We start from the raw sequence: 57671 nt of genomic DNA, 5'->3' as shown, positions 1-57671 counted from the left end.
ACCGGTTTGCCGCGCCGTGCGCCCACCCGGGTCGCGGTCTCGCGGTCCGGCGAGAGATGTACGGCATGCCGGGACATCGGCCGCAGCCCCTCCTCCCGGATGGCGGCGACACTACGGGCCACCGTGCCGTGGAAGAGGAAACCGGGCGGCACGGCCGGCGGCAGGCCGAGTTCGACGTGTACGGAGTGGCCCTGATTGGCGCGGATGCGGTCGTTCTCCACGGTGTAGCGCTGCTTGTCGTTGTCGGCGACCACGGACTCCAACTCGGCCCTGGAGAAAGCAAATCCGTGCCGCGCGGCGGCGTCGATCAGCTCGGTCACCGGCACCCATCCCTGAGCGTCCAGGGCGATGCCGATCCGTTCCGGTGCGTGGCGCAGATGCCTCGCCAGGTACTTCGAAATGCGCACGGAGCGCTGGTGGTTCATGCCTTCAGGATGCCGCGGCGCGGCGGCCGCGGCACCTGAACAATCGGGCGGACGCCCGGCGAGGCGGGGCCGGTGAGCCGCAGCGGAGGAGGCGGGTCCGCCACCGGGTGGTGCGAGGCACGGCGGGCGTCACGTGCCGTCGGGCTGCTCCGCGGCCGGTTGTTCGTCCTGCTCGGGCTCTTTCGCGCCGTGTCGCGCGCGCGCTAGTTCACTGGCTCTGCGGGCCTTGGCGCTGGTGACCTCGTCCGCGGCCCAGCGGGCCCAGTCCTCCATCGTCGCGGACAGCCGCAGACCGTACTCCAGCGCGATCCGCCCGTAGACGGAGACCATCTCCTCGTCCCACTCCGTGTGCTGGTCGATCTGTTCGTACTGGCCGTGGGCGCGCGCGGCGCCCTCGGCCAGCGTGAGGAGATACGACTGCGCTTCCAGGGGCGTGAGGATGCCGAGGAAGAACACCCGCAGCAGGCCGTCGTGGCGCGGCGGGCCGGAGGGCGCGACCTCGGTGAGCCAGTGGCGCAGCTCGGCCAGGCCGTCGTCGGTGATCGCGTATTCCTTGCGGCCGCGCGGGCCGTGGGCGGATACCTCGACCAGGCCGGCCTTGGTGAGCTTGTTGAGCTCGCCGTATACCTGGCTCTGGGTCGCCGGCCAGACGCTCGTGAGCGAGGCGTTGAACAGCTTCATCAGGTCGTAGCCGCTCGCCGGGGATTCGGAGAGCAGGCCCAGTACGGCATGTCGCAGGCTCATGACCCGCACATTACCTTCCACAACTGACATGTCAACGCTGGACTTTCCAACTTCGACATGTCACTGTTGGAATGTCGCTGGGGGCGGGAGCGCCTGAGACCGGGCGCAATGCCGCGGTCGCGGTCATCGGCCCGGCATGTCGTCAAGTCGCCGTCCGCCGTGATCGGACGCGAGTGAAGAGGGGGGATCATGAGCTATCTGCGGGGCTTCACTCCGTGGTTGGTCTTCGCGGCGGTGTCCGCGATCGGCTATCAGTGGGGAGCGCTTGCCGGTTTGGTCGTGGCCGTGGTGCTGCTGATAGCCGACCGCGCCGCGGGGCTCTCGCTGGAGTCCCGGCTGCTGGAGTACGGCACGATCGCGTTCAAAATCGCGGTTCTCGCCGTGTGGGCCTTCGCCCACCCTGGCAGTGGTTTCACGACGTACAGCAACTCGCTGTCGATGGGCTGGCTGGGGCTCATCGCCTGGGTGTCGATCGCCGTCCGGCGTCCTTTCACCATGGCGATCGCCCGTCGGATGGCCCCGCCCGAGGTCTGGCACACACCGCTGTTCCGGCGCGTCAATGTCGTCATCACCGCCGCTTGGGCGCTGTCCTTCACTCTGGTCGCGATCGCCCAGGCCGCCATGGCCGCCTACGGCATGGCCATCGTCTACTCGATCCTCATCCAGATCGTCGGATTCGTTCTTGCCATCCGTTTCACCGCCACATATCCGGAACGAGCCCGCGCCCGTTTCCTGCAGCAGGCCGGCGCCCGGCTCGACGTCCAGGGAGGTATGGCCGCATGACCACCACCCCGACCACCGCGGCAGCCGCGTCCTCGGCTCCGCCGCCGCACTTGGCCGGCAACTTCGCCCCGGTCACCGACGAACTGACCACTCACGACCTGCCGGTCACCGGCACCATCCCGCCGGAGCTCTCCGGTTGGTATCTGCGCAACGGCCCCAACCCCCAGGCCGCCGCCAGCGCGCACTGGTTCTTCGGCGACGGCATGGTCCACGGTGTGCGCCTTGCGGGCGGCCGGGCCGTCTCCTACCGCAATCGCTGGGTCCGCACCTCGACCTTCACCGACGGTGTCCGGATCGGGGGCGGGACGGGCCGCCGCGATCTGACCGCCGGCGTCGCCAACACCCATGTCGTCCGGCACGCCGGCCGCACACTGGCGCTGGTCGAGTCGTCCTTCCCCTATGAGATCGACTGCCGGCCCGGACATGAGCTGGAGACCGTCGGCCCCCATGACTTCCGCGGCCGGCTCACCACCGCCATGACGGCCCATCCCAAAATCTGTCCCACCACCGGAGAGCTGCACTTCTTCGGCTACGGCCGCTCCGAGCCGCCCTATCTGACCTATCACCGGGCCGATGCGGCAGGGGAGTTGGAGGTCAGCCGCCCCATCGACGTCCCCGCCGCGACGATGATGCACGACTTCCATCTGACGGCCCGCCATGTCATCTTCATGGACCTTCCGATGGTCCTGGACGGCACCCGCCCCGGCATGCCGTACCGCTGGGACCCGGAGTACGGGGCGCGGCTCGGGGTGCTGCGGCGCGACGATCCCCATGGCGAGGTCCGCTGGCTGGCCATCGACCCCTGCTATGTCTTCCACTCGCTGAACGCCCATGACGACGGCGACCAGCGGATTGTCCTCCATGTGTCGCGCTACGCCGCCCTCACTGGGCATGCGCCGCCCTGCCTGTGGCGCTGGACCATCGATCTCGCCTCCGGCACCGTACGGGAGGAGCAGATCGACGACCAGATAGGCGAGTTCCCGCGCATAGACGACCGGCTCGCGGGGCTCCCCGCCCGATTCGGCCATGTCACGGCTGCCGAGGCACCGGGCACCGGCCCGATACCCGGCGCCCTGCTCCGCTACGACCTGCGGACCGGCGCGGTGGCCCGCTATGACTTCGGCCCCGGGCGTACCCCGGGCGAGGCGGCGTTCGCCCCTGCCGACGACCGTCCGGGCGGGCCGGGCTGGCTGATCACCTACGTCCACGACGCGGCCACCGGCACCAGCGATCTCGTGATCCTCGACGCGGAGGACATCACCGCCGGCCCGGTCGCCACAGTGTCCCTGCCGCGGCGGGTGCCGTACGGGTTCCATGGCAACTGGCTGCCGGATCCGGTGATGTGACGCAACCCGAAGGGGTGGCCGGTCGGGGGCGTCCGGCTCGATCCTTGACAACTGGAGAGGGAAGCAAGCGGGACGAGCCCGGGGAAGGCCGGGCCACGGGGAGCCGCCCGGAGACGGTCGGGGGCGGGGTCAGCGCCCGGGGCCGTCCTCCTCACCGGTCCGGGGGCCGTGGTGCGCCGTCGCCAGGGCGTCCATGGCGCGGGCATGCACCTCGCGCTGTGCGGCGGCAGCGATGAAAGCGGCCGTGCCCTCCGGGCCCACCAGGTCGCGGACGGCCCGCACGGTCTCGACGGGCAGCAGCACGGCCTCCGAGCCGGTCGCGGGACGGGGGTCCGCGACGGGCCCGGGGACCGCTGCCCGCTCGGGGCGGCGCCCCGGTTCCGGGGCGACCAGGCGTCCCGCGGCGGCCCCCGGCGCCGGGGCTGACGCCGACACGGGGCCGGTCCGCGGCCCGGTTTCCGCATCGCTGTCAGGCTCCGGGTGTCCGGGCGCCAGTGCCTCGGTGAGGTGGTGACGGATGTACCGGGAGGCCAGCGTCCGCATGGCGCGGGCGAGTTCGGCGTCGATGGTCTGCTGGGCCAGCGGGCGGAGACGCCGGACCAGGGCCGTGGCCTCGGCCGTCTCGGCCTCGGTGGGCGGATGGTCCAGGAACGACCGGAAGACGTGCTCGGTGGTGAAGTCCAGAAAACGGGAGGCGATGTGCTCGACCTGGCCGCGCACCTCTCGCAGATGTCCGGAGATCGCCAGCAGGGGGACACCCGCCGCGTGCAGTTCGGCGGCGACCGCGAGTTCCTGCGGACTGGGTACCAGGAACGCGTCGTCCCGGCCGGGAACGCGTTCCAGGACGCCGAGTTCGACGGCCTCGGCCACCGCCTGCTCGTCGGAGTTGCCGCCGAAGGCGGCGTCCAGGTCGGCGCGGGTGATGCGGGTCGGCTTCTCGTCGGTCCACGGCCCGTCGATCTCGGCGACCAGGCCCAGGACGCCGCCCAGGTCACGCCCGGCGTCCCAGGCTTCGAGGAGTTCCTTGATGCTGGCGAGGGTGTACCCGCGGTCGAGCAGGTCGGCGATCTGGCGCAGCCTGGCAAGGTGGGCCTCGCCGTACACATTGGCGCGGCCGCGACGCTCGGGGCGGGGCAGCAGTCCCCGGTCCTGGTAGGCGCGGATGGTGCGGACCGTGGCGCCACTGAGGTGGGCCAGGTCCTCGATGCGGTACTCGGCCGTCGGTGGCTGCTCGGTCGTCACTGCGGTGCTCCTTACGGGACGGCCGCCTCGTCGCGGAGGCCGTGGTGCCGGTCAGCCATCGTGGGATAGCTGCCTACAAGGCGGTTGCCCACGGGGCCGTGGCGAGGGCCGGGCACGCCACGGACCGTGGCCGGACGCCGTTCGCCCTTCGGCATGGGCCGGGTGCGGCGGTGCCACGATACGGCTGCCTCGCGCGGCACCGGGGCGGGCGGCCGCCTCTCCGGGGGCGGGGGCGGGGGCGGGCCTCGATCGGCCCGGGCTCGGGCAGCAACCGGCTCACGGCTTCGAGCCAGCGACCTGGCTCAGGGCTTCGAGCCAGCGCCCGGCTCAGGGCTTTGGGCCGGCGACCTGGCTCGGGGCTTCGGGCGGGCTCTCGGCTCACGGCTTCGGGTAGCCACCGGGGCGGGCTTCGGGGAGCTACCGGCCCGTTACATGGCATCGGGCGGGCTGGCTCCCGGCATCGGACAGGTGCCCTCTCATGGCGTCCGGCAAGGGCCGGCCCGTGGCGTTGGACCGAGGTCGGCCACCGGGGACGGATATCGGACAGAGCCCGGCCCGCGGAGTCGGGCCGGCCACGGAGCGGCTCGTGGCTCGTTCTGCCGTCGCCCGCCGTCACTGGAGTGCGGCGCGCCCCACCGCGCCGGCCGCGGCTCGGGCGGCCGGGGAGGACGCGAGGTAGGTGAGGGCTGCGCGGAGCGAGCCTTCCTGGGAGGGGTGGTAGGAGCGCCGGACGTAGCGGGGGATGGCCGAGCCCAGTTCCCGCCAGGTGGGCAGCAGGCCCCTGCGGGCCGCGCGGTTGTGCTCGCGGAGCGAATAGCGGGAGGGGGTGGCCAGTTGGGGGTCGTGGCGTAGGAGATAGCCGGCGCCCCAGGACCAGAGGTAGAGCAGAACGGGGGCGGTCACGGCCATGGCCAGGACCCGGCGAGCGTAGCGGGCGGGTTCCTCGCCACCGGTGTGCTGGTACATGTCGAAGGCGACCGAGCGGTGTTCGACCTCCTCTGCGCCGTGCCAGCGGAGCAGGTCGAGCATCACCGGGTCCGGGTCGGCGCGGTCCAGGCCCTCGGCGCTCAGGACCCAGTTGCCGAGGACGGCGGTGAACTGCTCGATGGCGGCGATCAGGGCGAGCCGGAAACGCAGCCACTCCCGCTCGGGGACCGGGAAGCGGAAAGGCGGCCGCTCCCCCAGGAGGTATTCGAAGAGGAAGTCCACGTGCCGGGTGTAGGGGGTGGTGTCGAGGCCCTGGTGGGCCAGGTGGTCCAGGACATAGGCGTGCTGGACGCTGTGGGTGGCCTCCTGGCCCATGAAACCCTTGACTTCCTTGAGGAGTTGCTCGTCCCGGACCAGCGGGAGGGCCTCCTTGAAGACCTTGACGAACCACCGCTCGCCGGCGGGGAGCAGCAGGTGCAGCACATTGATCACATGGGTGGCGGTGGGTTCGTCCGGTATCCAGTGCAGCGGGGTCTCGCGCCAGTCGAAGGCGACCCGGCGGGGCGCGATGGGGTGGTGCTCCTGGGGGCGTGCGGTGCTCATCGGCGGCTCCTGACGTGCGTGGTTCTCCTGATCCGGGTGGGGCGGACGGCCGGGCCGGGCGTCGGGCCCGGCCGCTCACCGCGTGCGGGATGCGGGTGAGGGCGCGGCCCGGTCACACGGGCGGCTTGAGGCGGGCGAGGGCCCGCAGCGTCCGTGGGGCGAGGCGGGAGAGCAGATGGGCGCCGCGCGCCTCGGGGGTGACGGGGACGACCGCCTGGTTGCGGACCACCGCGCGCAGGATGGCGTCGGCGACCTTCTCCGGCGGGTAGTTGCGCATCCCGTACATCCGCGCGGCCTTGGCCTGCCGGCGCTTCTCCTCCTCCGCGGAGACGCCGGTGAAGCGGGCGGTGCCGGTGATGCCGGTGTTGACGAGGCCGGGGCAGATGGCGGTGACACCGATGCCCTGCCCGGCCAGCTCCGCGCGCAGACACTCGCTGAGCATGAGGACGGCCGCCTTGGAGGTGCTGTAGGCGGGCAGGATCCGGGACGGCTGGTAGGCGGCGGCCGAGGCGGTGTTGACGATGTGGCCGCCCTGGCCGCGGTCGGCCATCCGGCTGCCGAAGATCCGGCAGCCGTGGATGACACCCCACAGGTTGACGTCCAGGACCCTCTTCCAGTCCTCGGAAGTGGTGTCCATGAAGGCGCCGGACAGGCCGATGCCGGCGTTGTTGACCAGCACGTCCACGGTGCCGTACTCGGCATCGACCTTGTCGGCGAGCTTCTCCATGGCCGCCTCGTCCGAGACGTCGACGGCCTCGCCCCAGGCCGCCGGTGCACCGATCAGCCGGGCCATCTCGGCGGTGCGGGCCGCGCCCTCCGCGTCCCGGTCGACGGCGATGATCCGCGCGCCGGCCTCCGCGAACGCGAACGCGGTCGCCCGGCCGATCCCGCTGGCCGCACCGGTCACCAGCACCAGCTGGCCGCCGAAGCGGTCGGCATACGGGCCGGAGGCCACCATCTCCTTCGCCGGGTCGCCCTCCTCCTTGGCGGTGACGAACTCGCCGATCCAGGAGACGAGTTGGTCGGGGCGGGTGCGCGGCACCCAGTGCTTGGCCGGGAGTGTGCGGCGTACGAGTTGGGGCGCCCAGCGGTCGAGGTCGTCGTAGAGCCGCTGGGAGAGGAACGCGTCACCGGTGGGGGTGATGAGCTGGACCGGGCAGTGGGCGTAGGCGTCGGCGCGGGGGCGGCGCAGTCGGGCGCGGACGTTGTCGCGGTAGAGCCAGGCGCCGTGGGCCGCGTCGGTGGGCAGCGAGGCGGTGGGGTAGTCGCCGCCGGGCACCTTCTCCACGCGCCGGAGGATTCCCGGCCACCGCTTGCCGAGCGGACCCTTCCAGGCCAGTTCCGGCAGGGCGGGGGTGTGCAGCAGGTAGACGTACCAGGACTTGGCGCCCTGGTTGAGCAACTGGGCGGCCCGGCCGGGGGTGGGGCGCGCCAGCCGGTTCTTGATCCAGTGGCCGAAGTGGTCGAGGGACGGGCCGGAGAGGGAGGTGAAGGAGGCGATCCGGCCCTCCGTGCGCCGCACGGTGGCGAACTCCCATGCCTGGACCGAACCCCAGTCGTGGCCCACGAGGTGGACCGGCCGGTCGGGGCTGGCCGCGTCCGCGACGGCCAGGAAGTCGTCGGTCAGCTTCTCCAGGGTGAAGCCGCCGCGCAGCGGCCGGGGCGCGGTGGAGCGGCCGCAGCCCCGGACGTCGTAGAGCACCACGTGGAAGCGTTCGGCCAGGCCCCGGGCGACCTCGGACCAGACCTCCTTGCTGTCCGGGTAGCCGTGCACGAGCACCACCGTCGGGCGCTCCGGATCACCGAGTTCGGCGACGCACAGTTCGATCCCGCCGGTGCGCACCCAGCGCTCCCGGGCCTCCGGGAGCGAGGTCGCCGCCGGCCGCCCGGCGTCCGGTCCCTGTTGCCCGTTCCGTCCACGTCCGGTCCTCACGCGGCCTTCTCCTCCTGCCAGCGCCGCACATGCGGCAGATCGTCGTCGAGCCAAAAAGCGCTTTCCTGCGGGTCCTTGGAGTCCGTGACGACCAGGATCTCCTCGAACTTCGCCCCCGTGCCCCGGAAGCCGAGGTGGGGTTCGACCGCCCACAACCCGGGCTGCGGCGGGTGATCGGAGAAGCGGTACGGACTCCACAGCGGGGACCAGCCCTCCCGGTGGCCGTGCAGCGCGTCCGAGGCGAGGCCCTTGAGGGACTGGGTGCCGAAACCGAAGAGGGTGGGGGACCAGCGGCGCTGCCGCACCCGGTCGACCTTGTGCGCGATGACGCCGAAGGGATAGGCGCGGTGGCGGTTGGCGTACCCCTGCCGCACCATCAGCCGCTCGACGTCCTCGTAGATCTCGCGCAGCGGGCGGCGCTCGCGCACCTCGCGCAGGATCAGCTCGCGGTGGGCTTCGAGGTCGGCGAGGAGCCGGTCGTGCACGGGGTTGAGGCCCAGGCAGCCGGAGTAGCCGATGTCGGCGGTGTAGCCGTTGTGGACCGGGGCCATGTCGAGGATGAACGGCATGCCTGGTTCCAGCGCGCGGTTGGTGGGAAAGAACTGCAGCGGCACGCGGAAGCCGGCGAACGCGGTGCGGTCCCCGAACCACGCGAACGGCAGGTGGAACCAGTCCCGTACGCCGCGTTCGCGCAGCCATTCGCGCTGCATCCGCGCCGCCGCCCGCTCGGTGACCCCGGGCCTGAGCTGGGCGGCCACCGCCTCCGCGCAGGCGTACGCGAGCCGTTGGACCTCCCGGAATCCCTTGAGGTCCGCGGTGAGTTCTCCCGGTGCTGCCAGGGTCGCTGAGGTGACTGAGGCCATCGCCAACCGTCCGTCCGTGAGCGGTCCATCGCGGTACGTGCCCGTAACTTGCCACTGATGAATGTGACAATGGTCGGCGGCTGCGTCAAGGGGTGTGCGGGGGACGGGGCCCACGGCATGAGGCGGCCGGGCCTCCCGTGCCGCTGAAGCAGGAGAACCCCTAAGGGCATCTCGTACCGGAGGTCTACGCAAAGACCACCGCTGGGGTTGACGCCGGATGTGGCGGTCGCCACTACCGTCGAATACGTGACTGTGATCGTGACCGAAAGCCTGACCAAGCGGTACCCGAGGGTGACCGCCCTGGACCGGCTCTCCGTTGACATCACCCCCGGCGTGACGGGCCTGGTGGGTGCCAACGGCGCCGGAAAGTCGACCCTTATCAAGATCCTTCTCGGCCTGGCCCCGGCCACCGAGGGGACCGCCCACGTCCTCGGACTGGACGTGACCAAGGACGGCAGCGCCATCCGCGAGCGGGTGGGCTACATGCCCGAGCACGACTGCCTGCCGCCGGACGTCTCCGCCACCGAGTTCGTGGTGCACATGGCCCGGATGTCCGGGCTGCCGCCGACCGCCGCCCGGGAGCGCACCGCCGACACCCTGCGCCACGTCGGGCTCTACGAGGAGCGGTACCGCCCCATCGGCGGCTACTCCACGGGCATGAAGCAGCGGGTGAAGCTGGCCCAGGCGCTGGTGCACGACCCGCAGCTGGTGTTCCTGGACGAGCCCACCAACGGCCTCGACCCGGTCGGCCGGGACGAGATGCTCGGCCTGATCCGGCGCGTGCACACCGACTTCGGGATCTCGGTCCTGGTCACCTCGCACCTCCTGGGGGAGCTGGAGCGCACCTGCGACCACGTCGTCGTGATCGACGGCGGCAAGCTGCTGCGCTCCTCCTCCACCACGGAGTTCACCAAGGTCACCACCTCGCTGGCGGTGGAGGTCACGGACACCGACGTCCACCCGGACGGCACCGGGGCGCTGCGCGCCGCCCTGGTCGCGGCCGGCGCCGCGGTGACCGCCGGCGCGCCCGGCACCGAGGGGCTCGCCTCCTCCGGCCACGTCCTCATCGTCGAGGCGTCCGGGGACGAGACATACGACCTGGTCCGCGACACCGTCGCCGGGCTGGGGCTGGGCCTGGTGCGGATGGAGCAGCGGCGCCACCAGATAGCCGAGGTCTTCCGCGACGCGGACGCGCAGGCGGCGGCCGGGACACCGGCACCGCCCGGCAGCGCACCGGCGGAGCGGGACGCGACGGCGGGACAGGACACCGGTCGCCCCACCACCGTGGGCGGAGGGAACGCGGAATGAGCACGGAAACGACGCCGGGTGGCGCCTACATCCACAACATCGGCTACCGCCACTACGACGGCGCCCGGCTGGGCCGTGCCTACGCCCGGCGGTCGCTGTTCTCGCAGAGCCTGCGCGGCGCGTACGGCCTGGGGCGGTCGGCGAAGAGCAAGGTGCTGCCGATGCTGCTCTTCGGGGTGATGTGCCTGCCCGCGGGGATCATGGTCGCGGTGACGATGTTCACCAAGGCCGGCGCCCTCCCGGTCGGCTACAGCCGGTACCCCATCTACCTCCAGGCCGTCATCGGCCTGTATCTGGCGGCCCAGGCACCGCAGTCGGTCTCCCGCGACCTGCGGTTCAAGACCACCCCGCTGTATTTCTCCCGGCCGATCGAGCGGGCCGACTACGTCATGGCGAAGTTCGCCGCGATGGCGAGTGCGCTGTTCGTCCTGACCGCCGCTCCCCTGGTGGTCCTCTATGCCGGGGCGCTGCTGGGGAAGCTGGACTTCCTCGACCAGACCAAGGGGTTCGGGCAGGGGCTGGTCTGCGCCGCGCTGCTCTCGCTGCTGTTCGCCGGGATAGGGCTGCTCGTCTCGGCGCTCACCCCGCGCCGCGGCTTCGGGGTCGCCGCCGTGATCGCCGTGCTGACCATTCCGTACGGCGCGGTCAGCGCCATCCAGGGCATCGCCACCCTTCAGGGCAACGCATCCGCCGTCGGCTGGCTGGGCCTGTTCTCGCCCATCACCCTCGTCGACGGGGTGCAGTCCACGTTCCTGGGCGGCACCAGTTCCTTCCCCGACGGGCTGACGCCGTCCACCGGCGCCGGAATCGTCTACCTCCTCGTCTCCCTGCTCGTCATCGCCGGCTCCTACGGCCTGCTGATGCGCCGCTACCGGAAGGCCGGACTGTGACAACGATCCACATCGACCATGTCTCGCGCTGGTTCGGGAATGTCGTCGCCGTCAACGACATCACCATGACCATCGCCCCCGGCGTCACCGGCCTGCTCGGACCCAACGGCGCCGGAAAGTCCACCCTCATCAACATGATGGGCGGCTTCCTCGCTCCCTCCAACGGCACCGTCACCCTCGACGGCACGACGGTCTGGCGCAACGCGGCCAGCTACCGCCACATCGGCCTCGTCCCCGAGCGCGAGGCGATGTACGACTTCCTCACCGGCCGTGAATTCGTCCTCGCCAACGCCGAGTTGCACGGCCTCGGCCGGGCCGCGGCGGCCCGGGCGCTGGCCACGGTCGAGATGGAGCACGCCCAGGACCGCAAGATCTCCACCTACAGCAAGGGCATGCGGCAGCGGGTGAAGATGGCCTCCGCGCTGGTCCACGACCCGTCGGTGCTGCTGCTCGACGAGCCGTTCAACGGCATGGACCCACGGCAGCGGATGCAGCTGATGGAGCTGCTGCGGCGGATGGGAGACGAGGGCCGCACGGTCTTGTTCTCCTCGCACATCCTCGAAGAGGTCGAGCAACTGGCCTCGCACATCGAGGTGGTGGTGGCCGGCCGGCATGCCGCCTCCGGCGACTTCCGCAAGATCCGCCGGCTGATGACCGACCGCCCGCACCGCTACCTCGTCCGGTCCGACAACGACCGGGCACTGGCCGGGGCACTGATAGCCGACCCCTCGACGGCCGGTATCGAGGTGGACGTCGTCGAGGGCGCCCTGCGCATCCAGGCCGTCGACTTCGGCCGGTTCACCGAACTCCTGCCGCGGGTCGCCCGCGACCACGGCATCCGCCTGCTGACGGTCTCGCCCTCCGACGAGTCGCTGGAATCCGTCTTCTCGTACCTCGTAGCGGCCTGAGGCCAGAAAGGAGCCCTGAGGCAGTATGTCCACGACCTCTCCCGCGGCCCCGCCGGCGCCCGCCGCCGCGCCCAAGGCCGCACTCTTCCACCCGACCGTCGCCCGGCTCACCTACCGGTCGCTGCTCGGCCGGCGCCGTGCCCTGATCCTCTTCGCGCTGCCCGCCCTCCTGGTGGCGATCGCGGTGATCGTCCGGGCGCTGACCGGCGCCGACGACGCCACCGCCGGCGGCATCCTCGGCGGTTTCGCGCTGGGCACGATGGTTCCGCTGATCGGCGTGATCGCGGGGACGGGCGCGATCGGCCCGGAGATCGACGACGGCTCGGTGGTCTACCTCCTGGCCAAGCCGGTCCGCCGCTCGACGATCGTGTTCACCAAACTGCTGGTCGCGATCGGTGTGACTGCCGCGTTCTCGGCGATACCGGTCCTGGTGGCCGGATTCATCCTCAACGGCAACAGCCAGCAGATAGCCGTCGCCTACGCGGTGGCCGCGGCCGTCGCCTCGGTCGCGTACAGCGCCCTGTTCCTGCTGTTCGGCACCCTCAGCCGGCATGCCGTGGTCTTCGGCCTCGTCTACGCCCTGGTCTGGGAGGCGTTCGTGGGGAGCGTCGTCCCCGGGGCGCGGACCCTGAGCGTTCAGCAGTGGGCACTCGCGGTGGGGCAGAAGGTCGGTGCCGAGGGGGCGCTGAGCTCGGCGGTCCAACTGCCGCTCGCGGTCTGTCTGCTGGTGGCCGTCACCGGCGCGGCGACCTGGTACGCCGGGCGCCGGCTGAAGGCGCTGACGCTGGCCGGGGAGGAGTAGAGGGCACGACCGGGACGGCGCGACCGGCCGGACGGGCACCTCGACCGGCCGGAGGGTCGCGTCGACCGGCCGGGGCGGCGGGGCTATCCGCCGGTGTCGGCGGTGTCGGCGGAGCCGCCGGCGGCGGAGTTCTTCTGCGCGTCGTTGAACTCCTTCACGTTCCGCAGGTGCTGCCGGTAGTCGGCGGTGAAGCGGGTGTCGCCCGGTTTGACGGTGACGAAGTAGAGCCAGTCCCCCGCGGGGGGCGCGGCGGCCGCCTTCAGCGCATCGGGTCCCGGATTGTCGATCGGGGTCGGCGGCAGGCCCGCGAACGTGTAGGTGTTGTAGGGACTCTTGGTGCGGGTGTCGGCGTGGCTGGTGCGCAGCGTGCTGCGGCCGAGCGCGTAGTTGATCGTCGAGTCCATCTGGAGCGGCATGTTCCTGGCCAGCCGGTTGTCGATGACCCGGGCGACCTTGCCCATGTCGGCCGTCCGGTCCGCCTCGGCCTGCACGATGCTGGCGATCACCACGGTGCGGTAGGAGGTGATGCGGTCGGCGGTGAGCCGCTGGTTCGCGGTTTTGACCATGTACGTGAGCAGTGACGTCGGGGTGGTGTCCTTGCGCAGCGGGTACGTCGCCGGGAAGAGGAAGCCCTCCGGGTTGCCCTTCGCCTCGGCGGGCAGGTCGAGGCGCGCGGTTCTCGCGGCCTGCGCGGTGGTGCCCGCGGGCACGTTCAGGGCCTGGTCGGCGGCCGCGTAGATCTGGGAGGCCCGCTGCCCCTCCGGGACCGTGAGCCGGCCGTACTGCCGCTCCTGCAGCAGCCGCGGCACGAGCAGCACGGCGAGCGCGACGACGACACACACAACGGCGACGAGAATCAGCCAGCCGGCCCGGGAGAACCGCGGTCCGGGCCGGCGACGGGTGCGCTGAACATCGCTCATGGGGGCACGGTAGGCCAGCCGGCTGTGATGCGGGAGCGCGCCGCCGCACCGGATCGCGTACGCCGGCGGCGCCGGGCGCACCTCCGGCCGTCCGCCGCGCAGGCTTTCGGCCCGGCGCGGGCCGGCACACCACCCGGCGTGTTCCGCTGGACCGTTGGAGGGGCGATGGCGGGGCGGGACGGGCGGGTGGGACGAGCGCGGACGGGAAGCTGACGCCGGTCCCCCGCCCGCCGGCCTCGCGTCAGCCTCGCAGGCCATCGTCAGCCCCGCCCACCGCGTCGCGTCAGCCCTCGCCGGCCGTTATCCGCCCCGGCCGTCGTCAGCGCCCGGCCGTTGTCAGCCCCTGGCCGCCGTCAGCGTCCGGCGGTCGTCGCGCCCGGCCGCTGTCGCGATCATCAGCGTCCGGCTGTCGTCCCGATGCGGCGGTCGCGGCCGGCGCCCAGGGCCAGCACGGCGAGGCCGGCGCAGACGACGAGCAGCAGGACGAGCGGCACGGTCCAGCCGGCGGTGGCCTGGTGGACGGCGCCCAGGGCCAGCGGGCCGACGGCGGCGAGGAGGTAGCCGCCGGTCTGGGACATGCCGGAGAGCCGGGCCGCGGTGTGCGCGTCGCCGGACCGCAGCACCATCATCGTCAGGGCCAGCCCGAGAGCGCCGCCCTGGCCGACGCCGAGGACCGCCGCCCACAGCCAGGCACCCGCCACCGGCGCGACCAGCAGCCCGGTGACACCGCAGGCCATCAGGGCGGAGACCGCCACACCCAGCAGCCGCTGGCGGCGCATCCGGCCCGCCAGCGTCGGCACCACGAACGAACCGACCATCTGCACCAGCGTGCTGAAGGCGAAGACCAGCCCCGCCTCGCTCTTGCCCATGCCGTGGTCGGTGAAGATCGTCGGCATCCAGGCGATGATCACGTACGCGATCAGCGACTGCGAGCCCATGAAGAGCGTGACCTGCCAGGCGAGCGGGGAGCGGGTGAGCTTCGGGCCGTGCCCGGTGCCCTGGGCGGGCGTCGCCGCGGCCGCGCTGTGGTGGGTGCCCCGGCGGGCGATCACGGCCTGCGGGAACCAGACGAGGGCGGCGACGGCGGCGAGCAGCGACCAGGAGACGAGAGAGCCCTGCCAGCTGCCGAGTGCGTTTTCCAGGGGGACGGCGGAGGCGGCCGAGAGGGTCGTGCCCAGGATCATCGCGGTCGAGTAGAGCGCCGTCATGCCCGCCGCCCGCTCGGGGAAGTCCCGCTTGATCAGGCCCGGCATCAACACGTTGAGCAGGGCTATCGACGCGCCCACCACCGCGCAGCCGGCGAACAGTGCGGCGACCGGCGGCGCGATCCGCAGCACGATGCCGCCGCACAGTGCGACCAGCGCACCGCACAGCGCCGCCTCGGTGCCCCAACGGCGGGCCACCCGCGGGGCGATCAGCGAGCCCAGGCCCATGAAGACGAGCGGGATGGTGGTCACCAGGCTGCTGGCGGTGGCGGCCAGGTGGAAGTGGTGCGCCATCTCGTTGAGCAGCGGGGAGACCCCGGCGAGCGCCGCGCGCATGTTCACCGCGGCGAGGACGATGCCGGCGAGGAGGAGCGCGGGGTGGGCCCGCAACCGCCGCCGGGCGGCCGCCACCGGGGGCGCCGGGATCAGGTCTTCCTCGGCGTCGATGAGGTCGACCTGGGTGGTCGCGTCGGTCCCTGACATGCGTGCGTACCTGGCCAATCGTGGACTTCCTACGGAAGAAGACGGAAGAAGACGGAAGAAAGGAAAGAAAGGAGGGGAGGAGGAGAGGCCGGAGGCCGGGTGGGCGTCAGTCGCCGGCGAGGAGGGCCTCTACGGCTCGTTTGGGCCTCTCCAGGAGGGCGCGGGTGGCGCGTTCGGCGGCGTCCGGGTCGCCATGGGCGATCGCGTCCAGGACGGCGCGGTGGTCGCCGTGCACGATCTTCGGCATCGCCTGGTCGTCGAGGGCGGTGACCAGCGCTTCTCGTACGGAGCTGCTGAACCAGCCGTAGGTCGCCGTCAGCGCCGTGTTGTGTGCGGCCTCGACGACGGCCCGGTGGAAGGCGATGTCGTGGTCGGCGTAGAGCTCCAGGCTTCCGGAGTGCGGTCGGCCCTCGGAGTCCTCCAGTTCGGCCTGGGCGTCCAGGGCGGCCCGCATACGTTCCAGGTCGGCGGGGTCGTGGCGGAGTGCGGCCAGCCGGGCGGCCTCGGCTTCCAGAGCGATGCGCAGCTCCAGGACGTCCCGGATACCGGCGCGCTGGATGCCGCGCATGACCTCGGCCGGGTCCGCGGTGGAGACGACGAACGTGCCTTCGCCCTGGCGCGAGCGCAGCATCCCGGCGTGTACGAGGACGCGCACGGCTTCGCGGACGGTGTTGCGGCCGACCTGGAGCTGTTCGGCGAGGGCGTGTTCGGTGGGGATGCGGGTGCCGACCTGCCATTCGCCGTTGGCCAGTTGGGCGCGGAGGGTCTCGACGACGGTGTCGACGAGGGATTGCCGTCCTGCTGCCTTGAGTGCCATCGCCGCGCTTCCGTGCCCGTTTCTGTCGTTTCCGGGCGCTTGTTTGCCCGGTTGCCCAGTCATCCTACAATTGATTGTTGCACATGGCAGGTAAATGGATTCTTGGGGTTCGTGCGGTTCAACGCGGGCCCAGCGCCCAGGCCCCAGGGGCCCGGAGGCCCTCCCCGCCCCGAGCCCCCGAGCCCCCGAGGCTCGCGGCCCGATGCGCTCCGCCGGAAATCGTCAGCCTGTGGACAAAATCCGGGCGAAGGCGCGGCGGGTGCAAGATGCAGGTCGGAGATTGGCAGGAGTCGGGTTCGCCCGACCGGGCTGGGGAGGGCTGCGATGGCCGGCTTTTATCACGTGTGTTTCGTCGTGCCGGATATGGCGGCGGCGATACGGGACTTGGGCGCCGCGGCCGGGGTCGAGTTCAGTGCACCGCGGCGGGACCGGATCGGGGAGTGGGACTTCCGGATCGCCTTCACGCGGGGCGAGCCGCCCTACATAGAGCTGATCGAACCCGCGGGGACGGGAGGGCCGTGGGACGTGTCCGAGGGAGCGCGGTTCGACCACCTCGGGTTCTGGACGCGGTCCCTGGAGGACGGGGCCCGGCGGCTGGCGGCGGAGGGGTTCCCGGAGGAGTTCAGCGGGTGTCCGTACGGGCGGTCGTTCGCGTACCACCGGGTGGGCAGCATCGGCGCCCGGGTCGAGCTGGTGGACCTGGCCCGTCAGCCGGCCTTCCTGGCGGCATGGAATCCGGGCGGGGAGCCGATGCCCCCGGTGGAGGCGCCGTGAGCGAACGGGAACGCTTCCACCGGGGGCGGTATCGGGGCGGGGCGGCGGTAACGGGGCCAGAGGCGATAACAGGGCCGTCGACGTGCCGAGCTGGGCCGGCGGAGCCGAAACAGTCGACGGGCCGTCGACGGGCCGGGACCGGGGCCACCCCGCAGCCCACCCCGCAGCCAACCCGGCCAGGCCGACCCGGGGCCCGACCCAGCCCCTCATGAACGTCCCTTCAGAGCCCGATATCCCGCTCCTGGATGTCGGCCAGGGACTCCCGGCGGACCAGGAGGCGGGCGTGGCCCGAGGTGACCGCGACGACCGGGGGGCGGCCGACGAGGTTGTAGCCGGAGGCCATGGACAGGTGGTACGCGCCGGCCACCGGGACGGCGAGCAGGTCGCCGGGGCGGATGTCGCCGGGCAGGTGGACGTCGGAGGCGAGTATGTCGCCCGCCTCGCAGTGCCGGCCGACGACGGTGACCGGCTCGGTGGCCGCGGCCGAGCGGCGCCCGACCAGCCGGGGAGCGTAACGGACCCCGTAGAGAGCGGGCCGCGGGTTGTCGCTCATCCCGCCGTCGACCGCCACGAAGGTGTGCGTGCCGGTGCGCTTGACGGCGAGCACCCGGTAGAGGACGACGCCCGACGGGCCGGCGATGGCGCGGCCCGGCTCGACGGCCAGCCGCGGCACCGGGAGGCCGGCCGCCGCGCAGCCGCCGGCCAGTTCGGCGCGGATCTTGGTGGCGAGACCGGCGATGTCGAGGGCGGGCTCGCCCGGCCGGTAGGCGACGCCGTGGCCGCCGCCCAGGTCCAGTTCGGGGAGGGTGATGCCGTGCTGCTCGTGGACGCGGGCCAGCAGGCCGACCAGCCGCCGCACGGCCGACAGATAGGGCTTGACGGCGGTGATCTGGGAGCCCAAGTGGCAGTGCAGGCCGACGAGTTCGAGGCGCGGCTGACCCAGGACGCGGGTGATGGCGTGCTGGGCGGAGCCGTCGGCGAGGGACAGCCCGAACTTCTGGTCGTCGGTGCCGGTGCGGATCTTGGCGTGGCCGCCGGCGGCGATCCCCGGGACGACCCGGATCAGCACCTTCTGCCGGCTGCCGGGCGGGACCGCGGCGGCCAGCCGGGCGATCTCGGAGGTGCTGTCGATGACGATCCGGCCGACGCCGAGCCGGAGCGCGGCCCGCAGGTCGGCCGGGCTCTTGGCGTTGCCGTGCAGCACGATCCGCTCGGGCGGGAAGCCGGTGGTGACCGCGAGTTCCAGCTCGCCGGCGGAGCAGACGTCCAGGCCCAGCCCCTCGTCCGCGACCCAGTGGGCCATGGCGCGGCACAGGAACGCCTTGGCCGCGTAGTAGACGTCGGCGTCCGGGAAGGCACGGAGGTAGGCGCGGCAGCGGTTGCGCACCTCGTCCTCGTCCAGGATGTAGGCGGGGGTGCCGAAGCGGTCGGCCAGCTCGGTCAGCGGGACGCCGCCGAGGGCGAGGTCGTCCTCGGGGAGCGGCACGGTGGACGCGGGCCAGATGGTGAGCTGGCCGGGATCGGAGGCCGGCGCCAGGGCCGGGTCCGGGTCCGGCGCCAGGACAGGGGCCGGGGCCGGCGCCGCGGCCGGGCGGGAGTCCGTCGTCCTGGGCGCGGGCGCTGCCGCAGGCCGAGTGGCCCGGTCGGCCCGGTTGGCCTGGTCGGTCCGGTCTGCTCGGTCGGCTCGGCCGGTCCGGGGCAGGGTCGTGTGGCTCATGGTGGGGGCGCCCCTTCCTCTTCAGACGGCCCGGCGGAGGTGACTGCCGCTGCCGCGGGACATGCGGGGCATTCCCGGGGCGAGGCGTGGTTCCCGGAGGGCATCGCGGGCGATCCGCGGTTCACGGGGAACGTCGGGGGTGAGGCGTGGCTCTCGGGCCACCTCGCGCGTCGTGTTCCGGGTCACCTCACGCGCCACCTCCAGGGCGCTCCGCGGGTCGCGGGCGGCGCGGGCGGCGTCGGGGGTGAAGCGCGGGTCGACGGTCACGGTGGCCGCACCGAGGGGTTCGGCCAGGGAACGCAGCGCGGGCTCGGAGAGCCGCACCCAGGGCTGGCCGCCGCCGAGCACCTCGGCCAGTCGCTGCGGCGAGGTGAAACCGACGGCGGTGCGGCCGCCGAGCGGGGTGCGGAACAGGCGGGCGGTACAGCCCGCGGGCCCCGGCCGGACGGGAACGAAGAGCGGCCCGGCCGGGAAACGATCAGCAGGCTCGGGGTCTTCCGCGCGGAGATGGTGGGACACGGCGTTGCTCCTCGACGGGATGGCTGCCCCGGACCGGTTGGACTGCGCGTGCGCCGGGGCTCGGCACAGACGCTATGCCCGGTGCGGGGGGTGCCCCTCTGCTCCATTACGCGTCGTTGACGGTTCCCGGCCGGGACTTGACGCGATGCTGCCGCAGGTGGCCGGGATACGCCGCTGAGCGGCCGATTCCGGTCGCTCAGCGGTCCCGGGCGGTCAACCGACCGTGACCTCCGAGGGCCACGCCCCCGTGGGAGTTGCGGTCGCGCCCGACCTTGACACTGTGGAAACGGAGGCGTCTGGACGACGTCCGGACGACGTCTGAAGGCGTCTGGAAGGCGTCATGATCACCATCGGAGACTTCGCCCGGTACGGCCATGCCGCGGCCCGCATGCCGCGTCACCATGACGCCGTCGGACCGCTGCGGCCCGCGCGTACCGACCCCGTCACCGGCTACCGCTTCTGCGCGGCGGCCCAGCTCGGCCGGCGCATGTCAGGCGGCTCCCGCGGCCGAACAGCCCGCCGCCGAGGCCCGGTTGGCGCAGGCCGAGGCGAGGCCCCGGACGAGCGAGAGTGAGGGACGGATGTCCGCCGACGATGAGGTGCTCGACGACGATGTGGTGCTCGACGATGTGGTGCTCAAGAGCACGGAGCCGGTCCTGCTCGCCGAACTGCGCGGGATCGCCGCCGGTTACGGCCCCGAGGACATCGGCCCGGTCATGACACCGCTCTACGGGGAGCTGGTGCGCCGACTGGGGTTGGCGGGGGTGACGCCCACGGGGCCGGGGCAATGGGGTCTCCCCTGCTCCTTAAGAGCTTGGGGAACTATTACGAGGCGGCCCCGGAGGGCGCGGGCCTCGAAGGCGAGGGCACGGGGGACGCGGTGGTGGTGCACGCCGGGATGGTGGTCACCCGGGAGGAGCTGGCGAAGGCGGGGCGGAACACGGGCGACGGGGGAGGTTCCGCGCCCTCGGGGGCGTCGGCCGGGCAGAGCTTCGACGTCGTCACCCTGCCGGGCCTCGACCTCGCTGCGACCGTCGTCCACCGCGGCCCGATGAGCCGGATCCTGCCGACCGCGCAGCACCTCGCGCACTGGATGGACGCCAACGGCTACCGCTCGGCCGGGTACGCCCGCGAGCTGTATCTGGAGTGCCCGGACGACCAGGAGAAGTGGGTCACCGAGATTCAGGAACCGGTCGTCCGGGCCTGAGACCGCGGCCGGGGGACGGCGCCGGCAGCCGCGCCCGCCCCCGTCACCGCGTCCCTCCCCGCCACCGCGCCCGGCATCCGCTGCCCGGCCACGGCAGGCGAACTCCCGCCCGTGGCAGGCGAACTCCCGCCCACCAGGCACCGGTTCACCGTTTCGGCGAACTCCACCGCCGCCGGGCCGAGTGCCGCCCACTGCCGCACCGCCCAGCCGGTCGTCAGCGGCGGCAGCGCCGGGATCGGCACCAGCCGAAGGCCGGGGTGGCCGGTGGTGGCCCGGTGGCCGGGGAGGCGGGGGACGACGGCGGGGCCGACGCCGAGTTCGGCGAGGAGCAGCGCGGTGTCCCAGTCGGCGACGCTGGTGGTGCTGGGCCCGGGCACCGCGGGATCGGGTGCCGGGGCGCCGTCCCGGTGGCCGAGGTGTCCGTCGAGCCGCATACGGGACGTGGAGTTCTCCGGCAGCCGGACGAGGCGGAGGCCGGCCAGCTCGTCCGGCTCGACGCGGTCGCGGGCGGCTAGCGGGTCGTCGGCAGGGACCGCGAGCACCCACGGCAGGCCGATCACCGGGTGCTGTTCGATGCCCCGTACGGGCGGGCCGATGGTGATCCAGGCCAGTTCGGAGTCGCCGTCCGCGACCGCCTCGAAGCAGCGGCGGCTGGAACTCTCCGTGTGGAACTCCAGGTTGACGTGTGGATGGCGGTCCCGGAAGGAGACCACCGCGTCGGACATGAAGTGCCGGACGGTGGTGGCGCCGGTGGTGACCCGGACCGTCCCGCCGTCGCCGCGCCGCATGTCGGCCAGCCGGCGCAGCGCCAGATCCAGTCCGCCCAGGCCGTCGGCGGCGGCGCGGTGCAGGATGCGGCCGGCGGCGGTCGGTGCCACACCGCGCGGCCGGCGCTCCAACAGGCCGATTCCCGCCTCCCGTTCGAGGCGCCGGACGCGCTGGCTGACGGCGGACTGGGTGCAGCCGAGGTCGCGAGCGACGGCACTGAGGCTGCCCGCCTCGCAGACGGCCACGAAGGCGCGCAGATCGTCGAGTGTCACCGGGCCACGGTAGTCCGGGCCCGGCCGGTAACCCAAGGCAGAGCTAAGGAATTTGGAAGGAAACCCGAGGATTGACTTGGGGGTGCCGTCCCGGGACGATCGTCGCAGGGCCCAGGGCGGCAACCCGGAACCGTGGACGGCCGTACGGTTCCGGGTGCCGACCCGCCCGTACGGCCGTCCGATCGGCCAGAGTCGTACGGCCGGCCGCCCCCCCCGGAGCCGTACGGCCTCCGATCGGCCCGGCATCGGCGTCACGCCCCCGCCGGCGCCCCCGTCCGCACACGGCGGACCTCGGGCGCGCCGCTCGGCCGTTCGCCGTCCGTGCGCGGTGCGCGGCGGACCACCGCGAGGACCAGCAGGCCGGTGGCGACCGCCACCAAGCCGGAGATCAGCGTGATGTCCCGCAGCCCGGAGAGGTAGCCGGCGGCGAGCGCGGTCCGGCCGCCGGTGGCCCCGGCGTCCCGCAGTGCGGTGCCGAAGACCGTTCCGAGCACCGCGATGCCGAAGGCGAAGCCGAGCTGCCGGAAGGTGTTCACCGCGCCGCTGGCCATCCCGGCGCGCTGCGGCGGGGCCGCACCGAGCGCTGCCGACACCAGTACCGGCATCGCCGCGCCGACGCCGAGGCCGCCCACCGCCAGGCCGGGCACCAGCGCGGGCCAGCCCGCCCCGTCGCCGAGCAGTACGACATGCAGCAGATCACCCGCGCCGATCAGCAACACCCCGACGCCGAGCGGAAGTCGGGGTGCCAGCCGCTGGAGCGCCCGGCCGCCCAGTAGCCCGACCAGCAGCGACATCAGGGCCATCGGGGTCACCGCCAGGCCCGCCCCGATCGGGCTGAGGCCGAGCACGTCCTGCGCCCACAGGCCCACGAACGTCAGATACGGGAAGGCCGCCGCCTGCATCAGCAGGGCCGCGAGCATCAGCACCGCGAACGACGGGCGGCGCAGCAGCCGGAGGTCCAGCAGCGGGTGCGCGGTCCGCCGCTCGGCGACCACGAACACCAGCAGGGCCAGTGCGGCGAGCGCCAGCGCGGTCAGCGTCCCGTTCTCCGTCCAGCCGTGCTCGCCGCCGCGCATCAGTCCGTACGTCAGCGCGCCCGCGCAGACCGTGAAGGACGCGCCGCCCGGCCAGTCGATCCGTGCGCCGACGTGGCCGCGGGACTCGCCGAGGTGCCGCAGGGTCAGCCAGACGGCGACGGCGGTCAGCGGCAGGTTCACCAGGAAGATCGCGCGCCAGTCGGTCCACTCGGTGAGCACTCCGCCCAGCACCGGGCCGACGGCGGCCGCCGCGCCGCTGGTGCCGCCCCAGACACCGAACGCCACCCCGCGGTCCCGGCCCTGGTAGGCGGCCATCAGCAGCGGGGTGTTGGTGGCGAACATCGCCGCCGCGCCGACGCCCTGGACGATCCGGGCGGCCACCAGCAGCTGCGCGTCGGGGGCCAGCCCGCAGGCCAGCGAGGCGAGCGCGAAGAGCGCCAGCCCGCCGACGTAGAGGCGGCGCCGGCCATAGAGGTCGGCCGCGGAGCCGGCGACCATCAGGAGCGCGGCCAGCGCCAGCGCATAGCCGTCCATCACCCACTGCAGCGAGGTGAAGGAGGCGCCCAGGCCGTCGGCTATCCGGGGCAGCGCGGTGTTCACGATGGTCACGTCGACGAGCAGCATGAAGTTGCCGAGGGTGATGGCGACCAGGGGCCACCACTTCCCGCGGCCGGGTCTACGGCCGCCGCCGCTCCCGCCGGGAGCGTCCCCGGGTCCGTACCGCATGATCATTTCCTCCGTCGGATGGTGCGCTTGATCGGTGAGCTGTGGGGCGGGGTGCTCGGGTGGTGCACTCGGCCGCGGTGCCGGGCAGGGCGCCCGGCCGGGACCCACTCTCGGCGGGACGCCGCCCGATCCCCCAGCCATGGCGTTCCCGGCGGCGCAATCCGACACCGGTTAGCCTCCAACGGTGAAAACCGACGGAACCGCGGGCCGGCCCGCGCCCTTCGACGCACTCGACCGGCGGCTGATCCACGCCCTCCAGACCGACGGCCGGGCCCCCTTCAGCCGGATTGCCGCCGTCCTGGGCGTCTCCGACCAGACCGTCGCCCGGCGCTACACCCGGCACCGCGGCTCCGGCGGGCTGCGGGTGCTGGGCCTGGCCGAGCCGCGGGCGCTGGGCGAGGTGGAGTGGCTGGTGCGGGTGCAGTGCGCGCCGGACGCCGCGCTGACCGTCGCCGAGGCGATGGCCCGCCGCCCGGACACCTCCTGGGTGAACCTGATGTCCGGCGGCACCGAGATCACCGCGATCTGCCGGTCGGCGAGCAGCGAGCACAGCGACGCGCTGCTGCTCCAGAAGCTGCCGCGCACCCCGAGCGTGGTCGGGGTGGCCGCGCACTGCCTGCTGCACGAGTTCTACGGCGGCCCGCAGAGCATGATCAGCAAGTCCGGGGCGCTGACCGCCGAGGAGTCCGCCCGGCTGAGCCCGCCGGCGCCCCGGCAGCCCTCCGGGCCGGTGGAGCTCTCCGACGGTGACCGGCGGCTGTTCGAGGCGCTCGGCCGGGACGGCCGGGCCCCGCTCGCCGAACTCGCCGCGGCCACCGGCTGGTCGCCCACCACCGTCCGCCGCCGGCTGGAGACGCTGCGGGCGGACGGCGTCCTGTACTACGACGTCGACTACGACCTGCGGCTGTTCGGCTTCGGGGTGATGGTCGGGCTGTGGCTGTCGGTGGCTCCCGCCGAACTCGCCGCCACCGGCGAGGCGTTGGCGGCGCACCCGGAAGTCGCCTTCGCCGGTGCCACCACCGGACCGCACAACCTCTTCGCGTCGGTACTGTGCCGGGACACCGCCGCGCTCTACACCTACCTGACGACCCGGATCGCGGCGCTCCCTGGGGTACGGACCATGGAGAGCTCGCCCCGGATCCGGCAACTCAAGGGGCCTGGCCCGTATCTCGCGCTCGGCCCGACCGTCACGAGGAGCCGCCGATGAAGCCACCGCCACCCCGGGTCCTGGCGGACCGGGCGAGGAACTGGGTCTGGGACTGGGTGCGTTCCACACCCGGGACACACATCTGGCTGCTGATCATCGGCATCACCAGCCTCGTGATCGCCTCGGCCTCCGAGGGGCTGGAGCAGTTCCTGCTGCACCGCACCAGCAGCAACATCCACGAGCTGAACGAGCATCCGGTGCCCTCGCTGCTGATCAGCGGATTCTGGATCGAGCAGCCGGGGTCGTTCCTGCTCTACGTGGTGATGTTCGAGCTGGTGCACGCCAACGTCGAGCGGTGGATGGGCAGTTGGCGTTGGCTGCTGACGGTCGGCGCGGCGCATGTCGCGGCCACCCTGGCCAGTCAGGAGCTGGTGCTGCTGGCCATCGAGGGCCACCGGCTGCCGCGCTCGATGACCCATGTCGTGGACATCGGCGTCTCCTACGGCCTGGCCGCCGCGGCCGGCGTGCTGACCTACCGGCTGCGCCCGCCCTGGCGCTACGGCTATCTCGTCGGTCTACTGACGTTCTTCGGTGTGCCGCTGGCGACCGGGGCGACCTTCACGGACTTCGGCCACGCCATAGCGCTGGCGCTGGGTTTCGCGGCCTGGCCGCTGACCCCGGCGGGGCGCCTGGGGGCGGACGACGAGGACGAGCGGGACGACGGGACACGGGAGGACGGGAGGCCGGACGAGGACGGGACACCGGACGGCGACGCGACGGACGACAACGAGGCGGACGGTGACGCGTCAGGCGCGGGCGGCGGTGCGGACCGGCCGGGGCCGCCGCCCGGGAGGCATCAGGAGTAGAGCCGCTCCAGTACCACCGCGACGCCGTCGTCCTCGTTGGAGGTCGTGATCTCGTCGGCGACGGCCTTGAGGTCCTCGTGCGCGTTGGCCATCGCCACACCGTGCGCGGCCCAGCCGAACATCGGTAGGTCGTTGGGCATGTCGCCGAACGCCAGGGTCTCCTTGGCGGTGATGCCCAGCCGGCGGGCGGCCAGCGACAGCCCGGTGGCCTTGGTCAGGCCGAGCGGCAGCAGCTCGACGATCCGCGGCCCGGCGACCACCACGCCGACGAGGTCGCCGGCGACCTGGTGGGCGGCCCGGGCCAGCTCGTCGTCGTCCAGCGTCGGGTGCTGGAGGTAGACCTTGTTGAGCGGGGCGGACCACAGCTCGTCGGGGTCGTCGATCGGCAGGCTGGGCAGCGGGCCCTCCTGGACCTGGTAGCCCGGGCCGACCAGCACCTCGCCGGCCAGGCCGTCCCGGCTCGCCGCCAGGTGGAGCGGGCCGACCTCGGCCTCGATCTTGGACAGCGCGAGGCCGGCCAGCTGCCGGTCGAGCGTCACCGACGTCAGCAGCCGCCGCTCGCCGGCGTGGTAGACCTGCGCGCCCTGTCCGCACACCGCCAGGCCCTGGTAGTCCAGGGCGTCGAGGATGTGCCGGGTCCAGGGCACCGCGCGGCCGGTGACGACGATGTGCGCCGCGCCCGCCGCGGTGGCCGCGGCGAGCGCCCGGCGGGTGCGCGCGGAGACGGACTCGTCGTGGCGCAGCAGCGTGCCGTCGAGGTCCGTCGCGATGAGCTTGTACGGCAGCGGCGAACCCGCCGGGGCTGGGGAACTCACTTGGCGACGGGCTCCAGCACCTCACGGCCGCCCAGGTACGGGCGGAGCACCTCGGGGACGCGGACCGAGCCGTCCGGCAGCTGGTGGTTCTCCAGGATCGCCACGATGGTCCGCGGGACGGCGCAGAGCGTGCCGTTGAGCGTCGCCAGCGGGCGGACCTTCGGCTTGCCGTCGGTGGTCTCCCGCATCCGGACCGAGAGCCGGCGGGCCTGGAACTCGTTGCAGTTGGACGCCGAGGTCAGCTCGCGGTACTTGCCCTGGGTCGGGATCCACGCCTCGCAGTCGAACTTGCGGGAGGCGGAGGCGCCCAGATCGCCGGTGGCGACGTCGATCACCTGGAACGGCAGCTCCAGGCCCGTCAGCCACTGCTTCTCCCACTCCAGCAGTCGCCGGTGCTCGGCCTCGGCGTCCTCCGGCGCGACGTAGGAGAACATCTCCACCTTGTCGAACTGGTGGACCCGGAAGATGCCCCGGGTGTCCTTGCCGTAGGTGCCGGCCTCGCGGCGGTAGCACGGCGAGAAGCCGGCGTAGCGCAGCGGCAGCTGCTCGGCGTCGACGATCTCGTCCATGTGGTACGCGGCGAGCGGGACCTCGGAGGTGCCGACGAGGTAGTAGTCGTCGCGCTCGAGGTAGTAGACGTTCTCGGCGGCCTGGCCGAGGAAGCCGGTGCCCTCCATGGCGCGCGGGCGGACCAGGGTCGGGGTCAGCATCGGCGTGAAGCCGGCCTCGGTGGCCTGCGCGATGGCGGCGTTGACCAGCGCCAGCTCCAGCAGGGCGCCGACGCCGGTGAGGTAGTAGAAGCGCGAGCCGGAGACCTTGGCGCCGCGCTCGACGTCGATGGCGCCGAGCAGTTCGCCGATCTCCAGGTGGTCCTTGGGCGTGAAGCCCTCGGCGGCGAAGTCGCGGACGGTGCCGTGCGTCTCCAGGACGGTGAAGTCCTCCTCGCCGCCCACCGGGACGTCGGGGTGGACGATGTTGCCGAGCTTGCTCAGCAGCGCCTGGGTCTCTTCCTTGGCCTCGTCCTGCGCGGCGTCGGCGGCCTTGACCGCGGCGGCCAGCTCGCCGGCCTTCTTCAGCAGTTCGGCCTTCTCCTCGGCGCCGGCCTTGGGGATCAGCTTGCCGAGCGCCTTCTGCTCGGCGCGCAGCTCGTCGAAGCGGACGCCGGACGACCTGCGCCGCTCGTCGGCGGAGAGCAGTGCGTCGACGAGCGCGACGTCCTCTCCACGGGCGCGCTGGGAGGCGCGCACACGGTCGGGGTCCTCACGGAGCAGTCGAAGGTCAATCACCCCACCAGGCTACCGGGGGCGGCGGCCGGCACTCGACGTGATATTCGCAGCTACGGCCACATGCCCGATTTGCGGTTATTTATTCCGTTGCCGGGAATCAGGTTCGGTGATGCCGCGAGGCGGTCGCGGTGACGCATCGTAAGGCCCTGTCGAATTCTGGGACGGGGTGCGAAAGGGGGCATTCGCGGCGGGGGTTTCCGGGGGTTCGGTGGCGCGCCCTGGGGGTTGTCCACAGGGGGCAGGGGGTGGCGGATTCTTATCCACAGGCTGTGCGTGAGATCTGTGGAAGCCGGAATTGATCATTCTGCGTCCGAAATGCTCACCTATGGATTCTCGGCCCAAACCACGTTCACGCACTCTTTCGTGTGGGATTACCTCGCCCTAAAGGATTGATCGCGGGAATTGTGCTGACGCGGTCCGAGGTGATCCACTGTGGGGGGCTGCGGACGGGTGTGGGGTCGCTAGAGGGATATGTCGACTCTGTCCGGCTCGCATGTCGACTTACCCACAGGTCGAGAAGCGGGCCTGTGGATAACTTTGTGGACAGTCGGAGGGGTGGCCGGACGGCGCTCCGGACCGGCACCGCGGGCCCGGCCGAAGGCGCAGGTCACCGCCCGTGATCCGAACGGCAGGCGGCTGTCGGCGGGGCTCAGCCCCGGCCGTCCAGGCAGCGCGCCAGCCAGTCCGACGCCTCGGTGAACGCCGCGTCGGTCACCTGCGGCCGCACGCTCGCGGTCACCTCGTCCGCCCGCGGGTACGAGCCGAGGAACCGCACCTCGCGGCAGACCCGCTTGAGGCCCATCAGGACCTCGCCGACCCGGCGGTCGGTGACATGGCCCTCGCAGTCCACCGAGAAGCAGTAGCGGCCGATGCCCTCGCCCGTCGGCCGGGACTCGATCCGCATCATGTTGACCCCGCGGACCGCGTACTCCTGGAGCAGCTCCAGCAGCGCGCCCGGGTGGTCGGCGGCCAGCCACAGCACCACCGAGGTCTTGTCCGCACCGGTGGGCGCCGCGGGCCGGGCCGGGCGGCCGACCAGGACGAAGCGGGTGGTGGCGTTCTGTGCGTCGTGGATGTCGGTGACCAGCGGCTCCAGGCCGTAGGTGGCGGCCGCGAACTCGCCGGCGAACGCGCCGTCGTAGCGGCCCTCCTGGACCAGCCGCGCCCCGTCGGCGTTGGAGGCCGCCGACTCCCAGACGGCGTCCGGGAGTTGGGCCGAGAGCCACTTGCGGACCTGGGGCTGGGCGACCGGGTGGCCGGTCACCGTCTTCACGTCGGCCAGCGCCGTCCCCGGGCGCACCAGGAGCGCGAAGGAGATCGGCAGCAGCACCTCGCGGTAGATCATCAGCGGTTCGCCGGAGGCCAGTTCGTCGAGGGTGGTGGTCACCCCGCCCTCGACGGAGTTCTCGATCGGCACCAGCGCGGCCGCGGCCTCCCCGGCCCGTACGGCGTCCAGGGCGGCGGGCACCGAGACCATCGGGACCAGCTCGCGGGTCGCCGCCTCGGGGAGGGTGCGCAGCGCGGCCTCCGTGAACGTGCCCGCGGGACCGAGATAGGTATAGCGACTGACCGACATCCGTGGACTCCCTCACCTGCCTGCGGGAGCGCCCCGCCGTCTTCCGCCCTGCCCTTGTCACGATACCGAGCGGTCCGGCGGCGGGCGGACGCGTTCCGCGGAGTGGTCGCCTGCCGCCGGACCGTCAGCCCTCCAGCAGCGGCTGGGCCACGTAGTCGCCGGACGACGGGGCCGGCGGCACCGCGTACAGGCCGCTGGCCTCGTGGCGCAGGAACGGCGAGAGCGCGTCGCCGCGGTCCAGCTTCCGCTGGATCTGGGTGAAGGCGCGCAGAGGGTCGGCCTGCCAGCAGACGAAGAGCAGCCCGGCGTCCGGGGCGCCGTCCTCGCGGAAGCCGTCGTGGTAGGAGAACGGGCGGCGCAGCATCGCCGCGCCCTGGTTGGCCTCCGGGGCGGCGATCCGGGCGTGCGCGTTGACGGGGATCACCGGGAGGCCGTCGGGGCCGGTGGCGTCCAGCTTCATCGGGGTGGTCTCGGTGCCGCCGGTCAGCGGGGCGCCGTTGTTCTTGCGCCGGCCTATCACCCGCTCCTGCTCGGTCCGGGAGCGCTTCTCCCAGTCGTCCAGCAGCATCCGGATCCGGCGCACCACCGCGTAGGAGCCGCCGCGCATCCACTCCTGCTGGGTCTCCGCCCCGACGAAGATGCGGCGGTCGAAGTCCGGCTCGGACGGCTTGGGGTTGTTGGTGCCGTCGACCTGGCCCATGAGGTTGCGGGCGGTCATCGGGTGCGCGGTGGCGCCCGGGGTGCGGTTGAAGCCGTTCATCTGCCAGCGCAGCCGGGCGGTGTCCGCCGCCTCCTTCTGGAGCGTGCGCAGCGCGTGGAAGGCGACCAGCGCGTCGTCGGCGCCGATCTGGATCCACAGGTCGCCGTCGGAGCGCTTGGGGTCCAGGGCGTCGGCGGAGAAGTCCGGCAGCGGATCGAGCTGGACCGGGCGGCGGGCGGTCAGGCCGGTCCGGTCGAAGAAGCTGTGGCCGAGGCCGAAGGTGACGGTCAGCGAGGACGGTCCGGCGTCCAGCGCCACGCCGGTGTCGGCGTCCGGGGTGCGTCCGGCCATCAGCTCCTGGGCCGTCCGCGACCAGCGGCGCAGCAGGGCGGCGGCTTCCTTGCGGCCGGCGCCGGGCGCCAGGTCGAAGGCGACGAGGTGGCCGCTGGCCTGCAACGGCGTGGTGATGCCCGCCTGCTGCTTGGCGCCCGCCGTCCGGAACGCCACCTCGGTCGATCCGATCGTGGTCAGTGCCTCCGGGGCGTCGTCCTGCGCGGCCGCGGTGCCGAGGGCGCCGCCGGCGCCGCCGAGGACCAGCCCGGCGGCGCCGGCCGCGCCGACGGTCCCGAGGAGCCGGCGGCGGGAGAGTTCCAGGGGGGTGCCGTCCGCGGCGGGGAGCTTGTGCGGGGCCGCGGCCGTGGTGTCCAGCTGCTTGCTCATCAGTTGATTGTCACGTTCCTGGTCTCGGTCACCTGGTCGAAGTCGGAGGTCCGGACGAGCAGTGCGAGCTGCCACCGCCCGGGGACCGGGAGTTGGACGCCGCTCGCGGTCCAGTGGCCGGTCCCGCTGTGGCGCAGCGCGACCGGGAGCGGCCCCAGCTTCTTCGCGCCGAGCGTGAAGGAGACCTTCACCTCGGGGATGTCGCGGGCCTTGCCCGACGGGTCGGCGATCCGCAGCCGCAGTTCGTTGCCGCCGCCGCTGTGCCCCGGGTCGAGGTCGAGGCGGGCGGTGCCCTTGCCGCCCGGGCTGCCGGTGTCGAACGGGACGGTCAGCACCTGGGGCTGGTTGGCGTCGGTGGCCCGGCCGGCGGTGGTGGCCTTGACGGCCTCCTCGGTACGGGCCGGCTCGGTGGTGGTCAGCGCGGTGGTCACCGCGAGCAGCACCGCCGCGATACCGGCCTCGGTCAGGACGGACCGCCGCAGCCCCAGCCGCACTGGGTCGGCGTCCCGGACCCGCTTCTTGCGGGCGGTGGTCAACGCGGCCTGCTGACGGGCGAGTTGGGCGGCCCGGGCGGGGTCGGCGGGGGGTGCTGAGGTGGCGGGGGCGGTGGGGGCGGAACGGGGGGTGGGCTCGGCGCCGGAGGCGAGGGCGGCGGCGGGTTCCGTCTGCTGCCGCTCCGTACGCGCCGCCGTTTCGTCGGTGGCCGTGGTGGCCGTCAGCCGGCCCGTCCACCGGCGGGAGAGGCCCGCGACGGCCACCATGACCAGCACCAGCCCCACCTTGAGCAGCAGCAGCCGTCCGTACGTGGTGCCGGTCAGCGCGTGCCAGGAGCCGACCTGCCGCCAGGACTGGTACGTACCGGTGGCGACCAGGACCAGGACGGAGCCGAAGGCGATCCGGGAGAAGCGGCGGACGGCGGTCCGTTCGACCGCCGGGCCCCAGTACAGGGACACCAGCAGCGCCGCGAGCCCGCCGAGCCAGGCGGCGACCGCGAGCAGGTGCAGGACGTCGACGGGCATGGCGACGGCCGGCTGCAACCCGGTCGAGGCGTGCTCGGCGACCGCCCAGGTGGTGGCGAGCCCGGCGGCGACCAGCACCCCGCCGACGGCGAGCCCGAGCGTGAGGTCCCGGCGCCGCTTGACGGCGTCGGCGGACGCGGACGCCTCGGACGCCGTGGCGTCCGGTGCGTGCGCCCGGGCGTACGCACCGAAGAGCACCGCCACGAACAGCGCCGCCGCCGCGAGCAGCAGCAGTCGGCAGAGCAGCGCCGCGCCCGGCTTGGTCAGCAGCACCTGCTGGAGCCCGCCGAGGTCGAGGACGTCGGCGAGCTTCCCGGAGCCGGTGTACGGGGTGCGCAGCAGCAGCATCGCCAGCGTGGCGCCGGTCAGCAGCGCCCAGCCGCGGACCACCAGCCGCTGGACCGACCGCACCCGGGCGGCGGCCGGCCGGCTCGTCAGCACGAACGCCGCACCGCCCGCCAGCAGCACGAACCCGGCGTAGGCGAGGTAGCGGGCGCTCTCGTAGAGCGCGCCCACCAGGCCGCCGCCGGCCTGCTGCTGGGGGACGGCGGCGGTCGTCTTCGACGGCGCCCCGATGGAGAAGGTGAAGGCACCGGACACCGGGTGGCTGTCCGCCGAGACCGCCTGCCAGGCGACGGTGTACGTCCCGTCGGCGAGCCCCGGCGGCAGCCCCGCCGCGTACTTGACGACGGTGCCGCTGCACAGGTCGCGCAGCTTGCCGCGGTCCACCCGCTTGCCGTGCGGGTCCAGGACGCGCAGCGAGTCGTCGCCCATGGCCACGCCCTCGGAGAAGGTGAGCGCGACCTGTTCGGGCGCGTGCGCCACGACCGCGCCCGGCGCGGGATCGCTGCCGGTCAGTGCGGCGTGCGCACTCGCCGGGGCGATGCCCGCGGTCAGCGCGCCGAACAGTACGGCCAGGACGACCAGCAGCCGTCGCGGCCGGGTGCCGGTGAGGGCCATGGTGTGCGCTCCCCTTCCCGTTGGCATGAGGTGTCCGTTTCCTCCACTGGGCCCGCCGGGGCCCGTCACGTCATGGCGTCCGCGGTGGTGCGGCGGCCGTCACTTCCCCGGCCGGTAGTCGGCCGGCTTCACCGGGACGTCGACCTTCACGGGGTCGGCGGTGGCGAAGTGCAGTTCGACGGTGACCTTCTGGCCCGCGGTGGGCTTGTGGCTCAGGCCCATGAACATCAGGTGGTTGCCGCCGGCGCTGAGCTTGAGCTGGCCGTTGGCGGGCACCGGCAGGGAGTCGACCTGCTCCATCTTGTTGCCGGTGGTCTTGTGGAGGGAGATGTCCTTGGACAGGTCGCTGGTGACCGAGGTCAGCTTGTCGGCGGTGCCGCCGCTGTTCTTGACCACGAAGTAGGCGCCGGCCATGCCGTCGGTGATCGGCTGCGGCATGTAGGCGCCGCTGACCGAGAGCTGGGGCTTGCCGTCCCCGCCGCCGCAGCCCGCCAGGGTGAGGCCGGCGGCGAGGGCGAGCGCGGAGCCGAGGGCTATTCGGCGGCTTGCGGGGGTGAGGGTGGCGAGGGGGGCGCGGGGGGTGGTGCGGCGGTTCACGGGTTCTGTCCCTTGATGATCTTCGGAAGTGCGGAGGTGTAGTTGTCGGCGGTGGCTTCCTGCAGCCCCATCCAGTGGATCTTGTCGTCCTTGGGGGAGCTGAGCAGGACCTGGGCGCCGTGAGTGGAGACCACGTCGCCGTTCTTCTTCTTGACCGGCGCCTCGATGCCGATGTTGACGCTGCGGGCGGCCTGCTGGATCTTCTTGAACGGGCCGGTGAGCCCGATGAAGTCCTGGTTGATGCCGCCGAGCCACTTCTTGAGCTGGGCCGGGGTGTCGCGCTCGGGGTCGGAGGTCACGAAGACCACCCGCAGATCGCTGCGTTCGGCGGCCGGGAGCTGCTTCACCGCCACCGCGATGTTGGCCATCGTGGTCGGGCAGACGTCCGGGCAGTTGGTGTAGCCGAAGTAGATCAGGGTCGGGTGGCCCTTGGTCTTCTCCAGCAGGTCGTAGGACTTGCCGTCCGCGTCGGTCAGCGTGAGGTCCGGCTTCTCCATCGGGGTGTCGAGGGCGACGATCGGCTTGGCCGCCGTCCCACCGGAGACCACGGCGGCGGGCTGGTCGCCGCCGCCGCTGTCGCAGGCGGTCAGGGTGAGGCCGAGAGCGGCTGCCGCCCCCAGGGCGGACAGCAGCAGTTTCCTTCGGTGCATGGGTGTGTCCCGGTCTTTCCGTGGCGCGTGGCCGCTGGGTGTACGGGGTTCGGGGGGCTCGTCGGGACGCCCGTGGCGGGCGTCGGTCGGGAAGGTGTGAGCGGCGGTCGGGAAGGTCGTACCGGGGGTGCCGGACCGGCGCGTGGGGTGCGCCGGTCCGGCCGCCTCCGGGGACGGGGTCAGGCGCTGCGGCGCCGGCCGGCCAGTACGCCGAAGGCGACGCCGGCGATGCCGACGACGATCCCGGCCACGCCCAGCACCCGTGCGGTGGTGTCGCTGGTGGCCGGCGCGGCGGCCGCGGTGTCGCCCCGGGTGCCGTTCTTGCCGTCGTCGGACGCGCCGCCGGCGCCCTGGGCCTCGGCCGCGGTCAGCTTGAGCACCGGCGCCGGGTTCTCCGGCTCCGGGCCACCGGGCTTGGCCGGCTCGATCCAGCGCACGACCTGGTTGTCGGAGTACGTCTGGAGGGCCTTGAAGACCAGCTGGTCGGTGTTGCTGGGCAGCTGACCGACGGAGAGCGGGAACTGCTGGAACTGGCCGGGCTCGATGCCCTTGTCCTCCGCGGTCCAAGTGATCTTCGAGGGAGCCTCGTTGATCTTCTCGCCCTCCCTCTCCAGGGGCTTGGCGAGCTTGGACTTGGTCACGTCCACCTTCCAGCCGGGCACCGGCTGCGGCATGACGGAGGCGAGCGGGTGGTCGGTCGGCAGGGAGACCTCGACCTTCACCGTCGAGGCGTTGTCGCGCTCGTTGGGCACCTTGATGTCGACGGTGGCGAAGCCGCCCTTGGGGGCGGTGCCCGGCTGCACGGTGACGTGCGCGAAGGCCGGACCGGCCAGCAGCAGCACGCTGCCGGCCGCGATCCCGCCGACGACGGGGAGCCGGCGGACCAGCCGCCGCGTCGAGGACGCGGACGACGGCGAGGGCGACGACGAGGGCGACGGTGCGCCGACCGAAATCTCAGACATACCGGACTTCTTGTCCATGGTGAAACGCTCCACTGGAAGAAGAAAGGGAGAAGAGGAAGGGGAACGACTGCGGGGTGGGGTGGCGTTCTGGCCCTGGCCGGGCCCGCGCACGCTGCCGCCGCGCGCCGCCGTCCGTCCCGTTCTTCTCCGGGAGCGTGCTGCGCGTGGGGTCAGACCGCGGTGGCCAGGAGGCCGAGCCGGCCGGCGACCGGCGGGCCGCGCCGTACGACGCTGTGGTGCAGCGCCGGATCCCGGGGGCCGGGCCCGTCCCCGTGTGCCGAGGGGGCGCGCCGCCCCTCCTCCTGTGCCGCGCCGAGCGCCGTGAGCAGGACCCGCACCAGCGCGAGCGACCGGCGCACCGCGCCGACCAGCGCCCGCGCCGCGAGTTCGTGCGCCGCCGGGGCGGACAGCCGCACCAGCCGCCACAGGGCCGCCTCACCGCGCCGCAGCAGCCAGCCGAGGCCGACCGCGGCGAGCAGGTGCCCGAGCAGCATGGGCAGCGACGGCGCCAGGCAGTGCGCCATCATCGGGGCGCCGGCACCGCTCATGGGGTGCCCGCCGGCGCCGGCCAGCCCGGCGTTCCCCGCCAGGTCCGTCCCGCCGGGGCCGAGCAACTGCCGTGCGGTGCCGCCGTCGAGCCGGACGCCGTCCAGCCCGCACGTCATGTGCCGGGCCAGCGCGACCGCCGCCTGGTCCGAGAGGCCGGACGCCGGCGCGGAGAGCACCGGCATCGGGTGCTGGCCCATCGAGAACAGCGTGTGCAGCGCCAGTTGGCCGACCGCCAGACCGGCCGCGATACCGGGCAGCGAGCGCTCCCGGCCGGCCAGCGGGACCGCCACCGCGAACACCGCGACCGCGGCCAGCCCCAGCGTCCACAGCGGGACCGCGGCCCACGACGCGGCCATGTGCCCGGCCGCGGACAGCATGACGCAGGCCGCGGTGAACACCGCGGCCCGGAGCAGCCGCAGATCGGCGGCCGCCCGCGCTGTGGGGACGGAGGGGGCAGTCATGGCGGCCGCCATCATCCCACTGCCCCTCTTCGCCGCGTACGGCAGGGTTTCACCGGCTACGGCGCGGCCGGGTCACCGGGGCGCCCACCAGGGGCGTCCGGAGTCCCGGGGCGGGCGCGCGGAGGCGTGCACCCGGCACCTCGCCTACACCGGTGCGCTCACTTTTCGCATCCGCCGAATGAGCGGCATCACGTCCCGGAGATGCTTACCGACCTTGCGGCCCGGCAATACGTATCGGTATGTCGAGCCGTGGCCAGGAGGCAGGAGCGATGAGCATCTGGTGGACCCTCCATCTGCGGCGTGAGCCCGCGAGTGTGCCGCTCGCCCGGCGGTTGCTGCTGGGCGCGATGGAGACCGCCGGCGTCGACCCGGACATCTGTTACGACCTCTCGGTAGCCCTTTCCGAGGCGTGTGCCAACGCCGTCGAGCACGGCGGCGACGCCGCCGACGACGACTACCGCGTCACCGCCTACATCGACGGCGACACCTGCCGCATCGAGGTCACCGACGCCGGACCCGGTTTCCACAGCGCCCCACCCCATACCACCGCGGACCGCGCACTGCCGCAGGTCACCGTCCCAGCCCCCGCGCAGGCCCCCGGTTACGCCGAGGACGGCCGGGGGCTCTTTCTGATCGAGGCACTCACCGACCACGTCCAGTACCGCAACCGCACGGGCCGACGCGGCGCGGTGGTCAGCTTCGACAAGATCCTCAAGTGGCGCGAGGGCGCGCTGTTGAAGGCGTCCTGAGCTGTTCACCGGCGGGTGTTGAGCCGGGCGGCCTGGCGCGTCAGGTGGTCGCGCTCGGCGAGGTTGGGTGCCTTGTGGGCCGCCTCGGCGTAGAGCCGGGCCGCCGTCGCGAGGTCGCCGTCGCGTTCGTGGAGGTACGCCGCCACCGCGGCATAACGGGGCAGTGAGTCGTCCAGCGCCGCGAGCGCCGCCAGGCCGGCGCGCGGTCCGTCGGCCTCCCCGACGGCCACCGCGCGGTTGAGCCGGACGATGGGGCTGTCGGTCAGGCGCGTGAGCTCGTCGTACCACTCGACGATCTGGACCCAGTCGGTCTCCTCGGCGGTGGGTGCGTCGGCGTGCAGGGCGGCGATGGCGGCCTGGGCCTGGAACTCGCCCAGCCGGTCGCGGGCGAGGGCGGCCTGGAGGATCTCGACGCCCTCGGCGATCAGCCGCGTGTCCCAGCGGCCGCGGTCCTGCTCGGCGAGCGGCACCAGGCTGCCGTCCGGCGCGGTCCGGGCGGCGCGCCGGGCGTGGTGGAGCAGCATGAGGGCGAGCAGCCCGGCCACCTCGGGGTGGTCGACGGCGGCCGCGAGCTGCCGGGTGAGCCGGATGGCCTCGGCGGCGAGGTCGAGGTCGCCGGAGTAGCCCTCGTTGAAGACCAGGTAGAGGACGCGCAGCACGGTGGCGACGTCGCCGGGCCGGTCCAGACGTACGGCGGAGACGGTGCGCTTGGCCCGGCTGATGCGCTGCGCCATGGTCGACTCGGGTACGACATAGGCTTGCGCGATCTGACGGGTCGTCAGGCCACCGACGGCGCGCAGCGTGAGCGCGACCGCGGACGCCGGGGTCAGCGACGGGTGGGCGCACAGGAAGTAGAGCTGGAGCGTGTCGTCCACGGAGGGCGCCGGCCCGGGCGCCGGCTCCTCCTCGACGCGGTCCTCGCGCCGGCGGCGGGCCGCGTCCGCCCGGGTCGCGTCGAGGAACTTGCGCCAGGCCACGGTGACCAGCCAGCCCTTGGGGTCTCGCGGCTGTTGGGCCGGCCAGGCGCGGACCGCCTCGACCAGCGCGTCCTGCACGGCGTCCTCGGCCGCCGCGAAGTCGGCTCCGCGGCGGACGAGGAGGGCGAGCACGCTGGGCGTGAGGCTCCTGAGCAGGGCCTCGTCCATCGGTGAGGTCACTCCGTGATGGTGGGCGGGCAGGCCAGGAACGGGCGCACCTCCAGCCACTCGTGGATCGGCCGGCCGCCCGCGCCGGGGGCGGCCGACAGCTCCCCGGCCAGCTCGACGGCGCGCTCGTAGCTGTCGACGTCGATGATCATCCAGCCGGCGATGAGGTCCTTGGTCTCCGCGAACGGCCCGTCGGTGACCGGCGGACGACCCTCGCCGTCGTAGCGGACCCACGCGCCCTCGGGGGCGAGCGCCTGGCCGTCGACGAACTCGCCGGTCTTCTCCAGCCGGGCCGCGAAGTCGTTCATGTACTGGACGTGGGCCGAGATCTCCTCCGGCGTCCACTGGTCCATGGGCACGTCGTTGACCGGAGCCGGGGCGCCTCGGTAGTGCTTCAGCAGCAGGTACTTGGCCATGGGGTTCTCCTCGGTGCTGGTGCGAGCCATTGTGGTCGCGTGCACACCGAGGACGGAGCCGGCCACGCGTTCTCGACATCGCCGGCCGATTTTTTTGCCGAGCGCAGTTTTCGGCGGCGACGGGCCCGGCGTGGCACCGGGCCCGTCGCAGTGCCGGTCCGTCAGTGGTGGTGGCGGCCGAAGACGACCGCGACCGTCACGATCACCGCCAGCAGCAGCACGGCGAAGGCGATCTTCACGGGGCTGTAGGGGCGGTCGCCGGTGACCTCGCCGGTCTCGGCGTTGACCATCACCTGCCACTGCTTGCCGTTGTAGACGTAGGACGCGAACCACACCGGGAGCAGCAGGAGCTTGTACGTCACCTCCCGGTAGGAGGTGTCGACCGAGTGCACCCGCTGCCGGTCGCCGCCGATGTCCTTCCGGACGTCCTTGTCGATGACCTTGGCCATCTTCTGCCGGGCGTTCTCGAACCCGGCCTCCGGCTCCACCTCGTACCGCAGGGTCCGGAAGCCCGCCAGGTACGCCTCCTGGTAGGCCACCGCCTCCTTCAGCGGCCAGGGCTCCAGGGCCTCCAGCCGTTCCTGCGGGACGTGCCCGACGCCGGGGACGAGGACGTCGTCGAAGAAGCGGTTGACCGTGCCGCCGACCCGGTACCAGCGGACCTTGGTCTCCTTGTCGTCGCCGCTCCCGACGGTGTACTCCTCGCCGCGCTCGCCGCGGTAGGAGGACGTGGTCTGGGCGTCGTACGTCCAGTGCGGTACGTACGTCCCGTGCAGGGTCTCCGCCGTGTTCACCTTCTTGAGGCTGTTCGGCGCGAACCAGCGGGATTTGGCCCACTTGCCCAGGTTGTCGTGCACGGCGCGCTTGTCGACCCGGAAGGGCACCAGGCCCTCGGGCACGATCCGGTCGGCGGCGGCCGAGGCGACCATGGGCGTGGCGCAGAACTGGCAGCGGCCGGAGAGCGCGCTGGTCTCGTTGGTCGCGCCGCAGCCGGGGCACTTGAGCACCTGGCCGCCGGCCGCCATCGGCTTGGGCGCCAGGGACGCCAGCTCCTCCCAGGCGTGCTCCCGCACCTCACGGTTGACGGGCGCGATGGGCTGCTCGAAGCGGCAGTTCGGGCAGCGCAGGGAGTTCGTCCCCGGGGCGTACTCGGCGGTGGAACCGCAGCTCGGGCACGCGTAGGACTGCGGCTGCTCGGGCTGCTGCGGAGCCTGGCCGGGCTGCTGCTGGTACGGCTGCGGGGGCGGCTGCGGGGAGGACTGCTGCGGCGGCTGCGGTGCCTGTTGCGGGTACGGCTGCTGGGGAGCTTGCTGCGGGTACGGCTGCTGAGGTGCCTGTTGCGGATACGGCTGCTGGGGCGGCTGCTGCTGGTACGGCGGCTGCGGCTGCTGTGGATAGGGCTGCTGCTGCGGATACTGCTGGGGCTGCTGGTACGGCTGCTGGGGCTGGTAGGGCTGCTGCGGCTGATACGGCTGGTAGCTCACGGGGACACGGCCTCCTGGCGTGGGTCAGACCTGCGGCGGCAGCGGCGGCGGGGTGGCGTGGAAGTACGAGGCGAGCTCGGGCACGTTCTCCACCGGCTGCCACGCCGCCATTCCCTCGCGCCAGACGAGCATGCCGGGCCGGATCGCGCCCGACCCGATGTGCCCGGTGAACGTGGCGTGGTCGTACGGGCCCTGCTGCTGCCCGTTCACGGCCACATGCCACTGGTGCTGCTGCTGGCCGGGCAGCGGCGGCGGAGCGGCCGCGCCGCCGGGCGCCGGAGCGGCGGGCTGCTGCGGCTGCTGGGGCTGCTGGGGCGCGAACGCCTGGGCCATCTGCTGCCCGGCGGCCATGCCCAGCCCCAGGCCGATGCCCTCCCCGGCGCCGCCCGGGTTGTTCGCCGCGTCCCGGATCGCGTCCGCCGCCTGGAGGCGTGCGTAGTTGTCGACGTTCCCGAGGATGCCCATCCGGCTGCGGGCGTCGATGGCCTGCTCGACCTCGGGCGGCAGCGAGATGTTCTCGATGACGAACTTGGGGATGGACAGGCCGTGCGACGGCGCCAGCTCGTCGGTCAGCGCCTTGGCCAGCCGGTCGCCGAGCTCGGCCTGGCGCGCGGCGAGGTCGAGCATCGGGATGCCGGCGCCGGCCAGCAACGTGCCGAGCCGCCCCACGATCAGCTGCCGCAGGTACTCCTCGACCTCTTCGGTGCGGAACTGCGGGTCGGTGCCGGCGAGTTCGGTGATCAGCCGGGCCGGGTCCGTCACCCGCGTCGCGTAGCCGCCGAAGGCCCGCAGCCGCACCATGCCGAACTCCGGGTCCCGCACCGTGACCGGGTTCTGGGTGCCCCACTTCAGGTCCGTGAACTGCCGGGTGGTGACGAAGTAGACCTCCGCCTTGAACGGCGAGTGGAAGCCGTACTTCCAGCCCTGGAGCGTCGCCAGGATCGGCAGGTTGCCCGTCTGGAGCTCGTACATGCCCGGCGCGAAGACGTCCGCGATCCGGCCCTGGTTGACGAAGACGGCGGCCTGCGACTCGCGCACGATGAGCTTGGCGCCCATCTTGATCTCGTTCTCGTAGCGCGGGAAGCGCCAGACGAGCGTGTCCCGGCTGTCGTCCGTCCACTCGATGATGTCGATGAATTCGCCGCGTACGCGGTCCATGAAGCCCACGCCAGGTCCCCCCAGTTCGCTCCGGCCGCCCGGCCGGGCCGCTGCCGGCGGTGACGGGCACGGAAATCCGTCCGCTCAGATGTCCACGTCATAGTAGAAGCCGTACCTGGGGCCCGGGTGCGGTGGTGCGGACCTCGTCCGGACCCGCGGTCCTTGTTGCCGCCCGACGCATCGGATACGTTCCTGTATCGGTTGTTACGGACATGGACGCGACAAGGCGGTCGGCCGGGGCGGGTGCGGCCGCCGCGGAACCGTGGAGGAGCTCCCATGAACGAGCGCAGCGAGGTGGCCGGATGAGCGAGGACGCCGACGTCATCGTCGTAGGAGCCGGGCTGGCCGGACTGGTCGCCACCTACGAACTCACCCGCGCCGGGCGGCGGGTGCTCGTCGTCGACCAGGAGAGCGCGGCCAACCTCGGCGGCCAGGCGTTCTGGTCGCTGGGCGGGCTGTTCCTGGTGGACAGCCCCGAGCAGCGGCGGGCCGGCATCAAGGACTCGCCGGAACTCGCGCTGTCCGACTGGCTGGACTCGGCGGCCTTCGACCGGGACCGCGAGGACCACTGGCCCCGGCAGTGGGCGCAGGCGTACGTGGACTTCGCCGCGGGCGAGAAGCGCCGCTACCTGTACGGCCTCGGGCTGCGGCTGACCCCCACCGTCGGCTGGGCCGAGCGCGGCGCGGGCCTGGCGACCGGCCACGGCAACTCCGTGCCCCGTTTCCACCTCACCTGGGGCACCGGCCCCGAGGTCGTCCGGGTCTTCGCCGAGCCGGTGCGGGCCGCGGCCGAACGCGGGCTGGTGGTCTTCCGGCACCGGCACCGGGTCGACGAGCTGATCGTGGAGGACGGGGCCGCGGTCGGGGTGCGCGGCACCACGCTGGTGCCGTCGGACCGGCCGCGCGGGGTGGCGTCCGAGCGGACGGCGGAGGGCGAGTTCGCGTTCCGGGCGCAGGCGGTGGTGGTGACCTCCGGCGGTATCGGGGGCAACCACGAACTGGTCCGCAAGAACTGGCCGGTGGACCGGATCGGCCCGGTCCCCAAGTCGATGATCACCGGGGTGCCCGCCTACGTGGACGGGCGGATGCTGGAGATCACCGAACGGGCCGGCGGCTCCCTGGTCAACCGCGACCGGATGTGGCACTACACCGAGGGCATCAAGAACTGGGACCCGGTCTGGCCCGACCACGCCATCCGGATCATCCCCGGCCCGTCGTCGCTGTGGCTGGACGCCACCGGCCGCCGGCTGCCCGCGCCGCTCTTCCCCGGCCACGACACCCTCGGCACCCTGCGCCACATCGTCCGCACCGGCCACGACCACACCTGGTTCATCCTGACCCGCTCCATCGTGGAGAAGGAGTTCGCGCTCTCCGGTTCCGAGCAGAACCCGGACATCACGGGCAAGGACCTCAAGCTCGCGCTGGCGCGGGTGAAGAAGGGCGCGCCCGGTCCGGTCCAGGCGTTCCTGGACCGCGGCGAGGACTTCGTCGTCCGCCGCACCCTGCGCGAGCTGGTCGCCGGGATGAACGCCCTGGAGCCGTCGGCCCCGCTCGACCACGCGACGGTCGAGCGGGAGGTGCTGGCCCGGGACCGGGCGGTGGCGCACCCCTACTCCAAGGACCTCCAGCTGATGGCGGTGCGCAACGCGCGGCGGTACCTGCCCGACAAGCTGACGCGGGTCGCCCGGCCGCACCGGCTGCTCGACCCGGCGCACGGCCCGCTGATCGCGGTCCGGCTGCACCTGCTGACCCGTAAGACGCTGGGCGGACTGGAGACCACCCTGGACTCGCAGGTGGTCCGGCCGGACGGCACGCCCTTCGACGGGCTCTACGCCGCCGGCGAGGTCGCCGGGTTCGGCGGCGGCGGGGTGCACGGCTACAACGCGCTGGAGGGCACCTTCCTGGGCGGCTGCATCTTCTCCGGCCGCGCGGCCGGGCGGGCGCTGGCCCGGAGCCTGGCGTGAGCGGCCCGGCACCGGATGCCGGGAGCCCGTACGGCAGCGGCGGCACCGGCAGCGGGCGCGGCCGCACCGCGCTGGTGACCGGTGCCTCCTCCGGGATCGGCGCCGCGGTGGCCGCCGCGCTGGTCGCCCGCGGCTACCGCGTCCTGGGGACCAGCCGCGACCCCGCGGCGCTCGCCGCACCGCTGCCCGGCGTGCGCTACCTCCCGCTCGACCTGGCGGACGACGCGGCCATCGAGGACTGCGCCGCCGCCGCGGGCCCCGTCGACGTGCTGGTCAACAACGCCGGGGAGAGCCAGAGCGGCCCCTTCGAAGAGCTTCCGATGGCCGCGGTCCGCCGCCTCTTCCAGCTCAACGTCTTCGGCGCCGTCCGCCTCACCCAGCTCCTTCTGCCCGGCATGCGGGAGCGCGGCCACGGCCGGGTGGTGATGATCGGCTCCATACTGGCCAGCTTCCCGCTCGCCCACCGCTCGTCGTACGTCGCCGCCAAGGCCGCGCTCAAGGGCTTCGCGGACGCCGCCCGGCGGGAGGTCGCGCCCTACGGCGTGGCGCTCACCACCGTCGAACCGGGCTCCATCGCCACCGGCATCAGCGCCCGGCGCACCCACTACCTGGCCGACGGCTCGCCGTACGCCGACGCGTACCGGACGATGCTGGCCGCCCTGGACGCCAACGAGGCGCACGGCATCCCGCCGGAGAAGGTCGCCGCCACCGTCCTGAAGGCGATCGAGGCGCCCCGGCCGCGCCCGCACTACGCGGTCGGCAGCAACGCCCCCGCCGTCTTCCTGCTGCGGCGGCTGCTGCCCGGCACGGCGGTGGAGCGGATGGTGGCGCGCAAACACGGGCTGCGCTGAGCCGGTACCGACGGTCCGGCGGGCATCGGGCAACTCGGATCATCCCGAACGCCCGGGAAAATGGCGGAAATTCGCCCTTGAAGAAGTGGGGCTGCGCGGTCTCGCAGGAGGAGGACCTCCCCCGCGGCGTCCCCTTTCCGGCGAGACCCGCGCGGCACCAGGACTAACGCGAGGTTGCTCGCGTTAATCTGCTCCTGGACAATACTTGGCCAGAACCCGCACTGCAATCCGCGCTGCCATCCGTAAACGACCCCCGTAACGGAGCCGCCGTGACGACCGCGCACCAGGCCCCGGGCGAGACCCGACCCGGGGGACGTACGGCGCGTACCCGCCGCGCCGTGCTGACCGCCGTCTCCGAGGAACTGGCCGACGGCGGCTTCGCCGCACTGACCATGGAGCGGGTGGCCCAGCGCTCCGGGGTGCACCTCGCGACGCTCTACCGCCGCTGGCGCAGCGTCGACAAGCTCGTCTGCGAGCTGCTGACGGAGATGAGCAGCGACATCCCGCTGCCGGACACCGGCAGCCTGCCCGGCGATCTGCGGGCGCTCGCGGACGCCATAGAGCGCTTCTACGGCTCCGCCGGGCCCCGCCGCGTGCTGGAGGCGGTGGTCGCCGCCGCGGCCCGCGACCCCCAGGCGGCCACCGCGCTGCGGACCTTCTTCGACGAGCGGCTGACGCTGGCCGGGGCGATGGTGCGGCGCGCCGTCGCCCGCGGCGAGCTGCCCGCGGACACCGACCCCGAGGCCGTGGTGGCGGCGCTCGGCGCGCCCTTCTACCACCGCATCCTCATCACCCGCCGCCCCGTGGAGCCGGGCCTCGGCGCGTCCGCCGCCACCGCCGTGTGGGCCGCGGCCCGCGCCGGCGCGTACGCCCTCGGGGGCGGCGGCCGCTGTCACGGCGGCGCGGAACACGACGGCCCGGAACACGACGGCGCGCCGGGGCGGGCGGACTGAACCACCCGCCCCGGCGCGCCGTTTCGCGCGGGGGCTACTTGCCGAGCAGCTCCGCCATCCACGCCTCGACCTCGTCGGAGCGGCGCGGCAGGGCGGCCGACAGATTGCGGTTGCCGCTCTCCGTCACCACGATGTCGTCCTCGATCCGGACGCCGATGCCGCGGTACTCCTCGGGCACCGTCAGGTCGTCCGCCTGGAAGTACAGGCCGGGCTCGACGGTCAGCACCATGCCGGGCTCCAGCGTGCCGTTGACATAGCTCTCGGTACGGGCCGCGGCGCAGTCGTGGACGTCCAGGCCGAGCATGTGACCGGTGCCGTGCAGGGTCCAGCGGCGCTGCAGGCCCAGCTCCAGGACGCGCTCCACCGGGCCCTCGACCAGGCCCCACTCCACCAGCTTCGCCGCGAGCACCCGCTGGGACGCGTCGTGGAAGTCGCGGAACGAGGCGCCAGGCTTCACCGCCGCGATACCGGCCTCCTGGGCCTCGTAGACCGCGTCGTAGATCTTGCGCTGGAGGTCGTTGTAGCGGCCGTTGATCGGCAGGGTGCGGGTGACGTCCGCGGTGTAGAGGCTGGTGGTCTCCACGCCCGCGTCCAGCAGCAGCAGCTCGCCGGAGCGGACCGCGCCGTCGTTGCGGACCCAGTGCAGGGTGGTGGCGTGCGGACCGGCGGCGCAGATGGAGCCGTAGCCGACGTCGTTGCCCTCGACGCGGGCGCGCAGGAAGAACGTGCCCTCGATGTAGCGCTCGCTGGTCGCCTCGGCCTTGTCCAGGACCTTGACCACGTCGGCGAAGCCGCGCACCGTCGAGTCGACGGCCTTCTGCAGCTCGCCGACCTCGAAGTCGTCCTTCACCAGCCGGGCCTCGGAGAGGTACACCCGCAGCTCTTCGTCGCGCTCCGCGGTGACCTTGTCGTGCAGCGCCTCCTCGATGGCGGCGTCGTGACCCCGGACGACCCGGACCGGGCCGGTGGCCTCCTTGAGCAGGCCGGCCAGCTCGCGGACGTCCTTGCAGGCGATGCCGAGCAGCGCCGCGGACTCGTCGAGGCTGTTGCGGCGGCCGACCCACAGCTCGCCCATGCCGTTCAGCCAGAACTCGCCGTTCTCGCGGTTCGAGCGGGGCAGGCGGTAGAGCGTCTCGTCGTGGCCCTCGGCCCCGTCGGCGCGGGGCTCCAGGACGAGCACGCTGCCGTCGGTCTGGTCGCCGGTGAGGTGGACGTACTCGGTGGCGGCCCGGAAGGGGTACTCGGTGTCGTTGGAGCGGGTCTTCAGCACGCCCGCGGGGATCACCAGGCGCTCGCCGGGGAAGCGCGCGGAGAGCGCGGCGCGGCGGCGCGCGGCGTACGGCGCCTGCTCGGTCGGCTCCAGGCCGCGCAGCTCGGTGTCGGCCCAGCCGCTCTTCATGTTCTCGGCGAGCTCGTCCGAAACGCCCGGGTACAGGCCGTTCTTGCGCTGCTTGATCGGCTGCTCTTCCTCGTCCGGGGTCTCCGGAGTGAGCTCGTCGGTCACCGTGCCTCCTTTTAAGGCTTTTCTGACTGAACCGCATTCCATCGTAAGTGCGAGCGGGAAACGGTCCAGGGGCCGGAAGCCGTGACCTGTGCGGCATCCCCCGCCGCAGGGGGGGACGCCCTGCGCCCACCCCCTGCGACCTGCGACGATGCCGTCCGGAGCGGCCCTACTCCTCGAAGTACGCGGCGAGCAGGACCACGTCCTCCTCCGAGGCGGGGTCGTCCAGGCCCTGCGGCAGCATGGCCCGCACGATGTGGTCCACCACCGCCTCCGGGTCGCTCCGGCCGGCCCGGGGGACGCCCGCGGCCGCGGAGTGCAGACGGGCGAAGGCCCGGTCCATCGGCTCACCGGTGCGGTGCAGCAGCCCGTCGCTGTACAGGAGCACGGTCTCGCCGCGGGCCGGCTGGATCTCCACGCTGGGCGCCTCCCAGCAGGCCAGCATGCCCAGCGGCGCGGAGAGCGAGGTCTCCACGAACTCCGCCCGCAGGTCGCCGAGGATCAGCGGCGGGCAGTGGCCGGCCCCGGCCAGCACCATCTTGCGCGGCGCCGGGCCGCCGATCCCGGCCGGCACCGGCGGCGCGGGCGCCCCGGCCGCGCCCGGCGGCGGCTCGGTGAAGGCGAACAGCGCGGTGGCGCTGCGGGCCGGCTCGGTCAGCCGCATCAGCAGTTCGAGGTCGGAGAGGACCGCGACCGGGTCCTCGCCCTCCATGACGGCGTAGGCGCGCAGCGAGGCCCGCAGCCGTCCCATGGCGGCCACCGCGCTCGGACCGGAGCCGGTGACCGACCCGACCGCCAGGCCCAGCGCGCCGTCCGGCAGCGGCAGCGCGTCGTACCAGTCGCCGCCGCCGCGCGGCCCGGTGGCGTGCCGCACGGCGAGCCGGACGCCGGGGATCCGCGCCAGCCTGCGGGGCAGGAGTTCGTCGCGCAGCGTCCGGGCGTCGTGCCGGCTGCGGTGGAGTTCGAGGAGCCGGGCGAGGTGCTCGGCGGCGTGGGCGCGGTAGAGGCCGACGAGATGGCGCCGGCGGTCGCCGGGCTCGGCGGGCTCGTCGTAGAGCCAGACCGCGGCGCCGAGCCGGCCGACCGGGCCGGCGGTGAGCGGTACGGCATAACTGGCGGCGTAGCCGAGGCGGGCGGCGACCTCGCGCAGGCGGGGATCGAGGCCCTTCTCCCCGGGGATGTCCGGCTCGGCGATCTCGGTACGGGCCTCGGCGTCGTCGCCGGCGCCGGGCTCCGGCAGGCCGTCCAGTATCCGCGCGTACGACAGCGCGCTGCGCGGCACGGTCTCGATGTGGCCGATCTCGGCGCGGCCCAGGCCCAGGCCGACGGTGGTCTCCGGGCCGAGTCCGTCCTGCGGTGTCAGGGCGACCAGTCCGCGGCGGGCGCCGACGAGGAAGGCGCCGGCCCGCAGGAGTTCGCGGAGGGCGTCCTCCAAGGTGCGGGTGCGGGCGAGCTGTTCGGTGAGGTCGTGCAGGGTGCTGAGATCGGAGATCCAGCCGGCCAGCCGGTCCTGGACGGCGGCGATCCGGTCCACGGGGGAGAGGTCGGCGGCGTGCGGTGCGGTGGGGTCGGAGCCGTCCTCGGGAGCGTCGGCGGCGCCGGACGGGTCGTCAGTGGAGGTGCCGGAGGCGGGGTCGCCGGACGCGGGCGTCCCGTGAGGGTCGGTAGTGTGCGCGGGAGAGGGAAGAGCTGGTCCGATTCCAGCCACTTTCGGTACGTGGGGGGCGCTCATGGCCGGCGACCCACGTCGCGCCCGGCAAATTCCCAGGTCAGGCCGCGATGTGGCAGGGAGTGCGGCTTTTTGTTGAGTGATGTTGTGCGGTACGGCTGTCCGCTCAATTTCCTCAATAGCATCGCAAACCCCCATGTCATGCTGCTCCGCTATCAATGCCTCCACATGTACACGCACCAGCGATGTGATGTCCAGCACTGTCCCTTTGGGGTTTGTGGTGTCAGCGAGGTCTGTAGATTGGCCTGAAAAGAGCCCCCCGAGCGTCAATTTGAGGTCTCCTGGCGGCGATCAGCAGCGCGTCATATCCACCGTGGCGGGTACGTACTCGGATAGGTGCGGGGGCAGTTGGGGCCGCACCGGAACTCTCCGGCCGGCACCGGCGTCCTATACGGCGACCACCGCGACGCACTCCCCAGTGGCGGGATGGCACCACCGGAAGCGCAAGCGCCATGCGCGCGCCACCCTCCGCCACGTTCCACGCCCGGTGTACGGCGTGATGCGCTGCCTCGTACACGCAGTGACCAGAGCGCCGTGTGTGGTGATCGAGCGCGAACGGCCTCCGGGTTGCACGACCGGGCCGGCCGGCCACAACCGCACGACCGGGCAGCAGCACCACCCCGTACCGGCCCGGAGCAGCACCACCGCAGGTGCGAACGACATGCACCGACAGTTCATCGGCATGCAGTGCGAAGTACGCGAAGGACCAGCCCTCGGCGTAACGGAAAGGAACGAGCGCTCATGCGCGAGATCCTCGGAAGGCGACGCAAGCCCCTGTTCCGGCGCAGCGGGAGGTCGGCGCTGCTCGGTGCGGCGCTCCACTGCGCCACCGAGTGGCAGTGGCCGGTCCTCCCGGGCGTCGGACTGCGGCCCGCCGGCCGGCAGCAGGCCGCCGGGCGACTCGGCCTCGGCGAGCGGGTGCCCCGCCGCTGCAACTGCCCCGACCCGGACTGCGTGGTTCCGGGCGCGCACCCCTTCGACCCCGGGCTGCTGGCGGCGACCACCGACGCCCGGATGGTGCGCTGGTGGTGGAGCAACCGCCCGGACGCCCCGGTCGTCCTGGCGACCGGCGGCCGGGCGCCGTGCGCGGTGAGCCTGCCGGCCGTCGCCGGGGCCCGCGCGCTGGCCGCGCTGGACCACTTCGGCGTCCGCACCGGCCCCGTGGTGGCCACCCCCACCCGCTGGTCGCTGCTCGTATCGCCGTACGGCCTACCGGAGTTGGGGGAGCTGCTCAGCTCGCGGGAGTGGGTGCCCAGCTCGCTGCGGTTCCACGGCGAGGGCGGCTACCTCGTGCTGCCGCCGTCCCCGACCGGCGCCGGCAAGGTCCGCTGGGAGCGCCCGCCGGCTTCCAGCCGTGCCGTGCCCTGGCTGCCCAAGGTGGCCACGATCGTCGACGCGCTGGTGACGGCGAGCGCCGGCAGCCCCGACGGCGGCAGCCGGCTCGCGTACTGAGCCGCCGCCCCGCGGAGGTTCCACGGGTGGCCGGAAAACGCACCTCTCCGGTTCACCCGTAAGGGTGCGAGCTGCCCCGTTCCTACGGGAATCGCGTGTACGGGCACCGGGTGCCACCCGTGCCGCCCGATAGGTTCGACATATCGCCCGCCATGCCGCGGACGGTACATCCTTCGCATTTCTCAGCTCCCCCGCATACCTCGTCACTCGCAAGTGGGTCCCATGCAGCGTGCGCGGATTCTCCGCCTGACCGGGCTCGCCGGCACCGCCGTGCTCGCCCTCGCCGTCCCCCTGGCCGCCGCGACGGCGGGTCCGGCGGACTCCCTCCTGCCGCCCGGCGCCCCGGAACCCACCGGCTCCCCGGGCGCCCGCGCGGCCGCCGGCCCGCTCACCGACCTCGGCCTCCCGCTCCTCCCCGGCCCCGCCCGCACCACCCACTGCGGCCCCGAACTCACCGCCCGGGAACGGATCACGGCCCAGACCTGCGTCCTCACCGAGGGCGGCCGCACCTGGGCGCGCACCTTCTTCCGGAACTCCTCGGGTGACCCGCTGCGCGCCGCGTTGACGCTGCTGCGCCCGGACGGCCGGAGCGTCCAGGCGGACTGCGTCGTACCGGCGGGCGGGGCGCCGGGGGTGTGCGAGACGCCGGGCGGCCCGACGCTGCGCGGGGCGCGGCTGCCGTACGGCGCGGTGGCGGAGTTCTCGGATGCGGCGGGGGAGCGGCTGCTGCTGCGCTCCAGCGGCAACTGGGCGCCGGACGGCGGGAGTTCGGGGCACTGAGGGCCGGGCCGCGACGGGGCGGGCGGGCCGGTGCCGGCGGCGGCATCCGGACATGGAAGCGCCCGGTCGCTGGCGACGGGGGATGCACCAGCGACCGGGCTTTTAGAACCGTAACAAGAGATCGGCGGTTCGCAAATTCGATCGTGGAATTCCGGACGCGGATTCAGCGTTGCGTACGCGGAGTTGCGCCGGACTCTGTGACGGGCGTCACGTCCAAGATCGACTCGGTCCGGCGGGTCAGCTCAGGGTCACCTGACGGTTGGTGAGACCGCCGCGGGCCCGGCGCTCCTCGGCGGTCAGCGGGGTGTCCGTGGCGAGCGCCTTGGCCAGCCGCTCCTGGAAGGCGGCGGCCGGGCCGGCGACCTCGTCGGCGCCCATCGAGGACGGCAGGTCCCACACCGGGACGACCAGGCCGTGCGCCCGGAAGGAGCCCACCAGCCGGGTCCCTTCGCCCAGCGAGGAGGTGCCGGCGGCGTGCAGCCGGGCGAGCGCGTCGAGCAGCTGCTCCTCGGGGAGCGCGGTGACCCAGCGCAGGTGGTTCTTCTCCGGGGCCTCGCACCAGTACGCGCCCTCCAGGCCGGGAATCCGGGCGGTCGGGATGGCCGCGGCGTTGGCCCGCTCCAGGGAGGCGGCGACCTCGGCGGTGGCGTTCTCGGCGTTCTCCACCCAGAACTCGAAGCCGGTGTGGACGGTCGGCTCAAAAGGTGCGTCCGGATCCAGCAGGTCCTGCAGCCGCGGGCCGTCGAGGGGGGCCCGGCCGGCCGCGACCGGGTGGCCGGGCTCGGTGGCCAGCGCCCGCTGGAGGGTGTCGGCGAGGTCCCGGCTGATGTCGCCGGAGGGGGTGTCGTTCTGCAGGCCGAGCAGCACCGCGCCGTTGTCGCGGCGCAGCGCGGGCCAGGCCATCGGGAGCACGGTCGCCAGCGTCACCGACGGGACGCCCTCGGGCAGGCCGCCCTTGAGCGTCAGCGGCGCGGTGGCGGCGGGCACCAGCTCGCGCAGCGCCACCCAGTCGCACTCGCCGGACAGCCCCTCGAAGGGGCGCCGCACCAGCTCGGTGACGGCGTGCGCCGCCTGCCGGCCGTGGCACGCCTTGTAGCGGCGGCCGGAACCGCACGGGCAGGGCTCGCGGGCGCCGACCACCGGGTAGGAACCCTCGGTGGCTGCGCCACGGGCGCCGTCCTTGATCTGTACTGCTGCGGCCCGGGGCTGGGGACGGCGCTTCTTGGCCATGGCGACGGTGTCTCCTGGTGGTTCCTGGTCGTACGGACGCGTTCCGGCGCGAGCCTAGAGGAGACCTGCGCCCGGGGCCCCACCAACAGCGCCGTAAGCGCCGTGAGTACGCCGGGGTGGGCGCTCCGGGCAGGCGCGTCGCGGGCGCCGGGTGCTGCCTGCTACGGCAGTTCGTCGAGCTCGGCGAAGGTCAGGCCCGCCGGGCCGCGGCCGTTCCGGTGCGGGCGGACCGGGCCGCCGGTGCGGGTCTTCCGCAGGGAGAGCGGGAGCCCGGTCAGCTCGGGCGTGCGGTCGGTCGCCAACTCGGATGTGAGGTCGGACGACAGCTCCGTCGTCAGACCGGCCGCCAGGTCGGCGGTCAGATCCACGCGCGTAGCGAAAGCGCCTTGAAGGGAGAGTGCGGCCCAGACCGTCACCTCGCCGAGGGCGCTGTCGCGGACGCCCCAGTCCTTGGCGAGCGAGCGGATGATGGCCAGCCCGCGGCCGCCGCGGGCGGTGATGGACGGGGTGGCCGGAATCGGGCGGGTCGGACCGCCGCCGTCGGTGACCGCGATGGTCAGCCGCCCCTGGCCGTCGATGCGCCAGGAGGCGCGGACGGAGCCGACGGGGTCGTCCGACGTGCCGTCGGGATCCGGTGTGCGGTCCTCGTGTACCGGACGCGCATGGCGACACGCGTTGCTCAGTAGTTCCGAAAGGACCAGGATCGCGTCGTCGACGACTGTGTCCTGAACTCCCCTTGCCGACAGCTCTTCTCGCATGCGTCGCCTGGCCATGCCCACACCCGCTGGACCATGGGGTACGGCCATGATCGACGACGTCGGCACCTCTTGTGCCACCACCAACGCCACCCCCGAGACCTCCTTTGCCCCACGCCAGGGGATGGATGCCCCAATGGACTGGACCGGAAACCGGCCAACCGGCACGCAGTGACGCACTCGACACGGCCGCCTACGGACCGAATGCGCCGGGGCACACCCCGTAAGGGGCTAGGGAGTGCCCGACGGGCCGTCGCCGGCGCCGAGTTGGCGGCGTACCTGTTTGGGGCGGTTGGTGATGATCGCGTCGACGCCCAGTGCGCGGCACATCTCCACGTCCGCCGGGTCGTTGACGGTCCAGACGTGGACCCGGTGGCCCGCCCGGTGCGCCCTGGCGACGTACTCCGGGTGCGCGCGGAGGATCCGCACGCCGGGGCCGGCGATGCGCACGCCGGGCGGCAGCCGGCCGTCCCGGTGGCGGGGGGTGAGGAACTGCATCAGATAGACACCGGGGATGTCCGGCGCGGCGGCGCGTACGCGGTGCAGGGAGCGCGCGGAGAAGCTCATCACGCGGACCGGTGGCGTCCAGTCGCGGGTGGCCGGTTTCGTGTGGCCGAAGCGGGCGAGGAGCTCGACCAGGCGCTGCTCGACCTGCCCGGCCCAGCGCGTGGGGTGCTTGGTCTCGATGGCCAGCTCGACCCGCCGGTCCGCGTCCGCGACCAGCTCCAGCAGCCGCTCCAGGGTCAGTACGGACGTCCGCTCGGCGTTCTCGTGCTGCCGGTCCGGTTCCTCGCCCGCGTCCACCGGCCGGCCGCCGGCCCGCGCCGCGTCCGCCAGCACGCCCCGCTCCGCCAGGACGTCCTTCCAGGACCCGAAGTCCAGCGCCGCGAGGTCGGCCAGCTCCAGTGCCGAGACTGCGCCGCGCCCGTTGGACGTGCGGTTCACCCGCCGGTCGTGGACGCAGACCAGATGCCCGTCGGCGGTCATGCGGACATCGCACTCCAGGGCGTCCGCGCCGTCCTCGATCGCCTGCCGGTAGGCGGCCAGGGTGTGTTCCGGCGCGTCTTCGGACGCGCCCCGGTGGGCCACGATGGCGGGCCGGCCCGGACGGGCGTCCTCGGTAGGGCGTGGAGAGGTCACCGCGTCATCGTGTCATCCGTCACCGGCGGCCCGCCCTGCGGGAAGATCTACCGCCCCGGCCCCCGCACCGGCACCCGTGCGCACCCCGTCGCCATGTCGCCCGATCGCCCCACACACCGTGCATATCGTGCATGCCGCGTATGACGTAGAGGGAGGGGCAGAACCGTTTTAATCCGGTACGTCCCGTAGTGCGGCGAATAAGTCACAGGTTCGGCTTACGGTGCTCTGACGGGCCATGGGGGAGGCTTGGGAGGCTGGGTGGAGGGGTCCGGGCCGGGCGCGGCGCACCGTGACCGGTCCCCTGAGCGGGCCGCCGGAGGACCGACGGGACGGCCGGGACTCGCCCCGAGCGGCGGGATCGCGGATGCTGGAGTACCGCGGAAACCCGGACGCCGGAATGCCGGGGCCCGGTCCCCGGACCGGCACCGCCGTGAAGCACGCTGACTGAGGAGAGAGCTGTGAGCACCGAGAACGAGGGAGCCGGAGTCCCGTCGGAGGCCGAGCCGCCGACCGGACCGCAGCCGGACAGCGCCCCCGCGCCCGCCTCCGGCGACCGACCTCAGAACACCCCGGCCGCCCCGGCCGCCCCGGCCGTGCCGCCCGCGGCGCCCCCGCCGCCGGACTACGCCCCGCAGGCCGCGGCCCCCGGCGACCCCGGCCCGGCCGCCCATGACCGCACGCAGCCGCTCCCCCCGACTCCGGCCGCGCACCCGGAGCAGCCCGCCGCCCCCGCCGCCCCGTATGCCGCGGCCGGACATGGTGCGCCCGGGCACGCTGCGGCCGGCGGCTGGGGCGCTCCCCCGCCCGGCGCCGGCGGCGACCCGTGGGCCGCGCCCGGCCACCACCCCGCCCCCCAGAAGCGCAACGGCGGCCTGATCGCCGCGGTGCTGGTCGCCGCTCTGATCGCGGGCGGCGTCGGCGGCGGTATCGGCTACTGGGCCGCGGGCCGCAACGACAGCACCTCCACGACGGTCTCCGCCTCCGGCGACCCCGGTGCGCTGAACCGCAAGCCCACCTCCGTCTCCGGGATAGCGCAGCGCGCGCTGCCCAGCGTCGTCACGATCGAGGCCCAGGGCGCGTCGGGCGACGGCGGCACCGGCACCGGCTTCGTCTACGACAAGCAGGGCCACATCCTCACCAACAACCACGTCGTCGCCAGCGCGGCCGACGGCGGCCGGCTCACCGCGACGTTCTCCAACGGCAAGAAGTACGACGCCGAGGTCATCGGCCACGCCCAGGGCTACGACGTCGCCGTCATCAAGCTCAAGAACGCCGCCGGCGCCACGCTCAACCCGCTCCCGCTCGGCAAGTCCGCCAACGTCCAGGTCGGCGACGCCACGATCGCCATCGGCGCGCCCTTCGGCCTGTCCGGCACGGTCACGACCGGCATCATCAGCGCCAAGGACCGCCCGGTGGCCTCCAGCGACGGCGGCGGCAGCAGCGCCTCGTACATGAGCGCCCTGCAGACGGACGCGTCGATAAACCCCGGCAACTCCGGCGGCCCGCTGCTGGACGCCGGCGGCAACGTCATCGGCATCAACTCCGCGATCCAGTCGGCCGGCAACGGCGGCGGGATGGGCGGCGAATCCGGCCAGTCCGGCAGCATCGGCCTGGGCTTCGCGATCCCCATCGACCAGGCGAAGCGGGTGGCGCAGGACCTGATCAAGACGGGCCAGCCGGTCTATCCGCAGATAGGCGTCCAGGTCGGCATGCGGGAGAGCGGCGACGGCGCGACCATCGCCCAGACCGGCAACAACGGCTCCGACGCGGTCACCCCGGGCGGCCCGGCCGCCAAGGCGGGCCTGAAGCCCGGCGACACCATCACCAAGCTCGACAGCACGGTGATCGACAGCGGCCCGACCCTCATCAGCGAGATCTGGCAGCACAAGCCCGGCGACCACATCACGCTCACCTACAAGCGCGGTGGCAAGGAGCACACCACCCAGGTCACCCTGGGGCAGCGCACGGGCGACAAGTGACGCGCTAATCTGATCCCCGCGGCACCGCACTCCGGCGCCGCGGGGAGGCTTGCCCGAGCGGCCTAAGGGAACAGTCTTGAAAACTGTCGTGGCGGCAACGCCACCGTGGGTTCAAATCCCACAGCCTCCGCAGCTCAGCACAGCGAAACGGCCCCTGACCAGGGATTTCCCGGTCGGGGGTCGTTTTCTTCTTTGATCGCGGTGCATCCGTGGCCGACCGAACTTGACCGCGTTTTGCCGCCCTGCCGGGCACGGATCTGGCACGCAGATCAGGACGTGTATCTGACTTTGAGGTTAGGGCAGTTCACAGTTGATGATGGTGCCGTGGTTGTCGGGGGTGGTCGTGCAGGTGTCACCAAGGGTTTCGCCGCCGGTGCCGCCGTCGATGGTGCCGTTGGTGTCGTTGCCGTGACCGCGGTTCGCGTCATGGCCGGGACCGCCGTTGACGCTGATCTTGTCGTCGCCGGGCCCACCGCTGATGACGCCGGATTCCCCTTGGAGCCTGTCGCCGTTGCCGCTGCCGCCGCCCGCGACGCTGCCGTTAGCGCTGGTTCCCCCAGCTCCGCCGGTGGTGGTGATCTGGTCGTTTCCTCGGCCGCCGTTGATCATGGCGGCGACGCTGGTGGTGCCGGCGTTGGCGTCGCCGCCAAAGCCGCCCAGGACCCGACTGCGGCTGTCGCCACCCTTGCCGCCGGTCACCGCAATGAGGAGATCGGCGTTGCCGTCGCCGGTGATGGAGCCCTTGTTGGCGTCCCCGCCGCCACCGCCTCCGTTCGTCGCCTGACCGCCGTTTCCTCCACTGACCTTGATGGTGTCGGCACCGTTACCACTGTTGATCGTGCCGTTTGGTGTGTTGCCGACCCCTCCAGCGCCCCCGCCGGCGGCGCCACCACCATTGCCTCCCCCGACGGTGATGGTGTCGATGCCGGCTCCGGCGGTGATCTGGCCGGCGTCATTGCCGTCCCCGCCGGCCCCTCCGGAGACGGTGGAATTGCCGCCATCGCCGCCCAACACCGTGATGGTGTTGTTGTCAGCGTCACCGAAGATGGAACCGGCGTTGGCCCGCCCACCGACACCGCCCGCACCGCTGCTGGCGAAGGGAGAGCTGGCGTCACCACCGTTCACCTTGATGATGTCGTTGCCGGCGTTTCCGTGGACGGTGCCGCCGTTGCCGAGCCCGCCGCTGCCGCCGCTCGCAACGGTAGGGCTGGTGGTGGCGCCCCCGGCTCCGCCGTCTGTGGTGATGGTGTCAATGCCCGTGCCGCCGCTGACGGTCCCGCTGTTGCCGATCCCACCGATCCCGCCGGTGGTGGTAGAGACTCCGCCTGCGCCACCGATGGCGGTAAGGGTGTTTGTCCCAGTGCCGTCGGTGATGGTGCCGCTGTTGCCCGTGCCGCCACCGCCAGGACTGCCGCCGCTGGTCCCGCCACCGCCGCCCACACCGCCGGTGGAGATGACCTTGTCGTCACCGCCCCCGCCGGAGATGGTGCCGCTGTTGCCGACACCGCCCTTGCCGGCCAGTCCACTGGGACCGCCGGGGTTGGCGCCGCCGATCCCGCCAGTCACCACGATGGCGTCATTTCCGTCCCCGCCGTTGATGGTCCCGGCGTTGCCCGTCCCGCCGTTGGCTCCGGCCGCGCCGTTCTGCCCGATGACGGTGATGGTGTCATCACCGCCCAGGCCATTGACCGTTGTCCCGGCGTTGACCGCGGTCTCTCCGCCGACCCCGGCCCGGCAGGTGATGACGTCATTGCCAGGCGTGCCGTTGATGGTGGTCCCCGTGACCAGCACGCCGTTCACCGTGCAGCTACTGCTCGCGGCCCAGGCCGGTGAGGCGGGAACCAGCACAAAGCCACCTGCCAGTACCCCGACCGCCATGGCTGCCACGCACCGCCGCCCTGCTTGCGGCCTCCCGACGCGGCCTGGCCCGGACCTGAAGCCCTGGCCAGACAGCTCCAGCGCCTGGCGCCGGTCACCTGGCCTGGCCACTGCCCGGCATACGCCTTTCGATATACATGCGCACCGGGCCCTCGTGAACTGCGCGATCAGTTCCCGCCCTTGAGTGACAAGTTGCCTGTAAGGCGTTCCGGTAACGTTTCTGACCTGTTCCGACACGGTGCCTGCCCCTCATCCCAGGCAGGGGACAACCGCCCAGTAGCGGTCGTACGTCTGGCTACCTGCCCAAGTCGACGCCAGAGTGACACCAGGGGTCATGAGCAGACAGAGCGCGAACCAGGGCGCACGATGCGCCTGCCATGAACCGGCGAAACGTATGCAGAACGGGCGTGGCTCGTGATGACGGCACGTTTCTGTAACACCGTTCTGGGGTGCAGCCTTCTGGCACCACGAGCCTCACACCGGCCGGAACGAGGTGAATCCTGGGGCCTTCACACGACCCATCGGATTGAACCCAGATCGGTCGGCGGCGGACACACCCGCCGTAGCGTGGCAGTCATGATGATCTGGATCTTGCATATCGCGGGCAGGTCCAAAGCCTGCCCGAGTTGCCAACTAGCGTACGGCCCCCTGAAGACCGGGCAGGCCACTGGCCAAACCCACTCCACCGACCTCTGAGTGGGCGGTTCGCGAGTTGATGTCCGTTTCGAAGTGAGGCTTGGGGCAGGGGTGCTGGCCACGGTGCGGGCTACTGCTGCCGGGCAAAGCAGCCGGTGTCGGCTTCGGTGAGGATGCCGAGTTTGACCAGGCGCTTCAGCTTGGCCCGGGTGCCTTCGATGTTCTTCGGCAGCAGTGCGTGGTCGAGGGCCTGGCAGACGTCCTTGGCCCGCAGGGGGCCGGTCGACTCGTTGAAGGCGGCGAGGATGCGCGGGTAGTCCGGGTGCTCGGGCAGCTCCGGCGCG

Annotated in this window: 50 protein-coding genes, 1 tRNA gene and 1 pseudogene (1 of these 52 running past the window's edge); 19 read left to right on the top strand and 33 right to left on the bottom strand. The window is 72.9% G+C overall.

Annotated elements, in window-relative coordinates; genetic code table 11:
- Window positions 1-425, bottom strand: partial view of an RNA 2'-phosphotransferase gene (locus B073_RS0134400; RefSeq protein ID WP_018542612.1) — the 5' portion only. Its footprint begins 118 nt before the window's first position; 425 of the gene's 543 nt are visible here — the first part of the coding sequence; it begins with the start codon at window positions 423-425; the stop codon falls past the left edge of the window.
- Between the two features lie 129 nt (window positions 426-554).
- Window positions 555-1169, bottom strand: a complete 615-nt coding sequence (locus B073_RS42125; RefSeq protein ID WP_018542611.1) for a PadR family transcriptional regulator — start codon at window positions 1167-1169, stop codon at window positions 555-557.
- A 189-nt stretch (window positions 1170-1358) separates the two neighbouring features.
- Between B073_RS42125 and B073_RS0134390 the strand changes: the two genes are divergently transcribed.
- Together B073_RS0134390 and B073_RS0134385 are read left to right on the top strand one after the other, a co-directional pair.
- Complete coding sequence (locus tag B073_RS0134390) at window positions 1359-1952, top strand: hypothetical protein (RefSeq protein ID WP_018542610.1); 594 nt, start codon at window positions 1359-1361, stop codon at window positions 1950-1952.
- Entirely contained in the window at window positions 1949-3298 is a 1350-nt protein-coding gene (locus B073_RS0134385) for a carotenoid oxygenase family protein (protein ID WP_018542609.1), read from the top strand. Before B073_RS0134390 ends, B073_RS0134385 begins: the two co-directional genes overlap by 4 nt.
- Window positions 3299-3427: 129 nt before the next feature.
- Here the strand turns inward: B073_RS0134385 and B073_RS0134380 are convergent, their stop codons facing one another.
- The 4 genes from B073_RS0134380 to B073_RS0134365 all read right to left on the bottom strand — a co-directional run bounded on the left by B073_RS0134380 (window position 3428) and on the right by B073_RS0134365 (window position 8866).
- On the bottom strand, window positions 3428-4540 hold the full coding sequence (locus tag B073_RS0134380) for a MerR family transcriptional regulator (RefSeq protein ID WP_018542608.1): 1113 nt from the start codon (window positions 4538-4540) through the stop codon (window positions 3428-3430).
- Window positions 4541-5152: 612 nt separating this feature from the next.
- Window positions 5153-6070, bottom strand: coding sequence for a metal-dependent hydrolase (locus B073_RS0134375; protein WP_018542607.1), 918 nt, complete (start codon window positions 6068-6070; stop codon window positions 5153-5155).
- 112 nt (window positions 6071-6182) lie between these two features.
- The gene (locus tag B073_RS0134370) at window positions 6183-8003 is read right to left on the bottom strand and encodes an SDR family oxidoreductase (RefSeq protein ID WP_018542606.1); all 1821 of its coding nucleotides are present in this window, start codon (window positions 8001-8003) and stop codon (window positions 6183-6185) included.
- Window positions 8000-8866, bottom strand: coding sequence for a M24 family metallopeptidase (locus tag B073_RS0134365; RefSeq protein ID WP_018542605.1), 867 nt, complete (start codon window positions 8864-8866; stop codon window positions 8000-8002). The genes B073_RS0134370 and B073_RS0134365 overlap by 4 nt, the downstream gene beginning before the upstream one ends.
- Window positions 8867-9085: 219 nt before the next feature.
- On the opposite strand from B073_RS0134365, the gene B073_RS0134360 reads away from it, so the two are divergent.
- From B073_RS0134360 to B073_RS0134345, 4 genes are read left to right on the top strand one after another with little or no spacing between them, the layout of a single operon-like run.
- The gene (locus tag B073_RS0134360; protein ID WP_018542604.1) at window positions 9086-10174 is read left to right on the top strand and encodes an ABC transporter ATP-binding protein; all 1089 of its coding nucleotides are present in this window, start codon (window positions 9086-9088) and stop codon (window positions 10172-10174) included.
- Window positions 10171-11064: an ABC transporter permease gene (locus B073_RS0134355; RefSeq protein ID WP_018542603.1), complete on the top strand. Its 894-nt coding sequence runs from the start codon at window positions 10171-10173 to the stop codon at window positions 11062-11064. The genes B073_RS0134360 and B073_RS0134355 overlap by 4 nt, the downstream gene beginning before the upstream one ends.
- On the top strand, window positions 11061-11972 hold the full coding sequence (locus B073_RS0134350) for an ABC transporter ATP-binding protein (protein ID WP_018542602.1): 912 nt from the start codon (window positions 11061-11063) through the stop codon (window positions 11970-11972). Before B073_RS0134355 ends, B073_RS0134350 begins: the two co-directional genes overlap by 4 nt.
- Before the next feature lie 25 nt (window positions 11973-11997).
- A complete protein-coding gene (locus B073_RS0134345; protein ID WP_018542601.1) occupies window positions 11998-12774 on the top strand; it encodes an ABC transporter permease in 777 nt (258 codons plus the stop codon).
- 83 nt (window positions 12775-12857) lie between these two features.
- Here B073_RS0134345 and mltG read toward each other — a convergent pair whose 3' ends face one another.
- The 3 genes from mltG to B073_RS0134330 form a co-directional block, all read right to left on the bottom strand.
- A complete protein-coding gene (mltG, locus tag B073_RS0134340; RefSeq protein ID WP_106732049.1) occupies window positions 12858-13694 on the bottom strand; it encodes an endolytic transglycosylase MltG in 837 nt (278 codons plus the stop codon).
- A gap of 395 nt (window positions 13695-14089) precedes the next feature.
- Window positions 14090-15382, bottom strand: a complete 1293-nt coding sequence (locus B073_RS0134335) for a CynX/NimT family MFS transporter (protein WP_018542599.1) — start codon at window positions 15380-15382, stop codon at window positions 14090-14092.
- Window positions 15383-15488: 106 nt separating this feature from the next.
- Window positions 15489-16199: a FadR/GntR family transcriptional regulator gene (locus tag B073_RS0134330; RefSeq protein ID WP_018542598.1), complete on the bottom strand. Its 711-nt coding sequence runs from the start codon at window positions 16197-16199 to the stop codon at window positions 15489-15491.
- Window positions 16200-16523: 324 nt separating this feature from the next.
- On the opposite strand from B073_RS0134330, the gene B073_RS48910 reads away from it, so the two are divergent.
- Window positions 16524-16973, top strand: a complete 450-nt coding sequence (locus B073_RS48910) for a VOC family protein (RefSeq protein WP_018542597.1) — start codon at window positions 16524-16526, stop codon at window positions 16971-16973.
- Window positions 16974-17193: 220 nt separating this feature from the next.
- Here the strand turns inward: B073_RS48910 and lysA are convergent, their stop codons facing one another.
- Together lysA and B073_RS0134315 are read right to left on the bottom strand one after the other, a co-directional pair.
- Window positions 17194-18690, bottom strand: coding sequence for a diaminopimelate decarboxylase (gene lysA, locus B073_RS0134320; protein ID WP_018542596.1), 1497 nt, complete (start codon window positions 18688-18690; stop codon window positions 17194-17196).
- 21 nt (window positions 18691-18711) lie between these two features.
- On the bottom strand, window positions 18712-19209 hold the full coding sequence (locus B073_RS0134315; RefSeq protein WP_018542595.1) for an SAV_915 family protein: 498 nt from the start codon (window positions 19207-19209) through the stop codon (window positions 18712-18714).
- A gap of 814 nt (window positions 19210-20023) precedes the next feature.
- Here B073_RS0134315 and B073_RS49470 point away from each other — a divergent pair.
- Complete coding sequence (locus tag B073_RS49470) at window positions 20024-20416, top strand: hypothetical protein (RefSeq protein ID WP_420706483.1); 393 nt, start codon at window positions 20024-20026, stop codon at window positions 20414-20416.
- On the opposite strand, the gene B073_RS0134305 is transcribed toward B073_RS49470, so the two are convergent.
- On the bottom strand, window positions 20392-21456 hold the full coding sequence (locus B073_RS0134305) for a LysR family transcriptional regulator (RefSeq protein WP_018542594.1): 1065 nt from the start codon (window positions 21454-21456) through the stop codon (window positions 20392-20394). The genes B073_RS49470 and B073_RS0134305 overlap by 25 nt on opposite strands.
- A gap of 251 nt (window positions 21457-21707) precedes the next feature.
- Window positions 21708-23225, bottom strand: coding sequence for a DHA2 family efflux MFS transporter permease subunit (locus B073_RS0134300; protein ID WP_018542593.1), 1518 nt, complete (start codon window positions 23223-23225; stop codon window positions 21708-21710).
- Window positions 23226-23403: 178 nt separating this feature from the next.
- Here B073_RS0134300 and B073_RS0134295 point away from each other — a divergent pair, with 178 nt between their 5' ends.
- Window positions 23404-24426 (top strand): Lrp/AsnC family transcriptional regulator, encoded by a 1023-nt coding sequence (locus B073_RS0134295; RefSeq protein WP_018542592.1) that lies wholly within the window; start codon window positions 23404-23406, stop codon window positions 24424-24426.
- Window positions 24423-25232 carry a rhomboid-like protein gene (locus tag B073_RS42115; RefSeq protein ID WP_018542591.1) on the top strand — a complete coding sequence of 270 codons (810 nt, stop codon included), beginning with the start codon at window positions 24423-24425 and terminating at the stop codon, window positions 25230-25232. The genes B073_RS0134295 and B073_RS42115 overlap by 4 nt, the downstream gene beginning before the upstream one ends.
- On the opposite strand, the gene B073_RS0134285 is transcribed toward B073_RS42115, so the two are convergent.
- The 9 genes from B073_RS0134285 to B073_RS0134245 form a co-directional block, all read right to left on the bottom strand.
- Window positions 25223-26047 carry an HAD family hydrolase gene (locus B073_RS0134285; RefSeq protein WP_018542590.1) on the bottom strand — a complete coding sequence of 275 codons (825 nt, stop codon included), beginning with the start codon at window positions 26045-26047 and terminating at the stop codon, window positions 25223-25225. The genes B073_RS42115 and B073_RS0134285 overlap by 10 nt on opposite strands.
- Window positions 26044-27333, bottom strand: coding sequence for a serine--tRNA ligase (serS, locus tag B073_RS0134280; protein ID WP_026247990.1), 1290 nt, complete (start codon window positions 27331-27333; stop codon window positions 26044-26046). The genes B073_RS0134285 and serS overlap by 4 nt, the downstream gene beginning before the upstream one ends.
- A 649-nt stretch (window positions 27334-27982) precedes the next feature.
- Entirely contained in the window at window positions 27983-28909 is a 927-nt protein-coding gene (gene pheA, locus B073_RS0134275) for a prephenate dehydratase (protein WP_018542588.1), read from the bottom strand.
- A 124-nt stretch (window positions 28910-29033) separates the two neighbouring features.
- Window positions 29034-30329, bottom strand: a complete 1296-nt coding sequence (gene efeB / locus B073_RS0134270; protein ID WP_018542587.1) for an iron uptake transporter deferrochelatase/peroxidase subunit — start codon at window positions 30327-30329, stop codon at window positions 29034-29036.
- Complete coding sequence (locus B073_RS0134265; RefSeq protein ID WP_018542586.1) at window positions 30329-32308, bottom strand: copper resistance CopC/CopD family protein; 1980 nt, start codon at window positions 32306-32308, stop codon at window positions 30329-30331. Before B073_RS0134265 ends, efeB begins: the two co-directional genes overlap by 1 nt.
- A 99-nt stretch (window positions 32309-32407) precedes the next feature.
- Complete coding sequence (locus tag B073_RS0134260) at window positions 32408-32905, bottom strand: copper chaperone PCu(A)C (protein ID WP_018542585.1); 498 nt, start codon at window positions 32903-32905, stop codon at window positions 32408-32410.
- Complete coding sequence (locus B073_RS0134255; RefSeq protein WP_018542584.1) at window positions 32902-33555, bottom strand: SCO family protein; 654 nt, start codon at window positions 33553-33555, stop codon at window positions 32902-32904. The genes B073_RS0134260 and B073_RS0134255 overlap by 4 nt, the downstream gene beginning before the upstream one ends.
- Window positions 33556-33734: 179 nt before the next feature.
- A complete protein-coding gene (locus tag B073_RS0134250; RefSeq protein ID WP_026247988.1) occupies window positions 33735-34517 on the bottom strand; it encodes a YcnI family protein in 783 nt (260 codons plus the stop codon).
- Window positions 34518-34687: 170 nt separating this feature from the next.
- Window positions 34688-35527: a hypothetical protein gene (locus tag B073_RS0134245; protein WP_037813732.1), complete on the bottom strand. Its 840-nt coding sequence runs from the start codon at window positions 35525-35527 to the stop codon at window positions 34688-34690.
- Between the two features lie 269 nt (window positions 35528-35796).
- Here B073_RS0134245 and B073_RS0134240 point away from each other — a divergent pair, with 269 nt between their 5' ends.
- Entirely contained in the window at window positions 35797-36276 is a 480-nt protein-coding gene (locus B073_RS0134240) for an ATP-binding protein (RefSeq protein ID WP_018542581.1), read from the top strand.
- Between the two features lie 5 nt (window positions 36277-36281).
- On the opposite strand, the gene B073_RS0134235 is transcribed toward B073_RS0134240, so the two are convergent.
- From B073_RS0134235 to B073_RS0134220, 4 genes are all read right to left on the bottom strand, one after another.
- Window positions 36282-37421: an RNA polymerase sigma factor gene (locus tag B073_RS0134235; protein ID WP_018542580.1), complete on the bottom strand. Its 1140-nt coding sequence runs from the start codon at window positions 37419-37421 to the stop codon at window positions 36282-36284.
- Between the two features lie 8 nt (window positions 37422-37429).
- The gene (locus B073_RS0134230) at window positions 37430-37837 is read right to left on the bottom strand and encodes a YciI family protein (protein WP_018542579.1); all 408 of its coding nucleotides are present in this window, start codon (window positions 37835-37837) and stop codon (window positions 37430-37432) included.
- Window positions 37838-37998: 161 nt separating this feature from the next.
- Entirely contained in the window at window positions 37999-39321 is a 1323-nt protein-coding gene (locus tag B073_RS42110) for a hypothetical protein (protein WP_018542578.1), read from the bottom strand.
- Between the two features lie 24 nt (window positions 39322-39345).
- Entirely contained in the window at window positions 39346-40479 is a 1134-nt protein-coding gene (locus tag B073_RS0134220; RefSeq protein ID WP_202487651.1) for an SPFH domain-containing protein, read from the bottom strand.
- Between the two features lie 302 nt (window positions 40480-40781).
- On the opposite strand from B073_RS0134220, the gene B073_RS0134215 reads away from it, so the two are divergent.
- From B073_RS0134215 to B073_RS0134205, 3 genes are all read left to right on the top strand, one after another.
- Window positions 40782-42443, top strand: coding sequence for an FAD-binding dehydrogenase (locus B073_RS0134215; protein ID WP_018542576.1), 1662 nt, complete (start codon window positions 40782-40784; stop codon window positions 42441-42443).
- Window positions 42444-42514: 71 nt separating this feature from the next.
- A complete protein-coding gene (locus B073_RS0134210; RefSeq protein WP_026247987.1) occupies window positions 42515-43294 on the top strand; it encodes an SDR family oxidoreductase in 780 nt (259 codons plus the stop codon).
- A gap of 269 nt (window positions 43295-43563) precedes the next feature.
- Window positions 43564-44247, top strand: a complete 684-nt coding sequence (locus tag B073_RS0134205; protein ID WP_018542574.1) for a TetR/AcrR family transcriptional regulator — start codon at window positions 43564-43566, stop codon at window positions 44245-44247.
- Between the two features lie 34 nt (window positions 44248-44281).
- Here the strand turns inward: B073_RS0134205 and B073_RS0134200 are convergent, their stop codons facing one another.
- Window positions 44282-45751: an aminopeptidase P family protein gene (locus B073_RS0134200; protein ID WP_018542573.1), complete on the bottom strand. Its 1470-nt coding sequence runs from the start codon at window positions 45749-45751 to the stop codon at window positions 44282-44284.
- A gap of 166 nt (window positions 45752-45917) precedes the next feature.
- Entirely contained in the window at window positions 45918-47480 is a 1563-nt protein-coding gene (locus B073_RS0134195) for a PP2C family protein-serine/threonine phosphatase (protein WP_037813706.1), read from the bottom strand.
- A 738-nt stretch (window positions 47481-48218) separates the two neighbouring features.
- Between B073_RS0134195 and B073_RS0134190 the strand changes: the two genes are divergently transcribed.
- Together B073_RS0134190 and B073_RS0134185 are read left to right on the top strand one after the other, a co-directional pair.
- Entirely contained in the window at window positions 48219-48929 is a 711-nt protein-coding gene (locus tag B073_RS0134190; protein WP_018542571.1) for a bifunctional DNA primase/polymerase, read from the top strand.
- Window positions 48930-49151: 222 nt separating this feature from the next.
- Entirely contained in the window at window positions 49152-49709 is a 558-nt protein-coding gene (locus B073_RS0134185; protein WP_018542570.1) for a hypothetical protein, read from the top strand.
- A 237-nt stretch (window positions 49710-49946) separates the two neighbouring features.
- On the opposite strand, the gene B073_RS0134180 is transcribed toward B073_RS0134185, so the two are convergent.
- Window positions 49947-50939 (bottom strand): DUF5926 family protein, encoded by a 993-nt coding sequence (locus B073_RS0134180; RefSeq protein WP_018542569.1) that lies wholly within the window; start codon window positions 50937-50939, stop codon window positions 49947-49949.
- Window positions 50940-51100: 161 nt separating this feature from the next.
- Complete coding sequence (locus B073_RS42105) at window positions 51101-51787, bottom strand: ATP-binding protein (protein ID WP_234025238.1); 687 nt, start codon at window positions 51785-51787, stop codon at window positions 51101-51103.
- Here B073_RS42105 and B073_RS48905 point away from each other — a divergent pair.
- A complete protein-coding gene (locus tag B073_RS48905; RefSeq protein WP_267881445.1) occupies window positions 51744-51869 on the top strand; it encodes a hypothetical protein in 126 nt (41 codons plus the stop codon). The genes B073_RS42105 and B073_RS48905 overlap by 44 nt on opposite strands.
- A gap of 56 nt (window positions 51870-51925) precedes the next feature.
- On the opposite strand, the gene B073_RS0134170 is transcribed toward B073_RS48905, so the two are convergent.
- Entirely contained in the window at window positions 51926-52834 is a 909-nt protein-coding gene (locus tag B073_RS0134170) for a glycerophosphodiester phosphodiesterase family protein (RefSeq protein WP_078508314.1), read from the bottom strand.
- Between the two features lie 458 nt (window positions 52835-53292).
- Between B073_RS0134170 and B073_RS0134165 the strand changes: the two genes are divergently transcribed.
- Together B073_RS0134165 and B073_RS0134160 are read left to right on the top strand one after the other, a co-directional pair.
- On the top strand, window positions 53293-54813 hold the full coding sequence (locus B073_RS0134165) for a S1C family serine protease (protein ID WP_018542566.1): 1521 nt from the start codon (window positions 53293-53295) through the stop codon (window positions 54811-54813).
- Between the two features lie 43 nt (window positions 54814-54856).
- A tRNA-Ser gene (locus B073_RS0134160) sits at window positions 54857-54943 on the top strand.
- Between the two features lie 164 nt (window positions 54944-55107).
- Here B073_RS0134160 and B073_RS46075 read toward each other — a convergent pair.
- Window positions 55108-56700, bottom strand: coding sequence for a beta strand repeat-containing protein (locus B073_RS46075; RefSeq protein ID WP_158690296.1), 1593 nt, complete (start codon window positions 56698-56700; stop codon window positions 55108-55110).
- Between the two features lie 757 nt (window positions 56701-57457).
- Window positions 57458-57671, bottom strand: a pseudogene (locus B073_RS0134150) (hypothetical protein); the annotation flags it as partial.

It is taken from the genome of Streptomyces sp. MspMP-M5 (assembly GCF_000373585.1).
GTDB lineage: Bacteria > Actinomycetota > Actinomycetes > Streptomycetales > Streptomycetaceae > Streptomyces.
The sequence above is the reverse complement of the archived record's forward strand: the minus strand, read 5'-3'. Positions and strand labels throughout refer to the sequence as shown.

Bases quoted from the DNA above. Each gene is read 5' to 3' on its own strand.
- B073_RS0134195 (WP_037813706.1), bottom strand. From the start codon at position 47,480: ATGAGCGCCCCCCACGTACCGAAAGTGGCTGGAATCGGACCAGCTCTT.
- B073_RS0134365 (WP_018542605.1), bottom strand. From the start codon at position 8,866: ATGGCCTCAGTCACCTCAGCGACCCTGGCAGCACCGGGAGAACTCACC.
- B073_RS42115 (WP_018542591.1), top strand. From the start codon at position 24,423: ATGAAGCCACCGCCACCCCGGGTCCTGGCGGACCGGGCGAGGAACTGG.
- B073_RS48910 (WP_018542597.1), top strand. From the start codon at position 16,524: ATGGCCGGCTTTTATCACGTGTGTTTCGTCGTGCCGGATATGGCGGCG.
- B073_RS0134355 (WP_018542603.1), top strand. From the start codon at position 10,171: ATGAGCACGGAAACGACGCCGGGTGGCGCCTACATCCACAACATCGGC.
- efeB (WP_018542587.1), bottom strand. From the start codon at position 30,329: ATGAGCAAGCAGCTGGACACCACGGCCGCGGCCCCGCACAAGCTCCCC.
- B073_RS42125 (WP_018542611.1), bottom strand. From the start codon at position 1,169: ATGAGCCTGCGACATGCCGTACTGGGCCTGCTCTCCGAATCCCCGGCG.
- pheA (WP_018542588.1), bottom strand. From the start codon at position 28,909: ATGTCGGTCAGTCGCTATACCTATCTCGGTCCCGCGGGCACGTTCACG.
- B073_RS0134220 (WP_202487651.1), bottom strand. From the start codon at position 40,479: ATGGACCGCGTACGCGGCGAATTCATCGACATCATCGAGTGGACGGAC.
- B073_RS0134215 (WP_018542576.1), top strand. From the start codon at position 40,782: ATGAGCGAGGACGCCGACGTCATCGTCGTAGGAGCCGGGCTGGCCGGA.
- B073_RS0134390 (WP_018542610.1), top strand. From the start codon at position 1,359: ATGAGCTATCTGCGGGGCTTCACTCCGTGGTTGGTCTTCGCGGCGGTG.
- B073_RS0134255 (WP_018542584.1), bottom strand. From the start codon at position 33,555: ATGCACCGAAGGAAACTGCTGCTGTCCGCCCTGGGGGCGGCAGCCGCT.
- B073_RS0134375 (WP_018542607.1), bottom strand. From the start codon at position 6,070: ATGAGCACCGCACGCCCCCAGGAGCACCACCCCATCGCGCCCCGCCGG.
- B073_RS0134190 (WP_018542571.1), top strand. From the start codon at position 48,219: ATGCGCGAGATCCTCGGAAGGCGACGCAAGCCCCTGTTCCGGCGCAGC.
- B073_RS0134330 (WP_018542598.1), bottom strand. From the start codon at position 16,199: ATGGCACTCAAGGCAGCAGGACGGCAATCCCTCGTCGACACCGTCGTC.
- B073_RS48905 (WP_267881445.1), top strand. From the start codon at position 51,744: ATGATCGACGACGTCGGCACCTCTTGTGCCACCACCAACGCCACCCCC.
- mltG (WP_106732049.1), bottom strand. From the start codon at position 13,694: ATGAGCGATGTTCAGCGCACCCGTCGCCGGCCCGGACCGCGGTTCTCC.
- B073_RS0134185 (WP_018542570.1), top strand. From the start codon at position 49,152: ATGCAGCGTGCGCGGATTCTCCGCCTGACCGGGCTCGCCGGCACCGCC.
- B073_RS0134235 (WP_018542580.1), bottom strand. From the start codon at position 37,421: ATGGACGAGGCCCTGCTCAGGAGCCTCACGCCCAGCGTGCTCGCCCTC.
- B073_RS0134300 (WP_018542593.1), bottom strand. From the start codon at position 23,225: ATGATCATGCGGTACGGACCCGGGGACGCTCCCGGCGGGAGCGGCGGC.
- B073_RS0134265 (WP_018542586.1), bottom strand. From the start codon at position 32,308: ATGGCCCTCACCGGCACCCGGCCGCGACGGCTGCTGGTCGTCCTGGCC.
- B073_RS0134385 (WP_018542609.1), top strand. From the start codon at position 1,949: ATGACCACCACCCCGACCACCGCGGCAGCCGCGTCCTCGGCTCCGCCG.
- B073_RS0134245 (WP_037813732.1), bottom strand. From the start codon at position 35,527: ATGACTGCCCCCTCCGTCCCCACAGCGCGGGCGGCCGCCGATCTGCGG.
- lysA (WP_018542596.1), bottom strand. From the start codon at position 18,690: ATGAGCCACACGACCCTGCCCCGGACCGGCCGAGCCGACCGAGCAGAC.
- B073_RS0134230 (WP_018542579.1), bottom strand. From the start codon at position 37,837: ATGGCCAAGTACCTGCTGCTGAAGCACTACCGAGGCGCCCCGGCTCCG.
- B073_RS0134335 (WP_018542599.1), bottom strand. From the start codon at position 15,382: ATGTCAGGGACCGACGCGACCACCCAGGTCGACCTCATCGACGCCGAG.
- B073_RS0134345 (WP_018542601.1), top strand. From the start codon at position 11,998: ATGTCCACGACCTCTCCCGCGGCCCCGCCGGCGCCCGCCGCCGCGCCC.
- B073_RS0134240 (WP_018542581.1), top strand. From the start codon at position 35,797: ATGAGCATCTGGTGGACCCTCCATCTGCGGCGTGAGCCCGCGAGTGTG.
- B073_RS0134180 (WP_018542569.1), bottom strand. From the start codon at position 50,939: ATGGCCAAGAAGCGCCGTCCCCAGCCCCGGGCCGCAGCAGTACAGATC.
- B073_RS0134250 (WP_026247988.1), bottom strand. From the start codon at position 34,517: ATGTCTGAGATTTCGGTCGGCGCACCGTCGCCCTCGTCGTCGCCCTCG.